This is a genomic window from Streptomyces sp. SID11385, assembly GCF_010548245.1.
GTDB lineage: Bacteria > Actinomycetota > Actinomycetes > Streptomycetales > Streptomycetaceae > Streptomyces.
The window spans coordinates 1-55,574 of the sequence record NZ_JAAGLR010001181.1; the positions used below are offsets into that span (position 1 = coordinate 1).

Below are 55,574 nucleotides of genomic sequence, written 5' to 3' on the forward strand. Positions count from 1 at the left end.
GGCACCCCGGCGGGACCGCGCTGCCTCCCGGGCCCCGGCCGCGCGGGCTCCTCGCCGCGCTCGCGCTGCTCCCCGGCGCCGTGGTCCTCGTACCCGCGCACCTCCTCGCGCGGACGCTGCTCCTCGTAACCGCGCCCGTACCCACCGCGCGTGCCCGGCTTCTCGTACGTTCCCCGTTGCTGCTCGTACGGGGACGCGGAGCGCTCCTGCTCGTACCGCTCCGCGGGTTCGTACCGGTCCCCCGCGTCGAAGCGCTCCGGACGATCGCCGCGCTCGGCGCGCTCCGGCTGCTCGTACCGCTCGTCGCGGCCCTCGCGCCCGTCCTGCTTCTCGTACGGGGAGCGCTCGGCCGGCGCCTGCCGGTAGTCGCCGCGCCCGCCCTGGCCGTACGCGTCGGACTCCGGGTAGCCGAGGCGCTGCTGCTGCCAGCCGTAGTCCTCGTGCACGCGCGGCCAGGAGCCGGGTGCCTGGTACTCGTGGTAGACGGGGCGGACGGAGGGGCCGCGCTCGATCGGCGGCTCGTAGAGCGTCTGGGGCTGGATCTCCTCGTACCGCCCCTGCTCCTCGTACCGCGGCTGGGCCGGCTCCTCGAAACGGGGGCGCGGCACCTGGACGGGCTCCTCGTAGCGCGGCGGCGCGGGGGCGTCCCCCATCGACTCGTCGACCGTGATCGCGATGCGGATGGGGCGCCCGCACTCGCGGCTGAGGGTCTCGCTCACGACCGGAGCGAGACGGCCCTCCAGGACCGTCTTGGCGAACTCGTTCGGCACCGCGAGCAGCGCCGTGTCCGCGACGAGCGCGAGGGGCTGGCAGCGCCGTACCCAGTGCTCGTCCTTGCCCTCGACCCCCGGAGCCCTGCTGTCGGGGCCGTCGCCGAGCAGCTGGTCCACCACGCGCGGCCACACTGCGGCAAGATCGGCGGGTACATCAGCCACAGGGCACGCTCTCTCACACGGTTCCGGCGCACTCCGTGGAGTGGTTCCGGGGCGGGTTCACACAGGTCGGATCGGGGTGGATCAGTGGCTGGGGCTCCGCCGCGGCAGCCGGAAGAGCTTCCGGGACGGCGGCGTGGCACAAAGGCACGAGGGTTCCAGTCCAGCCACGGTAGTCATCGGGGCCTGTACGGTTCAAGTTGTTGTCCACAGCCTGTGCACAGTGTCGCGCACCCGGCCTGGTTTGACCGGAAGAGCCCCGCCCGCGTACCGTGCACAGGTCGAGTTGTCGATGGCTGCTGCCGCCTGCCTCCGATGGGCATGGATCGCAACCGAACTTCACGATTCCGATGAGTCGCGGTCCGGTTGATCACTACAAAGCGGTGCACTCGGTGCGTTGAACGAGCTACTCGTGGGCGCACGGTGACAGCCAGGGCGACGCCCGCCACCTATCGATCTTTACTGGAGCCCCCGAGTGAGCAAGCGCACCTTCCAGCCGAACAACCGTCGTCGCGCCAAGACCCACGGCTTCCGGCTGCGGATGCGTACCCGTGCCGGCCGCGCGATTCTCGCGTCCCGCCGCAACAAGGGTCGCGCCCGTCTGTCCGCCTGATCCTGTACAGGTCATGACGCCGTGCTGCCTTCTGACAACAGGCTGAGGCGGCGCGAGGACTTCTCGACCGCAGTACGCCGAGGACGCCGCGCGGGTCGCCCGCTGCTGGTAGTCCATCTCAAAAGCGGTTCCACGGACCCGCACGCCACCGGGGAGAGCACTCCCCCGGTGCGTGCGGGTTTCGTCGTGAGCAAGGCGGTCGGCAAGGCCGTCGTGCGCACCTCGGTGAAGCGGAAGCTTCGTCACCTCATACGGGACCGGCTTTCGCTCTTTCCCCCCGGTAGCCTGGTGGTCGTACGCGCGTTGCCCGGGGCGGGCGACGCGGATCATGCCCAACTGGCCCGAGACCTCGACGCCGCCCTGAAGCGGCTGCTGGGAGGGGGCACCCGATGAAGTACCCACTGCTCGCGCTGATCAAGCTCTACCAGTGGACCATCAGCCCCTTGCTGGGGCCGGTGTGCAAGTACTATCCGTCGTGCTCCCACTACGGCTTCACGGCCATCGACCGCCACGGAGCGATCAAGGGGACGGCATTGACCGCCTGGCGCATCCTGCGCTGCAATCCCTGGTCGCACGGTGGGGTCGATCACGTACCACCGCGCAAGCGCCCCCGATGGCACGAGGCGCTGCGTGCTGCCTGGCGGTCGCGGTCCCAGGGACCCGCCGCCACGCCTGTGTCTCCCGAGGGCGGTACGCCCCCCGAGGGTGGTGCCCCGGCCGGGGTCAGTGCCCCGGACTCATCCAGCCCGGTCGCCGAGACCCCGTCCCCCGCTCAAGGAGCCTGATTAGTGGACACGATTGCCAGTTGGTTCAGTTTCATCACGACACCCGTCTCCTGGGTGATCGTGCAGTTCCACACGCTGTACGGATGGATCTTCGGCCCTGACACCGGCTGGGCCTGGGGCCTGTCCATCGTGTCCCTCGTGATCATCATCCGGATCTGCCTGATCCCGCTCTTCGTGAAGCAGATCAAGGCGACCCGCGCGATGCAGACGCTGCAACCCGAGATGAAGCGCATCCAGGAGCGCTACAAGAGCGACAAGCAGCGTCAGAGCGAAGAGATGATGAAGCTGTACAAGGAGAGCGGCACCAACCCGCTCGCCTCGTGCCTTCCCATCCTCGTGCAGTCCCCCTTCTTCTTCGCGCTGTACCACGTGCTCGACGGCATCGCGTCGAACAAGAAGATCGGCGTCATCAACGACCAGCTCCTCGACTCCGCCCAGCAGGCGCACATCTTCGGTGCCCCGCTCGCCGCGAAGTTCACGAGCGGCGCCGCCTCGCTCGGTGCCGACCTCACCACGGTGCGCATCGTCACCGCGTGCATGATCGTCATGATGTCGGCCTCGCAGTTCTTCACGCAGCGCCAGCTGATGACGAAGAACGTCGACACCTCGGTGAAGACCCCGTTCATGCAGCAGCAGAAGATGCTCATGTACGTCTTCCCGCTCATGTTCGCCGTCTTCGGCATCAACTTCCCCGTCGGTGTTCTCCTCTACTGGCTGACCACCAACGTGTGGACCATGGGCCAGCAGATGTTCGTCATCCGCCAGAACCCGACCCCCGGCTCCAAGGCCCAGGCCGCCTACCTGGAGCGCCAGCTCAAGCACCTCACCCACACCGGCAAGGTCCGCACCAAGCGGGACCGCACCGCGATCAAGGCGATCGTCTCGAAGGGCCGGGAGCGCAACGAGGCCGAGCGGAAGTTCATCAACGGACTGAGCAAGGCGGGCTACGCGGCCCAGCCCGACGGCAACATCGAAAAGGGCGAGAGCGCGGTCGCGACCCTTGAGGGTGACGAGACCACCGCCGGCGCCGCACAGCGACGCCAGCAGCCGAAGCGGCAGTCGAAGTCCCAGCGACAGGCCGGCACCACCGCTGCCGGCGGCTCGGCGTCCGACACGGACAAGGACTCCTCCGGTACGGGCAAGGGCGCCGCAGCGGGCGGCTCCGGCGCGGCCGGGGCCAAGAAGCAGGGTGGCAACCGGCCCGCACAGAAGAAGAGCCCGGGCAAGAACACGGGTGGCGGCTCCACCGCCGCAAAGCCCGCGGGGGGCGGCACATCCGGTACGTCCGGGTCCGGCTCCCAGGCCAAGCAGGGTCAGCGCAAGGGCGGCCAGCAGCGCCCCAAGCACCCGTCCTCCAAGAAGTAAGAAGGAGTCCAGCCCGTGACGGAAGGCACTACCTCCGCCGCTCCCGAGGAGGCCACCGACGGTGGCGACTCGCTCAGCCGCCTGGAGCAGGAAGGCGAGATCGCCGCGGACTACCTCGAAGGTCTGCTCGACATCGCCGACCTCGACGGCGACATCGACATGGACGTCGAGGCCGATCGTGCCGCGGTCTCCATCGTCAGTGACAACGGCCGTGACCTGCAGAAGCTCGTCGGTCGTGACGGCGAGGTCCTGGAGGCTCTCCAGGAGCTGACCCGGCTCGCCGTGCACCGGGAGACCGGTGACCGCAGTCGGCTGATGCTGGACATCGCGGGCTACCGGGCGAAGAAGCGCCAGGAGCTGAGCGAGCTGGGCGCCGAGGCCGCCGCCGACGCGAAGAGCAGCGGTGAGCCGGTCCGGCTGCGGCCCATGTCGCCGTTCGAGCGCAAGGTCGTGCACGACGCGGTCAAGGCGGCCGGGCTGCGCAGCGAGTCCGAGGGCGAGGAACCGGAGCGGTTCGTCGTCGTCCTGCCCGCCTGAGTCCGCGGGTACGGACGCGACGGGTACGTCGTATCGGTCGCTTCCCTACGGCGGGAGCACCCCGGCCCGGGGAGCCCCCGGCCCCGCAGTTCCCGTGTCCGGCCCCGTCTGACCACAGGCGGGGCCGGATTGCGTCGGGCGACCCCGGCGCCCTGTCCCTCTTTTCCTTTCCACTTTTCACGAAGCTGTTCCAGGAACGAGCCCCGGCCACCGAGGCCGGGCGCGAGAGCGCGGTACGGAAGGACGGTCCCCGTGACGGAGGCAGCACAGCTCCCCCCGGCCCCGGAGGTAGCCAGGCAGGTCTTCGGCGAGAGCTTCGCCGACGCGGTCCGGTACGCGGAACTCCTCGCCGACGCGGGGGTACGCCGGGGGCTCATCGGCCCGCGCGAGGTGCCGCGGCTCTGGGAGCGCCACCTCCTGAACTGCGCGGTGCTCTCCGAGGTCGTCCCCGAAGGGGTCACCGTCTGCGATGTGGGCTCGGGTGCCGGGCTCCCGGGCATCCCACTCGCCCTGGTCCGCAGAGATCTCAAGATCACCCTTCTGGAGCCGCTCCTCCGCCGCACCAACTTCCTCAACGAGGTCGTGGAACTCCTGGGCCTCGACCACGTAACGGTCGTCCGGGGACGGGCCGAGGAGGTGCTCGGCACGCTCCAGCCCGTCCACGTCGTGACCGCCCGCGCCGTCGCCCCGCTCGATCGCCTTGCCGGCTGGGGCGTCCCGCTCCTGAGGCCGTACGGCGAGATGCTGGCGCTCAAGGGCGATACCGCTGAGGAAGAAGTGAGCAACGCCGGCGCCGCGCTCAGCAAGCTCGGCGCCGTACGCACCTCCGTCCTGCACGTCGGCGAGGGCCTGGTGGACCCGCTCTCGACCGTCGTCCGCGTCGAGGTGGGCGAGAGCCCCGGCGGGGTGCGCTTCGCGGCGAAGCGGGCGAAGGCGGCGCGGACGGGGAGGACGACTCGGAGGCGGCGCTGAGGGCTTTCGTGGAGAGGGCTTACCGCGCGGAGGCGCTCGTTGGCCGCGGAGGGGCGGGGCGATGTTTCACGTGAAACATCGCCCCGCCCCTCCGCGCTGAGTAGCGCGGAGCCTTGCTGCGTGGCCCGAAGGACCGGCGGAAGCCGTCACGCTCGCCCGTTGCGGCTCTCCGCTTGGGCCGACCGGTGATGAGTACGCCCGGCGGGGTGTAGGCGGCCTGGGGCGGGCGGGGGTGACGGAGTGTCTGCCTGGCCCCGAGCGAGGGGCTCGGCATCGTGTTTCACGTGAAACATCGCTCGTTGCTTCAGGGCATCATCAGCCGGGGCCGCTCGGCGGCCGAACCGCGCGAACGCAGGCCCCTGGGGAAAACTTCGGGGAAGTCTGCACAACGCTCACTCGGAAGAGTGGCGGGATTTTCGGAAAGGGCGAGTCTATCCACAGAAGACAGGACCTCACTGGTTGCAGGGGCTCCCGGCATGGGAGGCTCTGTTCAACGCGAGCCTGAAGTCGAGGAGGGTGAATCCTTGCGGTCCGATGCCCCTATCGCAGGACCGATGACCGAACCGGTCCCCGGTCCCCGTACCGAAGCAGAGGGCGATGTTTCACGTGAAACATTGCCGTCCGCTCAGAACATCCCGGCCGTCCCCGGTGGTCAGCGCGCTGCCGCGGAAGCCCTCGGACGCAGCGCCGAGGGAATGCCGCGTCCGGAACAGACCCGGATCATGATCGTGGCGAACCAGAAGGGCGGGGTGGGAAAGACCACCACCACCGTCAATCTCGCCGCATCCCTCGCCCTGCTCGGCTCGCGTGTTCTTGTGATCGACCTCGATCCACAGGGGAACGCCTCGACCGCCCTGGGGATCGACCACCACGCCGAAGTCCCGTCCATCTACGACGTGCTGGTGGAGAGCAAGCCGCTCTCCGATGTGGTGCAGCCAGTACGGGACGTCGAAGGTCTCTTCTGCGCCCCCGCCACCATCGATCTCGCCGGTGCCGAGATCGAACTCGTCTCGCTGGTGGCTCGGGAGAGCCGCCTCCAGCGGGCGATCCAGTCGTACGAGCAGCCCTTGGACTACGTGCTCATCGACTGCCCACCCAGCCTCGGCCTGCTCACCGTGAACGCACTGGTGGCCGGAGCCGAGGTACTCATCCCGATTCAGTGCGAGTACTACGCCCTGGAGGGCCTTGGGCAGTTGCTGCGCAACGTCGAGCTGGTGCGGGGGCATCTCAATCCCACGCTCCACGTCTCGACGATCCTGCTGACGATGTACGACGGCAGGACGCGCCTCGCCTCACAGGTGGCCGATGAAGTACGCAGCCACTTCGGAGCGGAGGTGCTGCGGACGAGCATTCCTCGCTCGGTCCGTATCTCCGAAGCTCCCAGCTACGGCCAGACCGTACTGACTTATGACCCGGGTTCCAGTGGCGCCCTCTCCTACTTCGAAGCGGCTCGCGAGATCGCGCTTCGGGGAGCGGGTGTCTTCGAGGTCCCGGAGTCCGCCCCTGGCACGGGCGCAGAGACCGAACAACACAGCATGGTGGAGGGGACACAGTGACAACACAACGCAGGGGGCTCGGGCGTGGGCTTCAAGCCCTCATCCCGACGGCGGCGTCGGCTGAGAAGGCGGCCGCCGCTACGGCGACACGGCCGGACGGGCCTCGCGTACCGGCGGCGGGCGGACCCGTACTGGGCGAGAGGGGCGTGGCAGCGGCCAAGCTGACGACGCCCGTCGAGAGCGATGTTTCACGTGAAACATCGGAGAGCGAGCAGCGAGGGGGACTGCCTCCGGCACCCGAAGGCGCCTTCTTCGCGGAGCTGCCGCTCGATCAGATCATCCCGAACCGCGATCAGCCGCGAGCGATCTTCGATGAGGACGCCTTGCGCGAACTCATCGACTCGATCAAGGAAGTGGGGCTGCTTCAGCCCGTCGTCGTGCGCCAGCTCGACGAGAAGCAGTTCGAGCTCATCATGGGTGAGCGCCGCATGCGGGCCAGTAAGGAGGCCGGCCTCACGACGATCCCCGCGATCGTCCGGGCTACGGAGGACGACCGGCTGCTGCTGGACGCGTTGCTGGAGAACCTGCACCGCTCCCAGCTCACGCCGCTCGAAGAGGCGCATGCCTACGAGCAGTTGCTCAAGGACTTCAACTGCACCCATGAGGAACTGGCGAAGCGGGTGGGCCGTTCGCGGCCGCAGGTGACCAATACGCTGCGTCTGCTGAAGCTTTCGCCGTCCGTGCAGAAGAAGGTGGACGCGGGGGTGCTCTCCGCCGGCCACGCGCGCGAACTGCTGTCGGTGGAGGATTCCGCCGAGCAGGACAAGCTGGCCGAGCGGATCATCAGGGAAGGGCTCTCCGTCCGCGCCGTGGAGGAGATCACCCATCTCATGCGCTCGCACCCCGGCCCGGCGAAGAGTGCGCCGAAGCCGCGTGCGGGCTCGGTGACCTCGCCGGCGCTCAGCGAGCTGGCCGGTCGGCTCTCGGACCGCTTCGAGACGCGTGTGAAGGTGGACCTGGGGCAGAAGAAGGGGAAGATCGTCGTTGAGTTCGCCTCAGTGGACGACCTCCAGCGCATCCTCTCCCAGCTCGCCCCGGGCGAGGGTTCGCTCTTCTCCACGCAGCCTCAGGCGGCGGACGAGAAGAGCGAGAAGGACGAGGACGACAGCTGATCCATTCTCGTCGGGGCCGATGTTTCACGTGAAACATCGGCCCCGACTTTTGTGGGGACGGATACCGGTTCGCTCTTTGCCCGCACGCGGTGTCGACCCGGTGGCGTCCTGGATACGATGCGACCGGGTCCGGCGTTTCGGGTGTCGGTGAGCACCGCCGCGACGGCGGGCGGTTGACCGGAGCGGCGGCCCAAGGAAGTGAGGAACTGCCTTCATGGGGCGTCGTCTGGTACCTCTCACTCTGGACAACCTCGCCGATCTGCCGACGCCGTGCCGCGAGTGCGTCTTCTGGGAACTCGACTCGGTCCGCGGCGGGGAGGCCGTGGCCCAGGGCACCGCGGCGCAGGAGAAGGAGGCCTGGCTCTCCAGTGTTCTGCTGGAGTGGGGGTCCTGCGGCCGCCTCGTCTACGTGGACGACGTCCCGGCGGGCTTCGTGCTCTACGCGCCTCCCGCTTACGTGCCCCGCTCCACGGCCTTCCCGACAAGCCCCGTGGGCCCGGACGCCGTACAGCTCATGACCGCGCGCATCCATCCCGGCTATCAAGGCCAGGGCCTGGGGCGAGTCCTCGTGCAGACGGTGGCGAAGGATCTGCTGCGGCGCCACTTCAAGGCGATGGAGGCCTTCGGGGACACCCACGGGGCTTCCGCCTCGTGCCTTCTTCCCGCAGAACACTTGCTCGCGGTGGGCTTCAAGACGGTACGGGCGCATCCGACGAGACCGCGGCTCCGCCTGGAGTTGCGGTCCACCGTCTCCTGGAAGGAAGACGTGGAGCACGCGCTCGACAGGCTCCTCGGTGCGGTCCAGAAAGAGCCGACTCTGCGACCGCTCTGAACTCTCGATGTTTCACGTGAAACATCGAGGCCCATGTTTCACGTGAAACATGGGCCTCGATGGGGGCGTTCCCGCGTGCGAGCACGCAGGGGGGAACTCAGGCAGTCGGCGTCACGAAGGCGTCGAGGTCGCGCAGGATCGCGGCCTTCGGCTTCGCGCCGACGATCGTCTTCACAACCTCGCCGCCCTGGTAGACGTTGAGGGTCGGGATGGACATGACGCCGTACTTGGTCGCCGTCTCCTGGTTGGCGTCGATGTCGAGCTTCACGATCTCGATCTGCTCGCCGTACTCCTTGGCGATGGCCTCCAGGGACGGGGCGATCTGGCGGCAGGGGCCACACCACTCGGCCCAGAAGTCGACGAGGACGGGCTTGTCGCTCTTGAGGACGACCTCTTCGAAGTCGGCGTCGGTGACGCTCTTCAGGTTGCCAGCCACAGTGGGCTCCTTCATTCCAACGGGGGTGGGGTGGTGGGGGTACCGGGTCAGACGGCGGCCGTCTGCTCCGGAGCCGGAGTCTTCTCGGGCTCGGCGGTCTGCTCCGAGTCCGAGAGGGCGGCCAGGTAACGCTCGGCGTCGAGCGCGGCGGAGCAGCCCGTGCCGGCAGCGGTGATGGCCTGCCGGTAGGTGTGGTCCACCACGTCGCCCGCGCCGAAGACACCGGCCTGGTTGGTGTGGGTCGAGGGCGCCTGGACCTTGAGGTAGCCCTCGTCGTCGAGGTCGAGCTGGCCGCGGAAGAGATCGGTCCGCGGGTCGTGCCCGATCGCGATGAAGAGTCCGGTGACGCCGAGTTCGCTCTGCTCGCCGGTCTTGAGGTTGCGCAGGGTCAGGTGCGAGAGCTTCTGGTCGCCGTGGATCTCGGCCACCTCGCTGTCCCAGACGAAGGAGATCTTCGGGTCGGCGAAGGCACGCTCCTGCATCGCCTTCGAGGCGCGCAGGGTGTCCCGGCGGTGGACGATGGTGACGGACTTGGCGAAGCGCGAGAGGAAGGTGGCCTCCTCCATCGCGGTGTCGCCACCGCCGATGACGGCGATGTCCTGGTCCTTGAAGAAGAAGCCGTCGCACGTCGCGCACCAGGAGACGCCGCGCCCGGACAGCTCGTCCTCGTGCGGCAGGCCGAGCTTGCGGTGCTGCGAGCCGGTCGTCACGATGACGGCCTTGGCACGGTGCACGGTGCCCGTCGTGTCCGTCACGGTCTTGATCTCGCCCGTGAGGTCCACGGAGACGATGTCGTCCGGGATCAGCTCGGCACCGAAGCGCTCGGCCTGGGCGCGCATGTTGTCCATGAGCTCCGGGCCCAGGATGCCCTCCTGGAAACCGGGGAAGTTCTCCACCTCGGTCGTGTTCATCAGCGCACCGCCAGCCGTGACCGCGCCCTCGAAGACCAGCGGCTTGAGCGACGCGCGCGCGGTGTACAGGGCGGCCGTGTAACCGGCGGGGCCCGAGCCAATGATGATCACGTTTCGCACGTCACTCACGGCTTGCTTCCTCGTCTCTGCCGACTGCGTCCACTACTGAGGGAAGGGCTCTCGGCGCCTTCATCCCACCCAACCGATCCTACGGGCCGGACATTCCCGCCCGGCCCGTGGCTCACGGTCGTCGGTGGTACAGGGCAGCGGCGGCACGTCGCCGGCGCAGGGCGACGGCGCTACAGAGGACAGCGCTGACAGATACAGCGGAGCGGCGCCTCGGGCTTCACCGCGCGTAGGAGGAGGAGTGAAGCACTTCGCCCTTTGCGGCGGTGCGCAGGGTGGCGCAGGCGGCGTCCACGATGTAGGCGGTGACTCGTGCCGTGTCGTGGGCGTGGGGGAGCACGACGAGGTACGCCTCCCGGCCCCGGTACAACCCCTTCTCCACTCCGAGGGCCGTTTCCGGGCGTCCTATCCCCCTCGTCACACACTGCGGCACCGCAGGCGCATCCGCGCGGAGAGGTGTCTCGACGCCTGTCTCCTGCTGCGGCTGTGGAGGGCTGGCAGCGGCGCTGCTCGCGCTTCGTGGGCTGTTCGTCGCAGCACCCCCGTTGCCCTGGAGCAGTGCGTTCACCTCCTTCTTCAGCGGGCTGCCGGAGAAGACCAGGGACTGCTGGCTCTGCTCGGCGGAAGGAGACCGTTCCTCCTCGCCCGGGCCGAGCGAGGAAAGGAGGAGGGACCCGGCTCCCAGCGCGAGCACGGTAGCCGTGCCACCCCAGAACAGACGGCGCCTCGACCTGCCCCTCGTCCTCGTCCGTCCGGGGCCGGACGGGGAGGGACGGACGGGCGTGGGCCGGGTGCGTCGCGATGTTTCACGTGAAACATCGTGCGACGGAGCTGATGGCGCGGGGATGCGGCCAGTGGATGTTTCACGTGAAACATGGGCGTCGAGCGAGGACGCCGTGCCGGATGTTTCACGTGGAACATCGTGCTCGGCCTCGGCGCATGTTTCACGTGAAACATCAGCCTCCTCCGCCACCTCATGAAGCGCCACCTCGTATGGCACCACCTCATGAAGCGCCACCTCGCGAAGTGCTGCGTCGATCCGCGCGCTCACCTCCGCCGGCAGGGGCGGCGGTGCGGGGAGGGCACCGAGCAGCGTGCGGATCTCCGCCAGCGAGGAGTAGATCTCGGCGCAGTCGGCACAGCTTTTGAGGTGTCCGCGCAGCGCGGTGCTGTGCTGGGGTGGCAGAAGGTCCTCGGTGAGGTCGGCGAGCTCCTCCGGAGCGGGGTGCTCGGTCGGTTCCGTTCGCGTGGTCATGCTCGCCCACCTCCGTCCTGTGCCGTCGTGGTGTCCTGGGGATCTGCTTGCGGTGGGACGGGAGTGCCCGCTTCCCGGTTCCCTTCCCGGGGCGCCTCTCGGCCGGGCCGGGGAACGGTCGCCGGCGGCGGTGCCCCGTTCGGCTCCTCGCGCGGTGCCGGGGGCGGCCCCGCTGCCCCGGCCCCGGTACGGAGATGTCTGAGCAGGGGCAGGAGACGGGCTCGGCCACGGGCGCATCTGCTTTTGACGGTCCCCGGGGCCACGTCGAGGATGCGGGCGGCCTCGGCGACGGGGTAGCCCTGCATGTCGACGAGGACGAGGGCGGCGCGCTGTTCGGCGGGGAGGGTGCGCAGGGCGGCGAAGAGTTCGCGGTGCAGATCGGCGCGTTCGGCCGGGGCCTCGGCGGATTCCTCGGGGCGGAGCAGGTGCTCCAGGCGGACCGTGTCCTCGACGGGCGAGGTGTGCCGGGCCTCGGCCTTCCGGGCGCGGTCGAGGCAGGCGTTGACGGTGATGCGGTGGAGCCAGGTGGTCACCGCGGACCGGCCGCCGAAGGTGTGGGCGGCGCGGTAGGCCGAGACGAAGGCGTCCTGGACGGCGTCGGCAGCGTCCTCGCGGTTGCCGAGGGTGCGCAGGGCGACGGCCCACAGCCGTTCGCGGTGGCGTCGCACGAGCTCGCCGAAGGCTTCGTGCTCGCCCGCGACGTGCCGAGCGAGCAGGTCGTGGTCGCTGAGTTCCTCGTACGGGCCTTCGTCCACGCTGCCCTCCCCCGGCGGACGTCGCCTCGAACCTAGCCCATGAACGTCACATCGGTAATGGCTTGCTTGTAGCCGGCACCGCTGTAGCCGTCCTTGGCCGCGTACGGCATGGCGGTGATCCACATGACGACGTAACGGGCCTTCACGGGCTCCTTGGTCTTGATGGTGACCTTGGAACCGCTGGTCGTGTTGTTCGCGATCTTCTTCATCCCGGAGAGCGGGGCGGAGGAGGTGAGCGAGTCGGCCGCGTAGAGCGTCACCGTCGTGTGATCACCCGGGTACAGCATGTCTATCGTCGCGGTGGAGAGGTTCTTCTCGGCGCCCAGGTCGTAGGTGATGCCCACGCCCTTCTTGAAGGCCGGGTTCATGTCCGGGCCGTCGGTGTAGAACTTGGTGCGCCAGTAGCTGTCGCTCTTGCCGTCGTAGGTGAGCGGCACCTGGTCGGTGTGCTGCGGGGTGCCGTCCGGGTAGTACTCGACCGCGTCCTTGATGGGGAGCTGCTTGGGGGCGGGAGCGGCCTTCTTGCCGGAGCCCTTCTCGATCGGCGCGTTGTTCTGCGGCTTCTCGGGACTCTTGTCGAGGAAGGTGTCCGCGAGCTGCCAGCTACCGAGGCCGAGGGCGACGATGAGCAGCGCGGAGACGCCCCACTTGAGCGCGCGCCCGGTGCGTCCCTGGAGCGGGGGCGGCGGGGCGGGCGGCGCCTGGGGCGGCGTGGGGCCCGCGGGCGGACGGCCGTAGGGGTTCTGCGGGAAGGCGGGGGCCTGGTACTCGGGCGGAGCGGTGTAGGCCGGCTCGGGCGGACGGATGCGGGGCAGCTCGTCGACCGCGGCGGCGAGCTCGGCGGGCGTGGTGCAGGGCGGTTCCTGCCGCGAGGCCGTGGCGCCCTCGTTGGCGAGCGCGCGCACGGCCAGTTCCGACAGGCCCCGGTGGACGCCGGCACGTACCTGGTCGGGCGGGAGCAGGCCGACGCCCTTGGGGAGCCCCGAGAGGCCGTAGGCGTCGTCCTCGTACGGCCAGCGCTGCGAGAGGGAGGCGTACAGGAGCGCGCCGATGGCCTCGGTGTCGGTGCGGGCGGGGTCCTCGCTCGTGACGCCGCGCAGCGCGGCGTTCACGGCGAGCCCGCGGATGCGGTACTGCCCGCTCGACGTGCGCAGCACGGAGCCCGGGTTGAGCCGGAGGTGGGAGAGCCCGGCCCGGTGGGCGGCCGCCATCGCCTGCGAGACGTGGCGGACCATCTCGTACGCCTCGTGCGCCTGAAGCGGTCCGGCGGCGAGCAGCGCGGTCAGCTCGGTGGCGTCGGGGAGCCACTCGTGGACGACGTAGACGAGGTCGTCGTCCTCGACGGCGTCCAGGACCTGCACGAAGCGCGGGTCGGTGAGGAGCGCCGTGGAGCGGGCCGCCGCGAGGACCTCGCGGGCGCGGGGGTGGTCGCTGGGCAGGAGGTGGACGCCGACGGCACGGCGGAGTTTCTCGTCCACGGCACGCCAGCTGCTGAAGCCGTCGAGCCGGGTGAGGCACTCCTCCAGGCGGTACCGTCTGGCCAGCTTGTGCCCGCTGTGCAGCTCGGGAGGCGCGGCGGCGGGCTCCGCGTCGGCCTTCGGGACGGGACTCGCCTGAGCCTTCCGGGCGGGTTCCGCCCCGGTCTCCTGGGCGGGCTCCGCCTCGCCCTTCTCTTCCTCGCTGCGCTCTGTGTCCTCGTGCCCGGTGTCCCGCTCGGGGGCACCGGCCTTCGCGTCGGCCGTGGCCTGCTCCGCCTGAGCGGTCTGCGGTTCCTCACCGCTTTCCCGGGCCACGTCGACGGCAGACGTGCTGCGTTCCGCCACCGTCGTCCCTGCCTCCCCATCCGTTGCGCGCCTGTTGTGGCGCCGAACCAATTGTGCCCACGGACCGACGTAATGCACGACACGCGGCGAGCGCCGAGGGTTGTGCCCGTTTAGCGGCCGAGCCGTCCGCGCACCATACCGATCATGGAGTTGAGCTCTGCGATCCGCATCCTCCGGGCTGCCACGTAGAAGACCCCGAGCAGGGCGATTCCGCCCACGACCAGGGCGACCAGTGCGCCGCCCGCCCCGTTGCCCAGCGCCTTGAGAAGGGCGTAGGCGAGGCCGCCTCCGACGAGGGCGGCCGGGATCGACGCGCCGATGAGCCGCGCGTAGGTCCGTACGACGTGCGCTCCGTCGAGATCGCCGCCCAGCCGCTTGCGCAGCCGTCGCCAGGCGATGCCCACGCCGACGACGTAGGCGAGCCCGTAGGAGCCGGCCATCCCCGCGACCGCCCAGCGGGCGGGAAGCACGAGGAAGCACAGCCCGGAGGCCGCCGCGTTGGTCACGGCGACGATCACGGTGTTGTAGAAGGGGGTGCGGGTGTCCTCGTACGCGTAGAAACCGCGCAGGACGACGTACTGCACCGAGTACGGGATGAGGCCGAGGCCGAAGGCCATCAGCACGAAGCCGATGCCGCGCGCGCCCTCACTGCCCGAGCCCGCGTAGAGCAGCAGGGTGGTCGGCACACCGAGGGCGAGGAACGCGAAGGCGCACGGCACGATCGCGACGGCGGAGGTGCGCAGCCCGTACGAGATGTCCTCGCGGACCGCGGCGGCGTCGCCGTCCGCCGCGGCGCGCGAGATGCGCGGCAGGACGGCGGTCATGACCGACACCGTGATGATCGCCTGCGGCATCTGCCAGAGCAGCAGCGCGTAGTTGTAGGCGGTGATGCCGGTGCCGGTGACGCCGTGCTTCTCGGCGGCGTGCCCGGCGGCGGTCGCGAGCTGGGTGACGACGACCATGCCGAGCTGGTTGGCGAGGACGAAGAGGAAGGTCCACTTGGCGAGGCCGATCGCCTTGCCGAGGCCGTGGCCGCGCCAGTCGAAGCGCAGCCGCAGCTTGAAGCCGGCGTCGCGGAGGTACGGGATCATCGCGAGCGCCTGCACGACGAGGCCGAGCAGGGTGCCGATGCCGAGGAGCCGGACCCCGTCCGGGGTGACGTTCCCCGCGCTCACGCCGGAGGAGGTGTAGCCGCCGAAGACCCAGATGAACGCGCCGAACGTGGCGATGATGACGATGTTGTTGAGGACCGGGGTCCACATCATGGCGCCGAAGCGGCCCCGCGCGTTGAGGATCTGCCCGAGGACGACGTGGATGCCCATGAAGAACATCGTCGGCAGGCAGTAGCGGGCGAACTCGATCGCCACCGCGCGCTGCGACGGGTCGTTGGCGATCTCCGTCGACATGAGCCGGATGAAGAGGGGCGCGGCCAGGACGCAGACGAGGGTGACCGCGGCCATGAGCGAGACGACGAGGGTCAGGAGCCGGTTGGCGTACGCCTCGCCGCCGTCGTCGTCGTTCTTCATCGCGCGGACCAGCTGCGGGATGAAGACGGCGTTGAGCGCGCCGCCGCCGACGAGGACGTAGATCATCGTCGGCAGGGTGTTGGCGACCTGGTAGGTGTCGTTGAGCGTGCCGACGCCGATCGCGCCGGCGACGACGAGGGTGCGCAGGAAGCCGGTGATGCGGGAGACGATCGTGCCCGCGGCCATGAGCGCGCTGGACTTCAGCAGGCTCGTCGCGCGGTTGGTCTTGGCGGGCGCGGCGGCGGGTGCCTCGGGCTCGGGTTCCGGTACCGGCGGCTGTCCTGGCGGCGCCCCGTTGCCCTGCTGGTCGCGGTAGAGGTGGGCGAAGGCGTTCTGCTCCTCGCCGGGGCGCCCTCCGATGATGCGGTCGACGCCGACGAACTTGGTCGTGCGCGGGTCGTCCCCGTACGGCAGGTGCTGCGGGGGGCCTTCGGGCTCGGGAGCGGGGGTCCGCGCCCACAGGCGGGGGTCGGGGCCTTGGGGAGCGGGGGGCGGGGAGCTGTGGAGCGGGCCGTTGTCCTGGTACGTGCCGGGCGGTGGCGGGGGGTGCGCCGCGCGGTCGTAGTACGCCTCGGTGACGGGGTCCTGGGCGTAGGGGTTGTGGCCGCCGTAGGGGTCCTGCTGGTAGGCGTCCTGGAGGTAGGCGTCGTGGGGGTGCGGAGGCTGGGCGGCCTGCGGGGGCGGCGGGTACTGCTGGGGGGCCGGCCCGGGGTACGGCTGTGCCGGGCCGGGCTGCGCGGCGGGACCGTCCTGCCCCGGGGGCTGCTGCCCGTCCGGGGCCGGGCCGCTCGCGCCCTGCCCGCGGTCACCGTCGTACGGCGCGTTCATGGTCTACCCCACCTCATCGTCCCCTGGCCCGGGAGCCACGACATTGCTCAACGGTCCACTCTCTCACCCGTACCGGAACGCTCGATGTTTTCGCTTCCGGTGTCGGGGCCCGCCGGGGAGTCCTGCGGCGGGTTCTCCGCGGGGGGCGCCGGGGCGTCCGTGGCGGGGCCTTGCGGCGCGTCCTCGTTGGTGGGGGCGGGGCCGCCGTCGCCGGGGCCCTGCGGACCGGGTGCGGTGTCGCCGCCGCCGGTGCCGTCCTCGCGCGCGCGGCGCTTGCGCTGGGTGTACATCCGGAGCCCGGCGAGGACCAGGAGCAGGACGCCGCCGGCGATGATCAGCATGACGGTCGAGGTGACCTCGGTGGCGTCCACGCTGAACTCGACGGGCTGGCCGTAGGGCCGGTTGTCGTCGGTGACGAGCTGTGCCTTCACCTGTACGGGGCCGTTGGCGTTGATCGTCGTGTCGAACTTCACCGTCTGGCTGTGCCCGGCGCCGATCTTGATCGTGCGTTCCTCCCAGGGCCGCTCGCCGATCTTGAGGCGGGTGGGCTTGGTGGAGGTGAGCCGCACCTTGAGGTGGTGCGCGTCCTGGAGCAGGTTGTTCTGGACGGTGACCGGGATGGTGGCGCTGTGGCCCGAGAGCTTCGCGTCCGTCTTCGGGATGAGGCGCACCTGGCGGACGAGCGAGTCGAGGTAGCCGCGTACGTCCGTGCGGTACGTGGCCGCCTGACCGGCCCGGCCGCGCCACGAGGTGGCGACGGCGCGGTCCATGGCGAGACCGAACGGGGTGATGACGCGGTCCGGCCTCTGGAGGATCTCCTGGAAGCTGTCGAGCCCCTTCTGCGTGGTGTGCAGCGAGGTGAAGGCGGCGGTGGGCAGTTCCTGCTTGCGCAGCGCCTTCGGGTACGCGGAGCGCGCCGGCACTCGTGTGTTCGCCTGCGGGTCGGCCTTGGTCTTCGCCGCCTTGTCGAGGTCCTGGGAGAGCGACCAGCGGCCGCCCTGGAGGGCGCGCACCGCGGTGGCCATCGCCTCGGCCTGGGCCGTCGTGGGGGTGCGCTGGGGGGCGATCACGACCGTGCGCTGCTTCTGCTCGTCCTGGCGGGTGAGGGCCAGGCTCTGCGCGAGGAAGCGCTGTACCGCGAGCGTGGCGCTCTGCGGCGAGTCCATGGAGCCCTCGAAGGCGGTGGACAGGCGTGTGTCGGTGACGACCGCGGTGATGCCGCCGCCGATGGGCCGGGCCGCCGAGGGGGTGTACAGGAGGCTGTCGGGCTCGCTCAGGCTGTCGTTGCGCGTGATGACCTTCGTCGCGCCCGCCGAGGTGGCCACGTCGACGATCGAGCGGTCGATCGCTCCGTCCACGGGCCAGGCGTACTCCGTGCTCACCTTGAGGTCGAGATCGGTGTCCGGGATCGACAGGGTGATCCGGCCGACGTCCGTGGCGGTCTTGAGCCGGGCGAGGGTCGTGGGGATCTTGGCGCCGTTGTGCGCGATCGAGGCGAGGTCGGGGTCGCCGTACGGCAGGGCGATGACGGAGTGCCCCTTCAGGGCCTTGCCGAGTCCGTTGAGCCAGTTCGTCGCGGCGTCCTTGTTCTCCTTGGACCCCGCGACGGTCTTCCCGTCCTTGGCGGCGAGCCGGTAGCCGTTGGCCATGTCGGCGACGGTGTTGACGAGGTCGGGGTCGATCACCCACGTGACGTCGAGGCTCTTGCCGAGCGAGACCATCCGGTCGAGACGGCCGCCGGGAAGGATCTCCTTCGCCAGGTCGTCGTTCTCGAAGACGTTGTTCTGGTCGTCGTCGCCACCGCCCACGGTGCGGGCGCCGACGTGTGCGGTCGAGATGAGCGGCCACAGGACGGTCGTGCGGGACTGACGGGCGGTGGGTTCCGGCTGCCAGGGCAGATACGTGCGCTTGATCCCGAGGACCTGCTCCTGCCACGGGACGCTGCTGGTGCGGCCGTCGAAGGAGACGCCGATCTGGTAGACGCCGTCGGCGCCGAGCTGGAGGTCCTTGACGGGAACGGAGAGGGAGAAGGACTCCTTCTCCTTCGGCTTCAGCTTGTCGACCTTGTGGTCGTACTTGTCGGCGATCTCGTTGCCGTCGAGCCCCGGGGTGTAGCCGGAGCGCTCGTCGGCGGCGTCGATCGCGCTGCGGCTGCCGAGGAGCTGCCCGACGCGCAGGGCGACGTGCGCCTCGGTGATGGTCTGCTTGCTGCGATTGGTGAGCGTCCCGGTCACCGTGACGGTGTCCCCGGCCTCGGGGGCCTCGGGCGTCAGCCCGGTGAGCTGGATGTCGACCGTACGGGAGCCCGTGGGCTCGGCGGCGGCGGGCTGTCGCGGGGTGTCCGCCTGGGCGGGGGTGAGCTGGGCGAGGAGCCCGAGAAGGGGCACCGCCGCCGTGACCGCCATCACTCGTCGCAGCCGTCGCCGGGCAGGGGAGGGGCAGGGGGTTCGATGGGTAACTGCCGCCTCGGCCACGCGCTCGCCCGTCCTCGTCGTCGTCAGTGGTCGGTGGTTGTCGCTTGATGCGTCCACGCATGGTAACGAGGCCGGCTGGGCCGAAGTGCCGCGGAGTGGGCTGGGCGATCTTGTGAAGGCCGCAGGCAGGCGCTCCGGCGCGATTCGGAGGGGGAGGCGGGGCCACGTACCCTCTCCTGTTGTGCCGAACGCCAACCATGACCCCAGCAGTGCACTGAGCCAGGTGCAGCAGCGCGCGGTGAGCGAGCTGCTGCGTGTCTCGCCCGTCGCGGACGAACTCGCCCGTCGTTTCGAGGAGGCCGGTTTCACACTGGCGCTGGTCGGGGGTTCGGTACGGGATGCCTTGCTGGGCAGGCTCGGCAACGACCTCGACTTCACCACCGATGCCCGGCCCGACGACGTGCTCGCCCTGGTACGGCCCTGGGCGGACGCGGTGTGGGAGGTGGGCATTGCCTTCGGCACGGTCGGCTGCCAGAAGGCGGCGCGCGTCGGCGAGGAGGAGCAGAGCTTCCAGATCGAGGTCACCACGTACCGCTCCGAGGCCTACGACCGAAGCTCCCGCAAACCGCAGGTCTCTTACGGCGACTCGATCGAGGAGGACCTCGTCCGGCGGGACTTCACCGTGAACGCGATGGCGGTGTTCCTGCCCGAGAAGCGGTTCGTGGACCCGCACGGCGGTCTGGGCGATCTCGCCGCCAGGGTGCTGCGTACGCCGGGCACCCCCGAGGCGTCGTTCTCGGACGATCCGCTGCGGATGCTGCGCGCGGCGCGCTTCGCCGCGCAGCTCGACTTCGAGGTGGCTCCCGAGGTGGTCGCGGCGATGACCGCGATGGCCGAGCGCATCGACATCGTCTCGGCGGAACGGGTCCAGGGCGAGCTGAACAAGCTGCTGCTCTCGGCCAACCCCGTGAAGGGGCTGCGGCTCCTCGTCGACACCGGTCTCGCCGAGCGTGTGCTCCCCGAGCTGCCCGCTCTGCGCCTGGAGAGCGACGAGCACCACCGTCACAAGGACGTCTACGAGCACTCGCTCACCGTTCTGGAGCAGGCGATCGACCTGGAGGAGGACGGCCCCGACCTCACTCTGCGCATCGCCGCCCTCCTCCACGACATCGGCAAGCCGAAGACGCGCCGCTTCGAGAGCGACGGCCGGGTCTCCTTCCACCACCACGAGATCGTGGGCGCCAAACTCGTCAAGAAGCGGCTCGCGGCGCTCAAGTACTCGAACGAGCTGATCCGGGACGTCTCCCGCCTCATCGAGCTGCACCTGCGCTTCCACGGCTACGGGACCGGCGAGTGGACCGATTCCGCGGTCCGGCGGTACGTCCGCGACGCGGGCCCGCTGCTCACGCGGTTGCACAAGCTCACCCGCTCCGACTGCACGACGCGCAACAAGCGCAAGGCCAACGCCCTGGCCCGGGCCTACGACGGCCTGGAACGGCGGATCGAGGAGTTGCAGGAGCAGGAGGAGCTGGACGCGATCCGGCCCGACCTCGACGGCAACGAGATCATGGCGCTCCTCGACGTCCCGCCCGGCCCGGTGATCGGCAAGGCGTACGCCTTCCTCCTCGATCTGCGGATGGAGAAGGGCCCCCTCGGCAAGGAAGCGGCTGGCGAGGCACTCAAGGAGTGGTGGAGCACTCAGCAGCGGTGAGTGCGCGAGTGGTCGCGGAATGTTCCACGTGAAACATCGGGCTGCCCGGGCTGCGGCGACTCCGCGCGATGTTTCACGTGAAACATCCTCGGATGCCCCATAGATGTTTCACGTGAAACATCGGCCTCAGCTCGCCCGCGCCGGTACGCGCAGCGCCCGTCCGGCGAGCGCGGCCACGCCCGCGTAGATCACCGCCACTCCGAGGACGAGCGTGACGGACCGTCCGTCCCCCGGCAGAACCAGGGCGGAGGCTCCCGCGGCACCGACGAAGGCGACGTTGAAGAGCACGTCGTAGACGGAGAAGACCCGTCCCCGGTAGGCGTCCTCGACCTCGGACTGCACCACGGTGTCGGTCGCGATCTTCGACCCCTGGGTGATGACGCCGAGGAAGAAGGCGAGCGCCATCATCAGCGGCTCGACGAAGAACGGGCCCGCGAGCCCGACGAGCACCGCCGCGAGGGCCGCGCAGCCCGCGATCCAGCCGAGCGGGCCGAAACGGCGGATCGCCCACGGACTCAGCAGCGCCGCCACGAAGAAACCCGCCGCCGAGAGACCGAGGGCGACCCCGAGCAGGGCGAGCCCGTCCTCCTCCGTCGTCGACCACGCGTACCGGCAGAGCATCAGCACGGTGACGGTGAGCGCCCCGTAGCAGAAACGCAGGAGGGTCATCGCGGCGAGCGAGCGCGCCGCGGGGCGGCGGGCGGGAGCGGCGAGGTGGCGCAGGCCCTGGAGGAGCCCCTGCGCGGACGAGGTGAGCGCGGCGCGTACGTGGGCGCGGGGGCGTTCGTCCAGGCCCGGGCCGAGCGCGTCGACCGGGATGCGGAGCGCGGCGAGCGCGGCGGCGAGGTAGAGCGCGGCGCCGAGCAGCAGGACAGCGGCGTCCCAGTCCCAGCCGAGGAGCCGGACGAGGAAGGCGAGACCACCGCCCGCCGTGGCGGCGAGAGTCCCGGCCGTCGGGGAGAGCGCGTTGGCCACGACGAGGCGGGGGCCGTCGACCACGCGCGGCAGCGCGGCCGAGAGCCCGGCGAGGACGAAGCGGTTGACCGCGGTGACGCACAGGGCCGCCACGTAGAAGAGCCAGTCCGGGATGCGGGCGAGGATCAGGACGGCCGTGAGCGAGGCCAGCAGCACACGCAGCAGGCTCCCGTACAAGAAGACCTGGCGGCGTCGCCAGCGGTCGAGGAAGACGCCCGCGAAGGGGCCCACGAGGGAGTACGGGAGCAGCAGGACGGCCATCGCGGAGGCGATCTGACCCGGGGTCGCCTGCTTCTCGGGGGAGAAGACGACGTAGGTGGCGAGGCCGACCTGGAAGACACCGTCCGCGGCCTGGGAGAGCAGCCGCACCGAGAGCAGGCGGCGGAAACCTCCCAGCGTCAGCAGGAGACGGAGATCGGGGACGACAGCCATGCGGCACAGCTTCACATGCGGAGCGGCGGGCGCCGCGTGCGGGAGGAGCGGTGGGGAGAAAACCGGGGGATGATCAAGCGCCAGCGGACCCCTTCACGTTCGCGCCCCCTTCGGTCGCGGTACGGCGAAGGGGCCCGTACCGGTGCGGGTACGGGCCCCTTCGGACACGCGGTTTCCGGTGCTCACCCCGCGAGGGACGAGGAGCCGGACGGAGCGTCAGCCGCTCAGCGCTCGACCTCGCCGCGGATGAACAGCTCCACGTTCTCGCGGGCTTGGTCGTCGAAGTACTGCACGGGCGGGCTCTTCATGAAGTAGCTGCTCGCGGAGAGGATGGGGCCGCCGATGCCGCGGTCCTTGGCGATCTTCGCGGCGCGGAGCGCGTCGATGATGACGCCGGCGGAGTTCGGGGAGTCCCAGACCTCCAGCTTGTACTCCAGGTTCAGCGGGACGTCGCCGAAGGCGCGGCCCTCAAGGCGCACGTAGGCCCACTTGCGGTCGTCGAGCCACTGCACGTAGTCGGACGGGCCGATGTGCACGTTCTTGGCGCCGAGGTCCCGGTCGGGGATCTGCGAGGTGACGGCCTGCGTCTTGGAGATCTTCTTGGACTCCAGGCGCTCGCGCTCCAGCATGTTCTTGAAGTCCATGTTGCCGCCGACGTTGAGCTGCATCGTGCGGTCGAGGACGACACCGCGGTCCTCGAAGAGCTTCGCCATCACGCGGTGCGTGATGGTGGCGCCGACCTGCGACTTGATGTCGTCGCCGACGATCGGGACACCGGCCTCGGTGAACTTGTCGGCCCACTCCTTGGTGCCCGCGATGAAGACGGGGAGGGCGTTGACGAAGGCGACCTTGGCGTCGATGGCGCACTGGGCGTAGAACTTCGCCGCGCTCTCGGAGCCGACCGGCAGGTAGCAGACGAGGACGTCGACCTGGCGGTCCTTGAGCACCTGGACGACGTCGACCGGCTGCTCGCCGGACTCCTCGATCGTCTCGCGGTAGTACTTGCCGAGACCGTCGAGGGTGTGGCCGCGCTGCACGGAGACACCGGTGCTGGGCACGTCGCAGATCTTGATGGTGTTGTTCTCGCTGGCGCCGATGGCGTCCGCGAGGTCGAGACCGACCTTCTTGGCGTCCACGTCGAAGGCGGCGACGAACTCGATGTCCTTGACGTGGTAGTCGCCGAACTGCACGTGCATGAGACCCGGGACCTTGCCCTTGGGGTCGGCGTCCTTGTAGTACTCGACGCCCTGCACCAGCGAGGCGGCGCAGTTGCCCACGCCGACAATGGCTACGCGAACCGAACTCATTCCGGTTGCTCCCTGTGTGATCTCTGAGTCCTATGAGAGCCGCGGTGCTGCGGTCTCAGGTGGGTGTGCCAGGCGAATCCGGCCGGGAGTCGCTCCCGGGCCGGGGCAGATCGCCCGGCGCTCCCTTCTGCCGCTCCGCGTCCCCCGGCCGGGAGGTCCGCAGGTCGCGGCCCACGCGCTCGCTCTCGATCAGCTCGTTGAGCCAGCGCACCTCGCGCTCCACGGATTCCATCCCATGGCGCTGGAGTTCGAGGGTGTAATCGTCAAGACGCTCCCGGGTCCGGGAGAGTGAGGCCCGCATCTTCTCCAGGCGCTCCTCCAGCCGGCTGCGACGCCCCTCCAGGACGCGCATGCGCACATCCCGGGAGGTCTGGCCGAAGAACGCGAAGCGTGCGGCGAAGTGTTCGTCCTCGTAGGCGTCCGGGCCGGTCTGGGAGAGCAGCTCCTCGAAGTGCTCCTTGCCGTCCGCGGTCAGCCGGTAGACGATCTTCGCGCGCCGCCCGGAGAGGGCAGTGGCGGGTTCGCCCGGGGCGGCAGCCGACTCCTCGGCGAGCCAGCCCCGTGCCACCAGCGTCTTGAGGCAGGGATAAAGCGTTCCGTAGCTGAAGGCCCGGAACACCCCCAGCGAGGTGTTGAGGCGCTTTCGCAGCTCGTAGCCGTGCATGGGGGATTCGCGCAGCAGGCCGAGGACGGCGAATTCAAGGATGCCCGCACGTCGGCTCATCCTCTCCTCCTCCTTCCTCCGGACCGCCGTAGCGCGTCTTTATCTCGTGCTGATGTATCGACTCGATACATCAGCACGATAGAGCGGTGTCCCCGTGACGACAAGTGGGGGCCTCGTGACCGGCGTCACATCGCTGTGAGGATGAGAGCAAGTTGCCTGTTTTGGGGTGAACTTCGGAGTCTGTGAGCCGAGCCGGTGCGTAGTCTGGGCGCCATGCTGTCCACCGGGAACCATGAGGCGCCCGGGAACGTCGTCGTCCCAGACGTAGTGCGCGCGAACCCGCTCGGGGCTCCGCGCCACGACGGGGGAACCGCTTCAGTCGCCGTTTCCAGGCGCGTAAGCCTGCGCCTGCCCGAGGAGTAGTCGTTCGATGAGCGAGCACCGTCGCAAACCGCCGCAGCCGGAAGGCGGCGGACGGGCCGCGGCCCGACGCGCCCGTTCCGGGAATACGGGACGCCGGGCGACGCCCGGTGGTTCCGCCCCTTCTTCCTCCGCGCACGGCTCAGCCGGTGTGGAGCCGCCGTCCCACGGAGGTGGACGGGCCGAGGCCCGGCGCGCGGCCCAGCGCGGCAACGGCGGGCGCAGGCGGGCGGCCCCGGCCGGCGGCCAGGGCGGGGGCAGGCGCGGCGGCCCCCCGGCGAAGAAGCGGTTCATCGACTACCCCCGGGCGGGCAAGGACGGGGTCGGGCGCTGGCTCCCCTCGTGGAAGCTCGTCACCGGCCTCTTCGTCGCCTTCATAGGCGGAATCATGGGCATCGCGGGCATCGCGTACGCGATGGTCGAGGTGCCCGACGAGGCGTTGAGCGCGAAGGCGCAGAACAACGTCTACTACTGGGCCGACGGCAGCCAGATGGTCGCCACGGGTGGGGAGAGCCAGCGCAACCGGCAGATCGTCCCCCTCGACCAGATCGACAAGTCGATGCAGTACGCGGTCATCTCGGCGGAGAACAAGTCCTTCGAGACGGACAGCGGCGTCGACCCCATGGGTATCGGCCGCGCGCTCTTCAACATGGCCAAGGGCGGTCAGACGCAGGGTGGTTCGACCATCACCCAGCAGTACGTGAAGAACGCCGTGCTGGACGATCAGGAACAGACCCTGAGCCGCAAGTTCAAGGAACTGTTCATCTCGATCAAGGTGGGCACGACCAAGAGCAAAGACGAGATCATGGCGGGATACCTGAACACCGCCTACTACGGCCGCGGTGCCTACGGCATCCAGGCCGCCTCGCGCGCGTACTTCGACAAGGACGCGGTCAATCTCAACGCGAGCGAATCGGCGCTTCTGGCGGCTGTCCTCAAGGGCGCCACGTACTACGACCCGGCCGGGGTCGCCTCCGACCATCCGGCGGAGACGACGAAGGAAGCCAACACGGCCCGCGCCAGGAAGCGCTGGAGCTGGATTCTGGACGAGGAGGTCAAGGACGGCCACCTCAGCCAGACGGAGCGCGCCGAGTACAAGGATCTGCCGAAGACGAAGCCCCCGCGGGCGAACAGCGCGCTCGGCGGTCAGGTCGGCTACCTCGTGGAACTCGCCAACTCCTGGGTGACGAGTCACAGCGAGGACACGGGCATCACCCAGAACAAGCTGAACCAGGGCGGCTACCGGATCTACACGACCTTCAAGAAGGACCGGGTCAAGGAACTGGAGAAGTCCGTCACCAAGGTCCACGACGAGCACATCGACCCCGACAAGCGCGAAGAGGACAAACACGTCCAGTTCGGCGGGGCTTCGGTCAACGCCAAGACCGGCGCGATCGAGGCCATCTACGGCGGTACGGACGCCCTCAAGCACTGGACAAACAACGCCGACGTCACCGGCGCGCAGGTCGGTTCGACCTTCAAGCCGTTCGTGCTCGCCGCCGCGATGGAACACGGGGTGCGCGACCCGAAGCTGGGGCCCGATCAGGACGACTCGACGCGTACGCCCGTCTCCCAGATGAGTATCTACAGCGCCAAGAACAAGCTGAAGATCAAGAAGTACGACGGCACCATCTGGACCGACAAGAACGGTGACCAGTGGCTCCAGACGAATGACGGCGGTGAATCGCCCAACGCGAAGGACAACTACCGCATCACCCTTCGCGAGGCGATGCAGCACTCCATCAACTCGGCCTTCGTCCAACTCGGCATGGACGTCGGTCTGGACAAGGTCAAGGACGCCGCCATCAAGGCCGGCATCCAGGACGGTCCGAACATCTTCGCGAGCAACAACTACCCCTCGTTCTCCCTCGGCACCTCCTCCCCCAGCGCGATCCGCATGGCCGGGGCCTACGCGACCTTCGCGAACGAGGGGCAGCAGAACGATCCGTACTCGGTGACCAAGGTGGAGAGCGAGAAGGGCACGCTCTTCCAGTACAAGAAGAAGAGCAAGTCGGCCTTCCCCAAGCCGGTGGCCGACAACGTGACAGACGTGCTCAAGAACGTCGTGGACAAGGGCACCGGTACCTCGGCCGCGATCCCCGGCCGGGCCGTGGCGGGCAAGACCGGTACGACCGACGGCAACAAGTCCGCCTGGTTCGTCGGCTACACCCCGCAGGTCTCCACCGCGATCGCGATGTTCCGCTTCGACGACGACGCGAAGAACAAGCAGCGGAAGTTCGAGGAGATGTACGGCACGGGTGGCGAGACCTCGATCCACGGTGCCTCGTTCCCGGCCGAAATCTGGAAAGACTTCATGACGCAGGCGCTCAAGAACACGCCGGACGAGGAGTTCCCGAAGCCCGAGAAGATCGGCGAGGTCGTCGAGACCGTCGACGCGCCGCCGTCCCCGAGCATGAAGCCCTCGCCGACCGTCACCAAATCGCCCTCGGAGTCGCCCTCGGAGTCGCCCTCGACCGAGGCGCCACCGAGTCCCTCGATGACGGAGACGAAGAACACCTGCGCTCCCTTCGACTTCAACTGCCAGCACGGCGGTGACGACGAAGGACCTGGCGGCGGTGAGGACCCCGGTGGTGACAACCAGGGGCCGGGTCAGACCTCCGGGCCGCCCTCACCCTCGCTGCCCGGTGAAGAAGATCCCGGGGACGGAGACGGGGAAGACAACGGCTGGTTCAAGCCGTGACCACGCCGCTCCGATGTTCCACGTGAAACTTCGGAGCGGCGGATGTTCCACGTGAAACATCGAGGAACTGGATGTTCCACGTGAAACATCGGTGACTCGGATGTTCCACGTGAAACATGGGTGGTACGCCCGAGTCGGGCATACGAGGGCCGCGGTACCGACGTCCGGTACCGCGGCCCTCGCCGTCTTCCGGCCTCGCGTGGTGTTCCCCGCACCCGCCGCTCAGGGACGTACGGCAGGATGGCCGTCATGACGAGTACCCGCGTGCAGCAGTCCGGGCCGGTGCTACCCACCGAGGAGGACGCCGTCGCCGCCGAGGGCAGCGAACTGCTCGGCGGCCCGGTGGGGCGTCATGCCCTGCTCGGCTCCACGTGGTGGACGCCGGTACGGGTCGTCGCGCTCGTCGCGCTGGGGCTCTTCGCGCTCGGCATGGTGCAGAAGATCCCCTGCTACAACGGCGGCTGGTTCTTCGGTGCGAACGCCCAGTACACGCACGCCTGCTACTCCGACATCCCCCACCTCTTCCAGGGGCGCGGCTTCGCCGACGGGCTCGTCCCCTACTTCGACCGGCTCAACGGCGACATGGAGTACCTGGAGTACCCCGTGCTCACCGGAGTGTTCATGGAGGTGGCCTCCTGGCTCACCCCGGGCGGGGACGACCTCGTCCACCGTGAGCAGGTCTACTGGCTGGTGAACTCCGGGATGCTCATGATCTGCGCGGTGGTCCTCGCCGTGTGCGTCGCCCGCACCCACCGCCGGCGCCCCTGGGACGGCCTGCTCGTCGCCGTCGCCCCCGCCGCCGCGCTCACCGCCACGATCAACTGGGACCTGCTCGCCGTCGCGCTCACGGCCGTCGCGATGCTCCTGTGGTCCCGCAAGCGCTCCTTCGGCTTCGGCGTCCTGCTGGGGCTCGCCACCGCCGCGAAGCTCTACCCGGTCCTCCTGCTCGGCCCCGTGCTGCTGCTGTGCTGGCGCACGGGCCGCTGGCGGGAGTTCGGCAGGGCGCTGGGCGGTACGGCGGCGGCGTGGCTCCTGGTGAACCTTCCCGTCATCCTCCTCGCCCCCGACGGCTGGGCGAAGTTCTACACCTTCAGCCAGGAGCGCGGCGTCGACTTCGGTTCGTTCTGGCTCATCCTGTCCCAGCGGCTCAGCTCCCCGCCGAGCACCGACACGATCAACACGCTCGCGACACTGCTCATGGTGCTCGCCTGCGCCCTCCTCGCCGTGCTGACGCTCACCGCTCCGCGCCGGCCGCGCTTCGCCCAGCTCGCCTTCCTCGTCGTCGCGGCCTTCATCCTCACCAACAAGGTCTACTCGCCGCAGTACGTCCTCTGGCTCGTGCCGCTCGCCGCGCTCGCCCGGCCGCGCTGGCGGGACTTCCTCATCTGGCAGGCAGGGGAGGTCCTGTACTTCCTCGGCATCTGGCTCTACCTCGCCTACACGAGCGGCGGGAAGGGCGCGATGGGGCTCTCCCAGGAGGGCTACCACCTCGCCATCTGCTGCCACCTGCTCGCCACGGCCTACCTCTGCGCGGTCGTGGTGCGGGACATCCTGCTGCCCGAGCGCGATCCCGTACGCGCCTCCGGCGACGACGACCCGTCGGGCGGAGTCCTCGACGGGGCACTGGACCGGCACGTGTACGGACGTGCCGCGCGGCCGCCCCAGCACGGCGGCGGGACCTACACGGACTGGGGCAAGAGGCCCGAGGAGCGGACGGAGCGGTTCGCGGACGAGGAGTCGTAGCGCCGGGCCCGCGCGGAACCGCCGCGGGCCGGAGCCGCACGGCGGCAGACGCCGTACCCGCGGTCCGTACCCGCGGTCCGTACCCGCGGTCCGTACCCGCGGTCCGGACCGCGCTCACTGCTCGACGAGCCGGTCGTACTGCGTCGTGGTGTGCCGCAGGTGCGCCACCAGTTCCTCGCCCACCTGCGGTTCGGGGGCGTCGGCGGGCACGAAGAGGATCGAGACCTGCATGTGCGGCGGTTCCGCGAACCAGCGCTGCTTGCCGCCGTGGACGAACGGCGAGAGGTTCCGGTTGACCGTGGCCAGCCCGGCCCGCGCCACGCCCTTCGCGCGCGGCATCACGCCGTGCAGCGCCTTCGGCGCCTCAAGGCCCACGCCGTGCGAGGTGCCGCCCGCGGCGACGACGAGCCAGCCGTCCGAGGTCGCCTTCTGCTGCCGGTAGCCGAAACGCTCGCCCTTCGCGACCCGCGTCACGTCGAGGATCGTCCCGCGGTACTGGGTGGCCTCGTGGTCACCGAGCCAGAGCAGGGTCCCGATCCGCGCGCGGAACTTCGTCTGCGGGAACTGCTGGCTCAGCCGGGCCAGTTCCTCCGCCTTGACGTGGCTCACGTACATCGTGTGGAGCGGCAGCCGTGCCCCGCGCAGCGCGTCCATCCACGCGATGACCTCCTCCACCGCGTCCGTACCGTCCGTGCGGTCGAGCGGCAGGTGGATCGCGAAGCCCTCCAGGCGCACGTCGTCGATCGCGGTGCCGAGGGCCTGGAGGTCGCTCCGGGTCACGCCGTGCCGCTTCATCGAGGACATGACCTCGACCATCACGCGCGCGCCCACCAGGGCCCGGACGCCGTCCACCGAGGAGACGGAGCGGATGACGCGGTCCGGGAGCGGCACCGGCTCCTCCCCGCGCCGGAACGGGGTGAGGACCAGCAGGTCGCCGCTGAACCAGTCCTTGATCCGCGCGGCCTCGTACGTGGTGCCGACGGCGAGCATGTCGGAGCCGAACCGGGTCGCCTCCTCGGCGAGCCGCTCGTGGCCGAAACCGTAGCCATTGCCCTTGCAGACCGGGACGATCCCGGGGAACTGTTCGAGGACGTGCTTGTGGTGTGCCCGCCAGCGCGTGGAGTCGACGTAGAGCGTGAGCGCCATGGCCGGTCCCGGACCTTTCTTCTAGCTGTGTGGTGCAGGTGGGGGGAGTCGTGCCGCGGGGGAAACCGGCGGGGGACCGGCGCGGCGACGCGGCGAAGGGGGATCAGCGCCGCGACATGTAGAGGTCGAGCGCCTTGTGCAGCAGCTTGTTGAGCGGGAAGTCCCACTCCCCGAGGTACTCCGCGGCCTCTCCCCCGGTACCCACCTTGAACTGGATGAGGCCGAAGAGGTGGTCGTTCTCGTCGAGCGAGTCGCTGATGCCGCGCAGGTCGTAGACGCTCGCGCCGAGCGCGTAGGCATCGCGCAGCATCGCCCACTGCATCGCGTTCGACGGGCGCACCTCACGCCCGATGTTGTCCGAGGCGCCGTACGAGTACCAGACGTGCCCGCCGACGACGAGCATCGTGGCCGCCGAGAGGTTCACCCCGTTGTGGCGCGCGAAGTACAGGCGCATCCGGTTGGGGTCCTCGCTGTTCAGCGCCTGCCACATGCGCTCGAAGTACGGCTGCGGGCGGGGCCGGAACTTGTCGCGGAGCGCGGTGATCTCGTAGAGGCGCTGCCACTCGCCGAGGTCGTGGTAGCCGCCCCGGACGACCTCCACGCCGGCCTTCTCGGCCTTCTTGATGTTGCGCCGCCACAACTGGTTGAAGCCCTTGTGGACCTCCTCCAGCGAGCGCCCCGCGAGCGGCACCTGGAAGACGTAGCGGGGCTGGACGTCGCCGAAGCCGGCGCCGCCGTCCTCGCCCTGCTGCCAGCCCATCCGGCGCAGCTTGTCGGCGACCTCGAAGGCGCGCGGCTCGATGACGTCCGCCTCGATGTCGCGCAGCCGCTTCACGTCCGGGTCCTGGATGCCCTGCTTGATCGTCGGCGCCTTCCACCGCCGGATGACGACCGGCGGGCCCATCTTCACCGAGAAGGCGCCCTGCTTCTTGAGGTGCGTCAGCATCGGCTGGAGCCACTCGTCGAGGTTCGGCGCGTACCAGTTGATGACCGGGCCCTCGGGCAGGTAGGCGAGGTAACGCTTGATCTTGGGGAGCTGCCGGTAGAGGACGAGCCCGGCGCCGACGAGCTGCCCGGTCTTCTCGTCGATCCAGCCGAGGCTCTCGGAGCGCCACTCCGACTTCACGTCTGCCCAGGCGGGGACCTGCATGTGGCTGGCCGCGGGCAGGCTCTGGATGAAGGCCAGATGGTGCTCGCGGCTGATGGTCCTCAGGGTCAGGCTCATTCGGGGCGCTCCTCGGGCTGGTGTGTCCCCATCGGTACAGGGCTCCGGCTCTCGCGCCGAAGCCTACTGCGCCTGTCCGGGGCGCTCACTGGGCCGTACCGCTCGCCGGGGCGGGTGCGGAAGCGGTGATATGGCCAGGCGGGGACTCCGACAGGGCGGCGCGCGCTGCTCCAGCCGGGCGACGCGGAGAAGGGACGGGTCCGTCCGTAGCGGGCAGAGCAGGGCTTTTCATGCGGAGACGGGGCGCTCTACGTCGTACGGGAAGCGGGGACGGCGGTGCTGCGGACGGAGGCGTGGTGGGCGGGACGGCGGTACGCGAGCGGGGTGGACGTCGTTCGTGGCGGCAGCCCCGCGGCCCGTGGCGCCGGGGCTCCGCCGCTGGTGAGCGGGCGGATTCCGGCGCCACGGGCCGTTCGGCTCGGGCGGTGGGTCGCGGTGCGGTGGCCGCTGGTGGTGCTCAGCCGCCGATCACGCCGCCGAAGAGGCCGCCGTGGGCCATGCCGACGAGGAGGCCGACTCCCGCGGCGCCCATGCCGATGATCAGGCCGAAGCGTTCCCGGGTGGTGACGGAGATGTACTGCCCCCAGCCACCGACCGCGAGGCCGACGAGCCCCGCCCAGGAGCTGAGCAGGTGGAAGCTGTGGAAGAAGGACGAGATGAAGGCCAGGAACCCCAGCACGAGTGTGAGTGCGGTGAGGGTGTTCTGGAGGGGGTGTGGCCGTCCGTCTCCGGAGACGAGCGAGTTCGCAGAGGGCTGATGTGCGGACGGGGGACGTATTGCCTGTGCCATCGGGCACCTCCTGACGGGACCGGTGCCCTGTAGCGCCGGTCACATCCGTTCTGTACAGATTGCGTCCCCTCGCGGCCGGATTTCAACCGGAAGCCGGTGTGCGGGTACTGTGTACCGTCTGCGCCGGTGTCTGTCCGGTCACCCGAACGGGTCCTCCTCCTCGGCGGAGGGCGCGTTGTCAGTGGGGCCCAGTACCGTCGCTACGCATGAACAACCCTCCTGCCACGGATTGTCCGTGGCCGCTGAGTCCGAAGGAGGTGGGTTACCTATGCGTCACTACGAGGTGATGGTGATCCTCGACCCCGATCTGGAAGAGCGCTCTGTCGCTCCCCTGATCGAGAGCTTCCTCTCCGTGGTCCGTGAGGCCGACGGAAAGGTCGAGAAGGTCGACACCTGGGGCCGTCGTCGTCTGTCCTACGAGATCAACAAGAAGCCCGAGGGGATCTACTCGGTCATCGACCTCCAGGCCGAGCCCGCGGTCATCAAGGAGCTCGACCGTCAGATGAATCTGAACGAGTCGGTCCTCCGGACCAAGGTCCTCCGTCCCGAGACCCACTGAGCGCTCTGGCTCAGGGACTCGCGGACGTCGAGTAGCCACGTACCCGCCAGAGCACATTCCGCCGAGAGGTACATCCCATGGCAGGCGAGACCGTCATCACGGTCGTCGGCAATCTTGTCGACGACCCGGAGCTGCGCTTCACCCAGTCCGGTGCGGCCGTCGCGAAGTTCCGCGTCGCGTCCACCCCGCGCACCTTCGACCGGCAGACCAACGAGTGGAAGGACGGCGAAAGCCTCTTCCTCACGTGCTCGGTCTGGCGGCAGGCCGCGGAGAACGTCGCGGAGTCGCTTCAGCGCGGCACCCGCGTCATCGTTCAGGGCCGGTTGAAGCAGCGGTCCTACGAGGACCGTGAAGGCATCAAGCGCACGGTCTACGAGCTGGACGTCGACGAGGTCGGCGCCAGCCTGCGCAATGCCACCGCCAAGGTCACCAAGACCAGCGGCGGGGGCGGGCGCGGCGGCCAGGGAGGCTACGGCGGAGGCCCGCAGGACGGCGGCTGGGGATCGAACCCCGGCGGCGGTCAGCAGCAGCCCCAGCAGGGCGGCGGCGGTGCACCCGCCGGCGACCCCTGGGCCACCGGTGCTCCCTCCGGCGGAGGGCAGCAGGGCGGCGGCGGCTGGGGCGGGAACTCCGGCGGCGGCTACTCGGACGAGCCCCCCTTCTAGGGCCTTCGGGTCCTGGGGTGGGCCTTCCCACTTCTTGATCACACAGGAGAAACACCATGGCGAAGCCGCCTGTGCGCAAGCCTAAGAAGAAGGTCTGCGCATTCTGCAAGGACAAGGTCACGTACGTGGACTACAAGGACACGAACATGCTGCGGAAGTACATTTCCGACCGCGGCAAGATCCGTGCCCGCCGCGTGACCGGCAACTGCACCCAGCACCAGCGCGATGTCGCCACGGCCGTGAAGAACAGCCGTGAGATGGCGCTGCTGCCCTACACGTCCACCGCGCGCTGAGAGAGGGTGACCATCGCATGAAGATCATCCTCACGAACGAGGTCTCCGGTCTCGGTGGCCCCGGCGAGGTCGTCGACGTCAAGGACGGGTACGCCCGTAACTACCTGGTCCCGCGTGGTTTCGCGATCCGCTGGACCAAGGGTGGCGAGAAGGACGTCGCGCAGATTCGTCGCGCGCGCAAGATCCACGAGATCGCCACGATCGAGCAGGCCAACCAGATCAAGGCCGAGCTGGAGGGTGTCAAGGTCCGCCTTGCGACCCGCTCCGGCGAAGCCGGCCGTCTGTTCGGCTCCGTGACCCCCGCCGACATCGCCTCGGCGATCAAGGCCGCGGGTGGCCCGAACGTGGACAAGCGCCGCATCGAGCTGACGACGCCGATCAAGTCGCTCGGCGCCCACGAGGCGTCCGTGCGTCTGCACCCCGAGGTGGCCGCCAAGGTCAACATCGAGGTCGTCTCCGCCTGAGCGTCTCGCTGACGCTGAAGCAGCGAAGGGGCCGCACCACTTGTGGGTGCGGCCCCTTCGGCGTGTCCGCGGGGTACTCAGCGGTCGGGGTGCTTACTGGTACGGGCTGGGGGCGGGTGCTTGTCGTAGGGCTGGGGCGGCGTGGACGTGCACGGCGGATGTTTCACGTGAAACATCCGGCTCCAGCGGTTTCGCGGTGTTCCACGTGAAACATCCCCGCGGGCTCAGCGGCTCGCCCCTGTGACGACCCAGCGTCCCGAGCGGGAGCGCAGCCAGAGGGTGAGCATCCGGACCACCATCATGAGGGCCATCGCTCCCCACAGCGCCGTGAGCCCGCCGCCCCACACCGGGACGAGAAGGGCCACCGGCGTGAAGACGGCGAGGGTGAGGATCATCGCGACGGCGAGATACCGCCCGTCGCCCGCGCCCATCAGTACCCCGTCGAGTACGTAGACGATCCCGCAGACCGGCTGGACGAAGGCGACGACGAGCAGGGCCGGGAAGGCGGCGTCATGGACGACGGAGTCCCCCGAGAAGAGCGGGATGTACAGCGGGCGGCCCGCGATGACGAGCGCGCCGAGGACGACGCCGGAGGCGATGCCCCAGTGGACCATCCTGCGGCACACATTCCTGGCGCCCTCGGCGTCATCGGCGCCGAGGTAGCGCCCGATGATCGCCTGTCCCGCGATGGCGATGGCGTCGAGGGCGAAGGAGAGCAGACTCCACAGGGACAGCACGATCTGGTGCGCGGCGATGTCCGCGTCCCCGAGCCGCGCCGCGACGGCCGTGGCGATCATGAGGATCGCGCGCAGCGAGAGGGTGCGGACGAGGAGCGGCGCCCCGGCGCGGGCACTGTTGTGTATCCCCGCGAGGTCGGGGCGCAGCGAGGCGCCATGGCGGCGGGCACCCCGTACGACGACGTAGAGGTAGACGAGCGCCATGCCGCACTGGGCGATGACCGTGCCCCAGGCGGAGCCGGCGATGCCGAGGCCCGCTCCGTAGACGAGGACGGCGTTGAGCACGCCGTTCGCGAGGAAGCCGCCTACGGCGACGTAGAGCGGTGTCCGGGTGTCCTGGAGGCCGCGGAGTACGCCGGTCGCCGCGAGAACGATCAGCATGGCCGGGATGCCCAGGGCGGAGATGCGCAGGTAGGTCGTGGCATACGGGGCCGCGGTGCCGGAGGCGCCGAAGATGTCGACGAGCCAGGGGGCGGCGGGTACGGCGAAGGCGACGACGAGGAGCCCGAGGACCAGGGCCAGCCAGATACCGTCGATGCCCTGCCGCAGCGCGGCGGCGAGATGCCCCGCGCCGACGCGCCGGGAGACGGCTGCCGTCGTCGCGTAAGCGAGGAAGACGAAGACGCTGACCGCCGTGGTGAGCAGGGCGGAGGCGACACCGAGGCCGGCGAGTTGCGGGGTGCCGAGATGGCCGACGATGGCGCTGTCCACCATGACGAAGAGCGGTTCCGCGACCAGGGAGCCGAACGCCGGGAGGGCGAGAGCGATGATCTCGCGGTCGTGCCGGCGCAGGGCGGTGCGGGACTGCTCGGGAGGGCGGGTCATGGATTAAATCTAATCTTCCACAGGTAAGAGACGCAAAGCCCTGCGACCCTTACGGATCGCCGGGGCGAGCTTGCTCGGAGGTGTCCGGTTTCGTGATCTTGGGCCACACGGGAAATTTTTTCTTCCCCACAGGCGGTGGATGAGGAAACCCCAGGTCACATCAGGTGCTCGGGTGAGGGCTCGGGCTTGTGCACAGAGCTTTCCACCGGCTCATGCACAGGTTCGGGCAAGTTCTCCACAGCTCTGGGCTGGTTATCCACAGTGCCTGTGGATAACCAGATTGGCTGACGGTGCCGACGGGCCTAACGTTATGCGGCGCCCACCGTGCGGCGGCGCGTGGAACGGCACGGCAAGGTCCGTTCCACGGATGTGAGGAGGAGGCCCGGTGAGCATTTCCGAGCCCTTGGACGATCCCTGGGCCGAGAGCGGGCCCGGTGACCGACTGCCCTCATCCCGCAGGCGCCGCGAGGACGACGACCGGGGCGGCCGGGCCGACGGGCACGGCGGGCGCGGGGACCAGGCCCGCGGCGGTCAGGGACGGGGCGAGCAGGGGCGCGGCGAGCGCCACGACCGGGGTCAGGAGGGCGGCGACTGGGACGGCCCGGCCGCCTTCGAGCGCGTACCCCCGCAGGACCTCGACGCCGAGCAGTCGGTGCTCGGCGGCATGCTGCTCTCCAAGGACGCCATCGCCGACGTCGTCGAGATCCTCAAGGGCTCCGACTTCTACCGGCCCGCGCACGAGGTCGTCTACCAGGCGATTCTCGACCTGTACGCGAAGGGCGAGCCCGCCGACCCGATCACGGTGGCCGCGGAGCTGACCCGGCGCGGGGAGATCACGAAGGTCGGCGGAGCCCCGTACCTGCACACCCTCGTGCAGACGGTGCCGACGGCGGCCAACGCGGAGTACTACGCCGAGATCGTCCACGAGCGCGCCGTGCTGCGCCGTCTGGTCGAGGCGGGCACGCGCATCACGCAGATGGGATACGCGGCGGACGGCGACGTCGACGAGATCGTCAACAACGCGCAGGCTGAGGTCTTCAAGGTCACCGAGCAGCGCACGAGCGAGGACTACCTTCCGCTCGGCGACATCATGGAAGGCGCGCTCGACGAGATCGAGGCGATCGGCTCCCGCAGCGGCGAGATGACCGGCGTCCCGACGGGCTTCGCGGACTTCGACGCGCTGACCAACGGCCTGCACCCCGGACAGATGGTCGTCATCGCGGCCCGTCCCGCGATGGGCAAGTCCACGCTCGCCCTCGACTTCGCCCGCGCGGCATCGATCAAGAACAACCTCCCGAGCGTCATCTTCTCGCTCGAAATGGGCCGCAACGAGATCGCGATGCGTCTCCTGTCGGCTGAGGCGCGCGTTGCCCTGCACCACATGCGCTCCGGCACGATGACCGACGAGGACTGGACCCGTCTCGCGCGCCGGATGCCGGAGGTCTCGGCGGCGCCGCTCTACATCGACGACTCGCCGAACCTGTCGATGATGGAGATCCGCGCGAAGTGCCGACGGCTCAAGCAGCGCAACGACCTCAAGCTCGTCGTGATCGACTACCTCCAGCTCATGCAGTCGGGCGGCAAGGGCCGCGCCGAGAGCCGCCAGCAGGAGGTCTCGGACATGTCCCGAAACCTGAAGCTGCTCGCGAAGGAACTGGAGATCCCGGTGATCGCGCTCTCGCAGCTCAACCGTGGACCCGAACAACGCACCGACAAGAAGCCGATGGTCTCCGACCTGCGTGAATCGGGATCGATCGAACAGGACGCGGACATGGTCATCCTGCTGCACCGCGAGGACGCCTACGAGAAGGAGTCCCCCCGCGCCGGCGAGGCCGACCTGATCGTCGCGAAGCACCGCAACGGCCCGACCGCAACGATCACGGTCGGCTTCCAGGGCCACTACTCGCGGTTCGTGGACATGGCTCAGGTGTGACGAACGCCCCGTCGATGAGGACCGGCACGGTGGTGGTCGCGTCGAGGTCGGTGGCGAGGGTGATGTCGTAGCCGCTCGCCCGGAGTTCGCGGCCCGAGGCGCAATTCGCGACGGTGGCGGTCAGGTCCGAGGTGTGGGCGAAGGCCGTGGCGGCGAGTGCGGCCTCCGGCGACAAGCCGCCACCGCCTGCGCGGCGCAGGGCGGAGATCACGGCTCCGGCGCCGAGGAGGTCTTCGAGCGCGGGCCTGAGGCTGCCGTCCGGCCAGCGCTCGCCGGACGCCACCACCAGGACGGGTCGCTCGGGCGTACCCCAGCCGCACTCCACCAGTCGGCGGCCGACCGCGCCCGCGTTGCGCAACGAACCCGCGATGACCGGTCCGTCCCCGGCCGCCGCGGCGATGGTGGAGCCGTTGGGGGACGGGAGCACCAGACGCGGGGTGAAGGGCGCGCGACGCAGTGCGGCCGGTGACAGCGACCACGGGGACGCCTCGGTGGCCCTGCTCCGGCCCACGGCCGGCCGGGCGTCGACCTTTCCGGCGAAGGCTTCGGCCGTCTCGTCCCGCCAGCGGTACGGGAAGACACGGGTGCCCGCCTCCACCGCGACCGACACCGACGTGGTGAACGACAGGACGTCGACCACCACGAGACACGCTGCCTCCCCCGCGAGAAGCCCCGCGCCGACCGGCCCCCACTCGAACCGCACCCCATGACCTGCCTGCGTGAACCACTCGCTCATGGGCGGAGATCGTGCCAGACCGGCCCGGCCGCCCGGCTCCCGGGCGCGGTCGCTGCGCAGCGCTACGAACCGCTGCGGAGGAGCGCGGGCCGCACACGAGCGGTACGGGCCACCCGCCGTGCCGCCCCGAGGACAACGCTCCTGACGTGACATCGGGGAAACTGCCCGCATGAGCGAACTCATTCTGATGGCCGATCCACGCGTGGCCGCGATACCCCTGCGCGAGTGCGGGGAACCGCTCGTCGATGTGCGCGTGGGCGGCGAACTGCTCGTCGACACGCGGAAGGAGGGGGCATCGACGGGAGCGTTCGCGCACCTGCGCGCGGGCGTGCTGGAACGGCTGCTCGCGGCGCAGCGCCGCCTGCCCGAGGGCCTGCGGCTGCTCTACGTCGAGGGCTACCGGCCGCCCGCTCTCCAGCGGAGCTACTTCGAGGAGTACGCGGACGAACTGCGCGCCGCGCACCCCGAGTGGTCCGCCGAGCGGATCAGGGCCGCCGCGAGCCGGTACGTCTCGCCGCCGGAGATCGCCCCGCACAGCGCCGGAGCCGCCGTGGACGTCACGCTCGCGGACGCCGGGGGCCGCGAACTCGACCTCGGTACCCGCATGAACGCGAGCCCGGAGGAGAGCGACGGGGCCTGCTACACGGGCGCGGAGAACATCGGCACGGAGGCGAGAGCGCACCGGGCGCTCCTGGGCGAGGCCCTGCGCGGTGCCGGATTCGTCAACTACCCGACCGAGTGGTGGCACTGGTCCTACGGCGATCGCTACTGGGCTCTCGCGACGGGCGCGGAGGCGGGGCTGTACGCGGCGGTGGAGCGCACGGGTTCGGCCTGAGCGTCCCGTGGGAAAGCGGCGCGGGCGGACCCCTGCGCGTCCCCGGCGCGCTCCTCAGCCGAGGACGAGGGGCAGGCGTACCGGGGCGGCGGCGCGTTCGTCGGGAGTCGGGGTGCGGCGCCCCGTACCGACGAGCAGTGCCTCGCGGTCCGAGAAGGAGGGCGGGAAGGGTGCGCCGGCGATGCGGCCGAGGAGCGCGCGGGAGCGCGCGAGGCACGCGGCCGGGGGCGGGGCGGCGTGCGGGAGGTGGGCGGTGAGGTCGAGGTGGTGGAGGGTCCACTCCAGGACGTACGCCGACAGGTAGTCGGCCGCCGTGAGGACCTGTCCCTGCGTGCCGACACGGGCCTCCGGTACGGCGAGACGGGCCGCGCGACCCGCTGCCGAACCGACGTCGTCCAGGTGGAACTTGAGCAGTGCGGGGTCCTCGTAGGCCGCCGCGAGGCGGACGGTCAGCGCGTCGAGCGGGTCCGTGCCGTCCGGCGGCGTCTCGCCCACCTGCCAGTACGTCACGGCGTCGCGTGTCGGAGCGCCCCGCTCGGGCGTGGCCAGGGTGATGAGGACGTCCTGGGCGTCGATGACGAGGTGACAGACGAGGTCTCGTACGCGCCAGCCCGTGCAGCCGCTGGGCCGGGCGAAGTCCTCGTCGCGGAGCCCGGCGACCGTGTCGAGAAGGGACGTGAGGGCCTGGGAGAAGAGATCCACCCCGGCAGGCTACGCGGCGCGCGAGGCTCCCTCAGGAAGCGAGATCGCGGATGTGCGGGACGGTGCGGGTGAGCGCGAGGACGCCCGCGGCGATCAGCGCGACGCCGAGCAGTTCGGGCAGGACGAGCCAGCCCAGGTGAAGGCGCTCCTGGAAGACGAGGACGCCGAGCAGAAGGCTGACCGTGGCGTCGCCGATCGTGAGGGCGGGCTGCGAGGCGGCGAGTGTGCCCGCTTGCAGGGCGTTCTCCAGCAGGAGGAGGGCCGCCATGCCGGTGAGCGCGAAGCCGTAGGTCTGCCAGGAGGTGAAGAAGGCGCCTGGGCCGTCGTCGGCGAAGGTGCGGGTCGCCGACTTGAGGAGCGCGGCGGTCAGCGCGTTGCCCACGGCCGCCGCGAAGCCGAGCACGGTGGCGCGCAGCAGCGAGGAACGGGCGCGGCGTGCGATGAGGACCATGAACCCCATCGCCGCGAGACACAGGGCCACGGCCGGAATCCAGCGCGCGGCGGAGGCCTGGCTGGTACCGCCGTGCGGAGCCGCGCAGCCGAGCAGCAGCACGAGGCCCGCGACGACGCTCGCGATCGCGTACCAGCCGGTCACCGGCATCTTGCGGTGCAGCAACGGCAGCCCGATGAGCAGCGCGAACGGCAGTTCCAGGATGAAGACGGGCTGGACGAGCGCGAGCGGTCCGTTCGTGAGCGCGAGCGCCTGGAAGAACGCGGCGCCGATGACACCACCGATGCCGAGGAGCCAGGCCGGCCGGTGGGCGAGGGCGAGGACGAGGCGCAAGCCGCCGCCCTGCGGCTGGTTGGCGGCGGCCTTGCGCTGGAAGGCGGTTCCCATCGCATTGCTCGCGGCGCCGAGGACGGCGAAGACGACAGCCAGGATGATCACAGTGGGTGCCTCCCCTCCCCTGCCGTGCGTCTCCCGGACGCTTCGGGTACGTCCGCCCTACGAAGGACGGGCGCATGGGGGAGCGGCCCTGGGCCGAAACGGGCTGGTGACGCGTATCGGCCGCCGATTAGCGTGCGAGGCATGACTTCCATCGACGAGGCCGGCAGGGCCGGCGGAGTATCCGGCGAAGAGCCCGGCGCGGCGTCCAGCGCGCTCCTGGACGGGACGCGGCGGGCACTGCTGCGCAAGATCGCGGTGGCGCAGGCCGAGCAGCGGGTGCCGTCCGTCGTGGCCGCGGTGACGCGAGGCGGACGGCAGGTATGGAGCGGGGCGCGCAGTTGTGTCGACGGCCATGCCCCCGACGACCAGGTGCAGTACCGCATCGGCTCGATCACCAAGACCTTCACCGCGGTGCTCGTGCTGCGCCTGCGTGAGGAGGGTCTGCTCGAACTGGGCCACCCGGTGGAGCGGTACGTGCCGGAGGCCGGCCTCGGCCCGGAGGTCACGATCCGCCAACTCCTCGCCCACACCGGCGGGCTGGCCGCCGAAACCCCGCCGCCCTGGTGGGAGCGGACGCCGGGGAGTCTGCGTCCGCGGCTCACCGACGTGCTGGGCGCGGAGCCCTTCCGCCACGAACCCGGGGTGCTGTACCACTACTCCAACCCGGGATTCACCGTCCTCGGCGCGCTCGTCGCCGCTGTGCGGGGGACGACGTGGGAGGAGGCGCTGCGTACGGAGATCCTGGAGCCGCTCGGCCTGCGGCGGACCGGTGTACGCCCTGAGGCGCCGAGCGCCGGCGGCTGGGCCGTGCATCCGTGGGCCGATCTGCTCCAGGAGGAGAAGGTGGAGGACCTGGGGCTCATGGCTCCGGCGGGTCAGCTCTGGTCCACGGCCGCCGATCTCGCCCGCTTCGCCGACTTCCTGCTGCGCGGGGACGACGAGGTGCTGAGTATCGACGCGGTACGTGAGCTGCGCGTTCCCACGGCCCCCGGCGACGGGGACAGCGGATACGGACTCGGCACCCAGCTTCTGCACCGCGGGGGCCGGGAGCTGGCCGGGCACACGGGCTCCGTGCCGGGATTCACGGCCGGGCTGTGGATCTGCGAGGAGGAGGATCTCGGCGCCGTGGTCCTGGGCAACGCCACCTCGCAGCTCAGCTCGGGGACGCTCGCCGCCGAACTGCTCGAACTCGTGGCGGAGGCCGAGCCGCGCATCCCCGAGCCGTGGAAGCCGCTGCCACGCGTGGACGGAGAGCTGCTGGCGCTGACGGGCCTGTGGTACTGGGGGAGTGACCCGGTCGCGGTACGTCTCCGGGCGGGTAGCGGACTGGAACTCGGGCCGGTCAAGGGCGGGCGGCAGTCGCGTTTCGTGCCTGCGGACGACGGGAGCTGGGTGGGGCTCGACGGCTACTACGCGGGCGAGGTGCTGAGCGTCGTACGGGGACCGGAGGGCGAGGTGAGCCACCTCGACCTGGGTTCCTTCGTCTTCACGCGGGAGCCGTACGCCGAGGGCGGCCCCACGCCGGGCGGAGTGGTGGCGGAGGGCTGGCGGGGGCTGCCGGGCTGAGAGCGAGGGATGTTTCACGTGAAACATGGGCTGACCGCCCCCTTCAGGGGCGATGTTTCACGTGAAACATTGCCTCGCGCATCTCGCTCGTCCTGTCCGGCGGGACCGCGGTGTTTCACGTGAAACATCCTGTGTGCCTGGCCCGCGATGTTTCACGTGAAACATGTGGGTCGGTGCAGGCTCAGAGCGTGAGCTTGAAGCCCACGTGGGAGTCGACGAAGCCGAGCCGCTTGTAGAAGCGGTGGGCGTCGGTGCGGGTGGCGTCCGAGGTGAGCTGGACCAGGTTCGCGCCCTGGCGGCGGGACTCCTCGATGGCCCAGGTGATGAGCTCGGTGCCGAGTCCTCCTCCGCGGGCGTCGGCGGACACGCGTACCGCCTCGATGATCGTGCGGGTGGTGCCCTGGCGGGACAGGCCGTGCAGCACGCTGAGCTGGAGCGTGCCCACGATCTCCCCGTCGCTCTCGGCCACGACGAGGTGCTGGTTCTTGTCCTCGTGGATACGGGCGAACGCCTCGTGGTACGGGGTGAGGTCGTCCGGGGACTCGCGCTGTGCGCCGAGGGGGTCGTCCGCGAGCATCGCGACGATCGCGCTGATGTCGTCGCGTGTGGCACGGCGTATGTGAAGGGTGCTCATGGCCGTGATCCTAGGCTCGACCTCCCTGGGACCTCCCGTTCCTGGCCTTGACCGGAGGGACGGCTCAGACCGATCGGCCGAGAAGGCGGGGCGAGGCGTCCAGCTGTTCCATGGCGGTGACGAGCGGGGCGAGTTGCGGGTCGAGGGCGGCCTCGTCGAGTGCGGCGCGCAAGGCGGCGTCATTGGTCGGACGGGCCTCCTCCAGGAGCACCCGGCCCGATTCGCTCACATCGGTGTAGATGCCGCGCCGGTCGGTGGGGCAGAGGTAGCGGGCCAGCAGGCCCCGGTCCTCCAGGCGCGTCACGAGGCGGGTCGTCGCGGACTGGCTCAGCACGACGGCCTCTGCGACCTGCCGCATCTGGAGGTGTCCGCCATCGCCGTCGTGCTGCCGGCTGAGGACGTCGAGGAGGGAGTACTCCCGCACGCTGAGGTGGTGTGCCGCCTGGAGCGCGCGTTCGATGCGCGACTCGATCCGGCTGTGCAGCAGCGAGAGGGCGGACCAGCTGTGTGCGAGCGCTGTGAGAGCGGGGTCGGTCGCCGTCATCGTTCTCTCCTCCGTCCGTCTCGGGTGTCCCAGCGTAGGGCAGAACTGAAATAGCCACTGGTTGCGACTATACGGCGCCTGCAAATATTCCAGCCGAGCCGAGCCGAGCCGAGCCGAGCCGAGCCGAGCCGAGCCGAGCCGAGCCGAGACCCGAGCCGAGACCCGAGCCCAAGCCTGCTCAGGGCCCGCCTGAACCTGGGCCCTCCAGCCAGGGCCCCTCCCGGACCGCCGCCCGCCCCCGCTCAGCCCGTCGCCGTGCTCAGCGGTGCGTACCGCTGGAGCCGGTTCCCGGGCAGCGCGGGTGTGCCGCGCAGCATCACACGGCTGTGGAGTACGGGGCGCAGCCCGTGATCGATGAGCCAGCCGCGCAGTTCCTCCTGATGGCTCTCCAGCACGAGGCGTACCGGCGTAAGCACCTCGTGGACGAGGTCGGCCACCAGGGCTTGGGCGAGGAGCGGCTCGCGGGCGACGAGAGGGCCGAGGAGAGCGGCGTGGGGCTCAGTGCGGAGGGCGGCGAAGCCCAGGATCTGGCCCTCGGCGTCCTCGGCGAGACTCATCCGGTCCGCGAAGGCGGGGAGCCGGGCGAGCAGCGGCGTACGGTCCAGACCGAAGATCTCCCGGTCCACGTCGAGCAGGGCACGTAGATCCCCGGCGGTCGCCCGCCTGACCCGTACCCCCGGGACCGCGTCGGCACCGGCGAAGCGGCCTTCCAGTGTCTCCGCGTGCGCCGCCGCGCGGAAGCCGAGGTCCTCGTAGAGCGGGATGCGCTCCTCGCTCGCGTAGAGAGCGAGGGCTTCGACAGGCTCCTGGGCGATCACTTCGCTGAGCAGGCGACGGCCGAGCCCCTGGCCCGCGTGGTCGCGGCTCACGAGCAGCATGCTGAGCACGGTGAGGCCGGGGCGCTCCGCAGGCCCGTAACGGTGGCTGACGCAGACGGCGCGGAGCCCGCTGCGGGTGTCGTCGATGCCGTAACCGGTGCCCGCGGTCAGGAGCAAGGTCCACAGCCGTCGGTCGGGATACCAGCCTCTGTTCTCTGCCAGCTCCAGGCAGTGCGGGAGATCGTGCAGGGTCAGCCTGCGGAGAGCCAGAGCGGCGGACGGCGGAGGAGTGGGCAGCACGCGCTCAGGCTTACCGACGTCAGGGGCGTGCGTCCACCCTCTTTTCGGACTACGGGCCTGTTCCACGATGAGGGATGTTTCACGTGGAACATCGTGTGACGTGGGAACGACGTGCGGATGCTCGTCGGATGACTCACGAGGGGCGGTGCTCTGCGAGGCCGGCCCCGAGTCGGCCCAGAGCCGCGCCGAGTCAGCCGAGAACCGCTTTGAGTCAGCCGAGATCCGCGTCGAGGAGGGCGAGGACCCCCTCGATATTGCCGTCGAGGTAGTGCCGCAGGGAGAGCGGGACGAGGTGGACGGAGGCGATGCCGACGCGGGTGAAGGGGATACGGACGATCTCGTAGGTTCCACAGGGCTGTTCCATCTCGGGTCCGTGCCGCTGCTCCAGATCCATGGAGACGAGGCGGCAGACGAAGAAGTACTGGACCTTGACCCCGGTGGCGCCGCCGTCCGCGCCGATGTGTTCCACCGTGTCCACGAAACACGGCACGACATCGGTGATCTTCGCGCCCAGCTCCTCGTGGACCTCCCGGTGCAGGGCTTCGATGACGGTGGCGTCCTCCGGCTCCACGCCGCCGCCCGGGGTGACCCAGTAGGGGTCGACACCGGGTTTGACGCGCTTGATGAGGACAAGATCCTCGCCGTCGAGCAGGACGGCACGAGCGGTGCGCTTGACCACGGGGCGAACGGTCATGGAGGGAATGTGGCCCGAGTTGTTTCACGTGAAACATGCGCGCCCCGAGCGCTTGGGAGGCCGTCGTGCGGAGCGGAGCGCGCTCCGGGGTGTGTTCAGCCCCAGTCCGCCGCCGCGCGGAGCAGGCGGTCGTGGGCGCGGGAGAGGTGGGGCAGCGCGAGGGTGCCGGTACGGGCGACGAGGAAGTACGTACGGAGCGGAGCCACCGCCGGATCGAGCAGGAGCCGGAGCCGTCCCTCGGCGAGGGCGGGCGCGCAGAGGTAGCGCGGCAGGACCGCGAGGCCCGCACCGGCGAGGACACAGCCGAGTACCGCCCGCAGGTCGGGAACGATCACCGCGCCGGGCCCCGGGGGCAGCGCGTCGAAGGCGGCGGTCCAGTAGCGCGCGACGAGCGGCAGCGATTCGTGGCAGTCGACGAAGGGGAGCGGCTGAGCACGGGCTGAAGCAGGCTTGTGGGCCTCGCCGTTGAGCCGCTCGACGGGAAGCCGGTCCGCCCAGGCCGGTGCGGCGACGAGGACGAGTTCCTCGTCGCAGAGCGCGGTGGCGGTGAGCAGGCCACCCCGTGGCCGGACGGTGCTGATCGCGAGGTCGTGATGCCCGGCGGCGAGCCCTTCGAGGCTCTCCTGCGCGGTGCCGAACGCGGCCCGGATACCGAAGTCGGGGTTCTCGCCCTTGTCGAGACCGCTCAGCGCGGGCAGGGCGCGTTCGGCGAGGAATTCCGGAGGCCCCGCGAGGTGGAGGGTACGGGCGTGCCCGTCGCTCGTGGCGACGCCGCCCTCCGCGATCTCGACGAGGGCGTCGAGGTACGGGGCGGCCTTGTGCGCCAGTTCCTCACCGAGGGACGTGGGCGTCACCCCGCGCGCCTGACGCAGGAAGAGCGGGCGCCCCACCTGGCGCTCCAGGGCCCTTATCTGTGAGGTCACCGCGGGCTGCGAGAGGCCGAGCAGCGAGGCGGCACGAGTGAAGGAGCCGGCACGGTGCACGGCGACGAAGGTGCGCAACAGGCCGAGATCCATCGCGACTGCCCCCTCCGGTGGTCGCGGGCCCGGCGTACCCGGGCGGTCAACGATAAATCTGGCGATACCCCGCCGCCTCTACAGTGATTGGACATGTACAGGCAGTCAACTAGCCTTGGCCGAGCGGTCCTTCGCGGAATCCGTGAGTGGTCCGAGCCACGAGGGGGGAGGCTCGGACCACCCGCGCGCCTTTCCGCCCGCTCAGCCCTCGCTCGCGTCGAGCGCCCGCAGTACGTCGGCCACGAGGTCCTCGGTGTCCTCGGCGCCCGCCGAGAAGCGGATGAAGCCCTCGGCGACCGCGTCCCCGCCCCAGCGCCGGCGCCGCTCGGCGGTGGACCGCACGCTTCCGAAGCTCGTGGCGTCCTCGACGAGCCGGGCGGCGGCCAGGAAGCGCTCGGCGTGCTCGCGCGAGGGCAGCGTGAAGCCCAGGACGGTCCCGTACCGCAGCATCTGCGCCGTGGCGAGCTTGTGCGCGGGGTCCTCGGGGAACCCGGGATAGCGCAGGCCGCTCACCTCCGGGCGGGCGCGCAGCGCCTCCGCGACGGCGAGCGCGTTGGCGTTCTGCCGGTCGAGCCGCAGGTGGAGCGTCGCGAGCGAGCGGTGGGCGAGCCAGGTCTCCATGGGCCCGGGGATGGCGCCGATGATCTTGCGCCAGCGCCGTACGTCCTCCAGGAGAGCCGGGTCGCGCGTCGTGACGTGGCCGAGGAGTACATCGCCGTGGCCGGTGAGGGCCTTGGTGTCGGAGGCGACCGAGAAGTCGGCGCCGAGGTCCAGCGGGCGCTGGCCGAGCGGCGTCGAGAGGGTGTTGTCGACTCCGACGAGCGCGCCCCTGTCGTGCGCGGCGGCCACGAGACGCCGGATGTCGCAGACGTCGAGGCCGGGGTTCGAGGGCGACTCGATCCACAGCAGTCGCGCGCCGTCGAGCGCGTCGAGCTGGGCGTCGTCGCCGGTGGGGGCGGTGCGCACGGTCACGCCGTACGCGGTGAGCTGTTCGCGGACCAGGGGCAGGACCTGGTACCCGTCGGAGGGGAGGACCACGGTGTCGCCGGCCCGTAGCTGGGAGAAGAGCACCGCGGAGATCGCGGCCATCCCCGAGGGGAAGAGCAGCGTCCCCGCCTCCGCCTCGGGCGCCTCCAGCGCGCTGATGGCGCTTTCGAGGTGGGTCCAGGTCGGGTTGCCGTCGCGCCCGTACGTATAGGGTCCGGCCACCTCGCCCGGCAGGTGGAAGTGGGCGGCGAAGACCGGGCCCGGCATGGTCGGTTCGTTCGGTGCCGCTTCCGGCAGCCCCGCGCGCACTGCCCTCGTTCCGTCGCCAGTCATGCTGCGCCTCTTCTCGTCCGCTGCCGCTCGCGGCCGTTCGTGGGGCCGTGACCGGGGTGGTTGTCACCTCTCCCGCACCGCGCTGTGCCGGGCCCCCAGGATGGGGTACGCGGCCGCCCGTCCGTAAGGCGGCCCTGGTGAAGGCGGCGCGCGGCGGCGGGGTCCCCTGCCACCGGCTCTCAGGCGCGCTCGGCGGGGCGGCCGTCGGGCAGGGCGAGCGAGACGGCCCAGGAGACGACGGCGACGACGAGCCCGCCGAGGACGGCCGTCCAGAAGCCGCTGACGTGGAAGGGCACATCGATGAGATCGCAGATCCATGACGTGAGCAGCAGCATGAGGGCGTTCACGACGAGGGTGAGGAGCCCGAGCGTCAGGATCAGCAGCGGGAGGGTCACCAACTGCACGAGGGGTTTCACCAGCACGTTCACGACGCCGAAGACCAGTGCGACGATAATCAGCGTGAGCGCCCTGTGGCCGGTGTTGTGGCCGGTGAGGGTGATGCCGTCGAGCAGCCATACGGCCACCGCGAGGGCCGCCGCGTTGGCGAGAGTCCTGAACACGAAGGTCTTCATGGGCCGATCGTGACAGACGGGGCCGGGACCGGCGGTACGGGAGCGGCGAAGGGGTGGAGGAAGTCGATGAAGGCATTCCGGCTGGACGAGCTGGACCTCGAACGGTCCGTGAACGACGGCGCGTACTTGCAGTTCCTGCGCGAGCGGAACATGTCCGTCGGGCTGTACGCGCTCGACGCGGGGGCCGCCGACACCCAGCAGCCGCACCGGCAGGACGAGGTCTACCTCGTGGTGAGCGGACGGGCCGCGCTCACCGTCGGGCAGGAGACCACGGAGGTCGCGCGCGGGAGCGTCGTCTACGTACCCGCCGGGACCCCGCACCGCTTCCACCACATCAGCGAGGACTTGCGGGTCCTCGTCGTCTTCTCACCGCCGGAGGGCTGAGGAGGCGCAGGGGGCGGGCACCTGGGAGGCCGCGCGCCCCCGAGGGTGACCCTGAGAGGGAAAGCCCTGTTCAGAGGGGTTTTTCTCAGGGTTTCCGGGGATATTGGGCTCTCTTCCTCAGGGGTACGAATCAGGGATAAGCCAGGGTTGCCGCGGGCCCCTCCGCCGGGTTTTCCGGCCTAGCATCGAAGCAGGCCGGGCGGGACCCGGAACCGGTTGAAGCGAGGGAGCAGGGATGGGTATGCGGGAGATAGTCACGGACTTGCCGTGGTGGGTGAAGTGGGTGGCCGTCCCGCTCATCGCGCTGGCGATCTTCGGTGGGGTGATCGTCTCGATTCTGAGCGTGGTGGTCGGCCTGCTCTTCAAGGCGCTCGTCTTTGTCGTCGTGGTCGCGGCGCTCGTCTTCGTCGTGCGCAAGTTCAAGGAGTCGGCGGGGCCAGGAAGCCAGCGCTGACCGAGGGTGCCTCTGCCGGTCGGCGCCGCGCCCGTCGCGTGGCCACCGGCGGGGGAAGTCCGCGTCCCGGAGTTGACGGGGAGCCCCCCGAATGGGCGCTATCGGCCACCAACTCCGTTCGGGAGGAACGTCGTTGCCCTCTGTTGATACGTAGCTCAGCGTGACGCTTGGGCCGTTGCTGTCGCCGCCCGGGGCCGGTGTGTTCGTATGGTCCGTGCGGGCCGAAAGGGTGAACGTGGGGGAATCCCCGCGTGCCTTGCATGTGCGGACCGCCTGGGGGCAGCCGGAATACGGGTGATCGGTGGCGGGGATTCCACGAACCGCCCGACCGAAAACGGCTCGGACGGATTTTCCCGCACGTTTCTTCCCGCAATCAGCAACGGCGGGATCACGCGCTGTGATGTGATGTGTTCACTGAGCTAGGTGTCAGGAGTGTCAGGGGATTTGCCCCTGGCAAGGTGACGGCAATCGACGGGGTTGGCGATGCGCGAGTCCGTACAGGCAGAGGTCATGATGAGCTTCCTCGTTTCCGAGGAGCTCTCGTTCCGTATCCCCGTCGAGCTTCGCTACGAGGCCGCCGATCCCTACGCGGTACGGCTTACCTTCCACCTGCCCGGTGATGCCCCGGTCTCGTGGACGTTCGGGCGCGAGCTGCTCGCGGACGGGATCGACGAGGCGTGCGGCGACGGCGATGTGCGGGTCTCGCCCGTCGAGCCGGAGCCCCTGCTCGACGGGGAGGGACCCGGGGAGCTGCACATCAGGCTCCAGGTCGGTACCGACCAGGCGCTCTTCCGGGTGGGCATGGCGCCGATCGTCGCCTTCCTCGACCGGACCGACCGCCTCGTCCCGCTGGGCGAGGAGCGTGCCTGCGCCGACTTCGAGAGCCACCTCGACGACGCCCTGCACCGCATCCTCGCGGAGGAGCCGAGCGCGGGCTGAGGCAGCCTGCCTCCGGGCGCCCGCGGCGGGTGTCCGCCTCCCGTGCTCGCCGCAGTCCGGCCGACCGCCTGTCGTGCTCGCGGCGCCCGTCGGCTGCCCCGTGCTCCGCGTGCCTCTCGCGGCCCGCCCCTCAGCGTTTCCTGCGGCGTCCGCCGCCTTTGAGCAGCCGCCCCATGGGCGCGGGGCCGGGCATCTCAGGGCGGGACGGCACGCCCTGAGTGCCGGGCGACGGCGGGTGCGGCACACGGTCCGCCGAGACCACGAGGGTCGCGAGCGCCGTCGTGACCGGCACCGAGGCGACCAGGCCGATCGAGCCGACGAGCGTCCGCACGATCTCCTCGCTGACGAGTTCGCTCGTCGCGACCGACCCCACGTCGCTGCGCGCGAGCGAGAAGAGCAGCAGGAGCGGCAGCGCGGCCCCCGCGTAGGCGAGGACCAGGGTGTTGACCACCGAGGCGATGTGGTCGCGGCCGATCCTGAGCCCGGCGCGGTACAGCGCGCGCCGCGTCATGCCCGGGTCGGCCTGGTGCAGCTCCCAGACGGCCGAGGTCTGCGTGACCGTCACGTCGTCGAGCACGCCGAGCGAGCCGATGAGCACTCCCGCGAGGAGCAGCCCGCTCATGTCGATGTGTGGGTAGAGGCCGTGGATGAGGCCCGTGTTGTCGTCGGTGTTGCCGGTGAGCGCCGCCCAGCCGATGAAGAGCGAACCCAGTACCCCGATGAGCAGAAGCGAGGTGAGGGTGCCGAGCACCGCGACGGAGGTGCGCGCGCTGAGGCCGTGGCACAGGTAGAGGGCGATCAGCATGATCGCACTGGCGCCGACCACCGCTACGACGAGCGGGTTCGACCCCTCCAGGATCGCGGGCAGGATGAAGAAGGTCAGCACCAGGAAGCTCACCGCGAGCGCCACGAGTGCCATGAGACCCCGCAGCCTCCCCACCGCCACGACGACGAGCGCGAAGACCGCGGCGAGCAGGACCATCGGCGGGGTGCGGCCCACATCCGTGACGGAGTACTGGAGTTGACGCGGTGCGTCGGGCGCGTAGGCGAGAACGACCTTCTCGCCGGCGTGGAGCCGGCGCGAGGCGTCGGGACGGATCAGCTCGGGGTAGCGGTGCCCCTTGTCCTTCCCCTCGGTGACCTCGACCGTCGCCTGCTCGCAGACGCCCGCCGCGTGCTCCCCCAAAGCCCCGCCGGCTCCCGCGCCGGTCCCCGCGTCGGCTCCCCCGCCGGTCCCCCCGTCGGCTCCCGCGCCGGTCCCCGCATCGGCTGCCCCGCCCGATGACGTCGACGCGCCCGCGCCGCCGGGTGCCGTCGTCCCCGTACCGCCGGAGGACGGGTCGTCAGGGTCGCTGCCGCCGCTCCCCTGACCCGAACCCCCGCCCCCGGCAGCGTCGTTGCAGCCGACGTGCTCGATCCCGGTGACCTTGCCGCTGACGGTCTGCCGGTCGAAGCCGACACCCGTCCGCTCGTGCGTCCCCGGAGCCCCGGGCCACAGGAGCACCAGTCCGGCGACGACGGCGGCGGCGAAGGGGACCAAAACGGCCGCGATGACCGTCCGCAGCCGCCGCGAGCCGGGGGTCGCCGGACCGTGGTGGTGGCTGTGCTCGTGGCCCGGCGAAAGGTGGCCCTCCGAGGACGGGGGAGACGGGGGAGACGGTGGGGGTGCCTGAGGCGTGGGAGGTGGCGTCGTCACCGGCCGATCATCGCAAGAACCGCGGAGGCCCTCTGGCCAGCACGCCAGGACGGGCGCTAGCGTGGGACGCGATTTGTCCCCGCGGGAGCTCGGAGCACCGGGCTGAGAGGGCGCTGATCTCCTCGTACGACCGCACGCGCGGCCGGAGGACGAAACGCTGCGCCGACCGCTGAACCTGTTACCGGGTAATGCCGGCGTAGGGAGTAGGTCTCATGACCACATCGGACGCGCACACCCCTGCCTCCGCACAGCAGCACGACACCACCGGACCCGCTCGCGCCCTCGGCGCGCACAAGGCGTACATCGAGGGCGAACGGGCGGGGCTGCGGGTGCCCGTGCGGAGGGTGCACCTGAGCGACGGCCGCGCGCTGACGCTGTACGACACCTCGGGCCCGTACACCGATCCGTCTGTCACCACGGACGTACGGCGCGGGCTCGGCACACCGCGCGCACCGTGGATCGCGGCGCGCGGCGACACCGAGACGTATCCGGGCCGCGCGGTGCGGCCCGAGGACGACGGCCCGCAGCACACCGTCCCGCGGGGTGGCGCGGGCCGGCTCGACGCGGTCTTCCCCGGGCGCCCGCGCCGTCCGCGTCGCGCCCGCTCGGCGGCGCCGGTGACGCAACTCGCGTACGCCCGGCGGGGCGAGATTACGCCGGAGATGGAGTACGCCGCGCTGCGCGAGGGCGTCGCCCCCGAGGTCGTACGTGAGGAACTGGCCGCCGGACGGGCCGTACTGCCCGCGAACATCAACCACCCCGAGAGCGAGCCGATGGTCATCGGCAAGCGGTTCCTCGTGAAGATCAACGCGAACATCGGCAACTCGGCGGTCACCTCCTCGATCGAGGAGGAGGTCGAGAAGATGACGTGGGCGACGCGCTGGGGCGCCGACACCGTCATGGACCTCTCGACAGGCCGCGACATCCACACCACCCGGGAGTGGATTCTGCGCAACTCCCCCGTCCCCATCGGCACCGTGCCGCTCTACCAGGCGCTGGAGAAGACCGGCGGGAAGGCGGAGGAGCTGAGCTGGGAGCTGTACCGCGACACGATCGTGGAGCAGGCCGAACAGGGGGTCGACTACATGACCGTGCACGCGGGGGTGCGGCTGGCGTACGTCCCGCTCACCGCGCGCCGGACCACCGGCATCGTCTCGCGCGGCGGCTCCATCATGGCGGCGTGGTGCCTCGCACACCACCAGGAGTCGTTCCTGTACGAGCACTTCGAGGAGCTGTGCGAGATCCTCGCGGCGTACGACGTGACGTTCTCGCTCGGGGACGGGCTGCGGCCCGGCTCCGTCGCGGACGCCAACGACGAGGCGCAGTTCGCCGAGCTGCGCACGCTCGGCGAACTCACCGCCGTGGCGCGAGAGTACGGCGTGCAGACGATGGTCGAAGGGCCTGGGCACGTCCCGATGCACAAGATCAAGGAGAACGTGGAGCTTCAGCAGGAGCTGTGCGACGGAGCGCCGTTCTACACGCTCGGGCCGCTCACCACGGACGTCGCGCCGGGCTACGACCACATCACCTCCGGCATCGGCGCCGCGATGATCGCGTGGTGGGGCACCGCGATGCTCTGCTACGTGACGCCTAAGGAACACCTCGGGCTCCCTGACAGGGACGACGTGAAGACGGGGGTCATCACGTACAAGATCGCCGCCCACGCCGCCGATCTCGCCAAGGGCCACCCGGGGGCGCAGGAGTGGGACGACGCGCTCTCGCAGGCGCGCTTCGACTTCCGGTGGGAGGACCAGTTCAACCTGTCGCTCGATCCGGAGACGGCGCGGTCCTTCCACGACGAGACGTTGCCCGCCGAACCGGCGAAGACCGCGCACTTCTGCTCCATGTGCGGGCCCAAGTTCTGCTCGATGCGGATCAGCCGGGACATCAGCGAGCGCTTCGGCGCGGAGGACGGTACGGAGCTGAGCCAGGAGGCGATCGCGGCCGGGATGATGGAGAAGTCACGGGAGTTCGCGGCTTCGGGGAACCGGGTGTATCTGCCGCTGGCGGAGTGAGGTTGGCGCCGGCCGGGGGAGTTCGTTGCAGGCTGGGGCCTTCGCAGTCTGGAGACCGTCGCGGCTGGGTGAGTGGCGGGCTCCGGCCGGGCGGTGACCGGCGCGCGGTGCCTGGCGGGTGGTGACGGGCGGGTGGTGACGGGTCATTCCGGAGCGTTCGGAGCGGTTCCGGACCCACTTCGCTGTCCGGTCGCGGGTTTTCTCCGGTGGGGAGCGGCAACCCGCAGGCCATGACTGGAGAGAACCCGCAGACCAAGCACTCCCGCGACGCCGTGGCCGCTTCGGCCTCCGCGCCCGGGACCGAGGATGCCCCGGTGGCGGCGACGGCGTCGGAGAAGGCCGATGCGGCGCTCTCCGCGGCCGGGGCGAAGACGGAACAGGCCGCCGAGGCGGCGCGAGAACGTGCGCGCGCCGCCGGAGTGGCGGGCAAGCGTGTGGAAGCGAAGGCGAGGACGGGCGTGGACGCCGGGCGGCGCAAGGTCTCCGAAGTCTCGGAGAAGGCCGTCGCGTCGGCGGGTACGGCGTGGGGCACGGTCCGCGAGCACAAGGTGGCCGTGACCAGCGCGGGCGCGGGGCTCCTGACCGTGGCCACGGCCTCGTTCCTCGCGGGACGGAAGTCCGGGGTACGGGCGGTGGGGCCGCTCACGCGGCTGACCGGCGGGAAGCTGTAGCGCGGGGGACTCCCCTCTGGGCCCGATGTTTCACGTGAAACACCGCAATGGATGTTTCACGTGAAACATCGGGCTTCTCTGCGTGCGGGGGCGGGGCGGGTGCGTGGGCAGGCTGGCGCCGGGTGCGTAGGGGTACGCGGGTGGTGCCGGGCCGGCGCCGGGGGCGGAGGGAGCCGAGACGCCTGTGCGCTGGTGGCGGCTTGCGGCGGGTTGCGACGGCTTGCGATGTTTCACGTGAAACATCGCTCACTCCGGGCGGTGCTCCGGGCCGCCGAAGTCGGGGCTGCTGAAATCGGGGCTGGAGTAGCGGGGGCGGGAGGCCGCCTCGCCGTCCGCCTCGGGGCCGCTGAAGCCGGGGCGGTGGTAGCCGAGGCGCGGCATACGGGACGGGCCGCTTCGGCTGTGCACGGGGTCGTCCTGCTCAGGAGCCTCCTCGCCCGGTGGGCTTTGCCCGTCGCGTTCCAGGAGATCCGCGTGCTCCTGGAGAAAAGGCAGGAAGCCCTTCTCCAGGAGGGCGTGCTGCCAGTCGGCGAGGGCCCGGTGTATTTCCGCGGTTTCCGGATCGGGTTCGGCGGTGCGCGGGCGGCGCGGGTCGGCGGGGAGCGCGGTGGCACCGTTGCGCAGGGCGGCGAGGAGCAGGGCGACCCCGGCGATGAGGATGGCGGCGGCCGCGAGGACGGCGAAGATCCAGCCCGCGGTGAGCAGGGCGTCGCCGATGACGTGCTCGCTGTCCACGAGCCGCAGCAAGTAGCCGATGAGCAGCAGGACGACGGCGGCGACCCCGGCGAGCACCGGGGTGAGCGCGGCGACCACGGCGACGGCCCCGGCGCCCGAAGCCTCGGTCACCTCGCCGAGCGCCGCGGCGAGTCCTCCGCCCTCCTGCGCCCGCACCGGCACCTCGGCTTGGCCGGTATCCCCGGCCGTGCGTATCCGCAGGTCCTCGCGCACTCTGACGTAGTGCCGGTACTCGGGTGCGGCGGTGGCCGCGATGAGACCTGCCGAGCCGAGCGCCAGGGCCTTCAGCCGTGTGGCGGGGAGCTGCCCGTCGGGGTCCGGTGCGGCGGGCCGCGGTACGGCCTGGCGCAGGGCCTCGTCGAGGACCCGCTCGAACTCCGGGTGGTCTTCGGGCAGCAAGTGCGGAGCGCTGTTCATGTGCATCCCCCGATGCTCCGTAGGGCCAAGGCGCCCGCTGGGTGCGGGCAGAGGGCGGAAGCGGAGGAGAGCCTGCTACGGATAAGGCGATGGTAGGCCGGGGACGGCGCAGGGTAACAGGGTGTTTCCGGAAATTGACCGGTCGTACGGGGGGACGCGGCGGCACGTGCGCCCCCCGCACGCCGGGTGGCGCGCCCGTCCGGGCAGGCGGGGAGGGGCGTACGGGCGGCGGGCGTGCTCGTGCGCGGTGCGGGGCGGGATCGCCCGCG

Annotated in this window: 50 protein-coding genes, 1 pseudogene and 1 riboswitch; of the genes and pseudogenes, 24 read left to right on the forward strand and 27 right to left on the reverse strand. The window is 70.4% G+C overall.

Translation table 11 applies throughout. The features are described 5' to 3' along the window. A pseudogene (locus tag G3I42_RS36070) lies at positions 1–935 on the reverse strand (chromosomal replication initiator protein DnaA); the annotation flags it as partial. A 472-nt stretch (positions 936–1,407) separates the two neighbouring features. Between G3I42_RS36070 and rpmH the strand changes: the two are divergent. From rpmH to G3I42_RS36120, 9 genes are all read left to right on the forward strand, one after another. After that, positions 1,408–1,545 carry a 50S ribosomal protein L34 gene (gene rpmH / locus G3I42_RS36080; protein ID WP_009067336.1) on the forward strand — a complete coding sequence of 46 codons (138 nt, stop codon included), beginning with the start codon at positions 1,408–1,410 and terminating at the stop codon, positions 1,543–1,545. Positions 1,546–1,566: 21 nt separating this feature from the next. Continuing rightward, positions 1,567–1,938 (forward strand): ribonuclease P protein component, encoded by a 372-nt coding sequence (gene rnpA, locus G3I42_RS36085; protein ID WP_164291865.1) that lies wholly within the window; start codon positions 1,567–1,569, stop codon positions 1,936–1,938. After that, the gene (gene yidD, locus G3I42_RS36090; RefSeq protein WP_164291866.1) at positions 1,935–2,330 is read left to right on the forward strand and encodes a membrane protein insertion efficiency factor YidD; all 396 of its coding nucleotides are present in this window, start codon (positions 1,935–1,937) and stop codon (positions 2,328–2,330) included. The genes rnpA and yidD overlap by 4 nt, the downstream gene beginning before the upstream one ends. A gap of 3 nt (positions 2,331–2,333) precedes the next feature. Beyond that, complete coding sequence (yidC, locus tag G3I42_RS36095) at positions 2,334–3,695, forward strand: membrane protein insertase YidC (RefSeq protein ID WP_164291867.1); 1,362 nt, start codon at positions 2,334–2,336, stop codon at positions 3,693–3,695. Positions 3,696–3,710: 15 nt separating this feature from the next. Then, positions 3,711–4,232, forward strand: a complete 522-nt coding sequence (locus G3I42_RS36100) for a R3H domain-containing nucleic acid-binding protein (RefSeq protein WP_164291868.1) — start codon at positions 3,711–3,713, stop codon at positions 4,230–4,232. A gap of 252 nt (positions 4,233–4,484) precedes the next feature. Then, positions 4,485–5,204: a 16S rRNA (guanine(527)-N(7))-methyltransferase RsmG gene (gene rsmG / locus G3I42_RS36105; RefSeq protein ID WP_164291869.1), complete on the forward strand. Its 720-nt coding sequence runs from the start codon at positions 4,485–4,487 to the stop codon at positions 5,202–5,204. 476 nt (positions 5,205–5,680) lie between these two features. Beyond that, complete coding sequence (locus G3I42_RS36110; protein ID WP_164291870.1) at positions 5,681–6,760, forward strand: ParA family protein; 1,080 nt, start codon at positions 5,681–5,683, stop codon at positions 6,758–6,760. After that, positions 6,757–7,872: a ParB/RepB/Spo0J family partition protein gene (locus tag G3I42_RS36115; RefSeq protein ID WP_343244754.1), complete on the forward strand. Its 1,116-nt coding sequence runs from the start codon at positions 6,757–6,759 to the stop codon at positions 7,870–7,872. Before G3I42_RS36110 ends, G3I42_RS36115 begins: the two co-directional genes overlap by 4 nt. A 214-nt stretch (positions 7,873–8,086) precedes the next feature. Next, entirely contained in the window at positions 8,087–8,704 is a 618-nt protein-coding gene (locus G3I42_RS36120; RefSeq protein ID WP_164291872.1) for a GNAT family N-acetyltransferase, read from the forward strand. A gap of 97 nt (positions 8,705–8,801) precedes the next feature. Here G3I42_RS36120 and trxA read toward each other — a convergent pair whose 3' ends face one another. The 7 genes from trxA to G3I42_RS36155 all read right to left on the reverse strand — a co-directional run bounded on the left by trxA (position 8,802) and on the right by G3I42_RS36155 (position 18,769). Beyond that, a complete protein-coding gene (trxA, locus tag G3I42_RS36125) occupies positions 8,802–9,140 on the reverse strand; it encodes a thioredoxin (RefSeq protein ID WP_007824528.1) in 339 nt (112 codons plus the stop codon). A 47-nt stretch (positions 9,141–9,187) separates the two neighbouring features. Next, positions 9,188–10,180, reverse strand: a complete 993-nt coding sequence (gene trxB / locus G3I42_RS36130) for a thioredoxin-disulfide reductase (RefSeq protein ID WP_009067328.1) — start codon at positions 10,178–10,180, stop codon at positions 9,188–9,190. Positions 10,181–10,397: 217 nt separating this feature from the next. Next, the gene (locus G3I42_RS37245) at positions 10,398–11,432 is read right to left on the reverse strand and encodes a hypothetical protein (RefSeq protein ID WP_203607784.1); all 1,035 of its coding nucleotides are present in this window, start codon (positions 11,430–11,432) and stop codon (positions 10,398–10,400) included. Then, the gene (gene sigM / locus G3I42_RS36140) at positions 11,429–12,187 is read right to left on the reverse strand and encodes an RNA polymerase sigma factor SigM (RefSeq protein ID WP_164291873.1); all 759 of its coding nucleotides are present in this window, start codon (positions 12,185–12,187) and stop codon (positions 11,429–11,431) included. The genes G3I42_RS37245 and sigM overlap by 4 nt, the downstream gene beginning before the upstream one ends. 32 nt (positions 12,188–12,219) lie before the next feature. Further along, positions 12,220–14,010, reverse strand: coding sequence for a protein kinase family protein (locus G3I42_RS36145; protein WP_164291874.1), 1,791 nt, complete (start codon positions 14,008–14,010; stop codon positions 12,220–12,222). A gap of 110 nt (positions 14,011–14,120) precedes the next feature. Further along, positions 14,121–16,364 (reverse strand): murein biosynthesis integral membrane protein MurJ, encoded by a 2,244-nt coding sequence (gene murJ, locus G3I42_RS36150; protein WP_164291875.1) that lies wholly within the window; start codon positions 16,362–16,364, stop codon positions 14,121–14,123. Between the two features lie 47 nt (positions 16,365–16,411). After that, entirely contained in the window at positions 16,412–18,769 is a 2,358-nt protein-coding gene (locus G3I42_RS36155) for a DUF6049 family protein (RefSeq protein WP_164291876.1), read from the reverse strand. A gap of 250 nt (positions 18,770–19,019) precedes the next feature. On the opposite strand from G3I42_RS36155, the gene G3I42_RS36160 reads away from it, so the two are divergent. Further along, entirely contained in the window at positions 19,020–20,489 is a 1,470-nt protein-coding gene (locus G3I42_RS36160; protein ID WP_343244755.1) for a CCA tRNA nucleotidyltransferase, read from the forward strand. A gap of 126 nt (positions 20,490–20,615) precedes the next feature. Here G3I42_RS36160 and G3I42_RS36165 read toward each other — a convergent pair whose 3' ends face one another. From G3I42_RS36165 to G3I42_RS36175, 3 genes are all read right to left on the reverse strand, one after another. Next, positions 20,616–21,896, reverse strand: a complete 1,281-nt coding sequence (locus G3I42_RS36165; protein WP_164291877.1) for an MFS transporter — start codon at positions 21,894–21,896, stop codon at positions 20,616–20,618. 224 nt (positions 21,897–22,120) lie between these two features. After that, positions 22,121–23,203, reverse strand: coding sequence for an inositol-3-phosphate synthase (locus G3I42_RS36170; protein ID WP_164291878.1), 1,083 nt, complete (start codon positions 23,201–23,203; stop codon positions 22,121–22,123). A gap of 55 nt (positions 23,204–23,258) precedes the next feature. Further along, the gene (locus G3I42_RS36175; RefSeq protein ID WP_164291879.1) at positions 23,259–23,927 is read right to left on the reverse strand and encodes a PadR family transcriptional regulator; all 669 of its coding nucleotides are present in this window, start codon (positions 23,925–23,927) and stop codon (positions 23,259–23,261) included. 370 nt (positions 23,928–24,297) lie between these two features. Here G3I42_RS36175 and G3I42_RS36180 point away from each other — a divergent pair, with 370 nt between their 5' ends. Both G3I42_RS36180 and G3I42_RS36185 read left to right on the forward strand, forming a co-directional pair. Beyond that, positions 24,298–26,988: a transglycosylase domain-containing protein gene (locus G3I42_RS36180; RefSeq protein ID WP_203607786.1), complete on the forward strand. Its 2,691-nt coding sequence runs from the start codon at positions 24,298–24,300 to the stop codon at positions 26,986–26,988. Between the two features lie 240 nt (positions 26,989–27,228). Next, the gene (locus tag G3I42_RS36185; protein ID WP_164291881.1) at positions 27,229–28,731 is read left to right on the forward strand and encodes a glycosyltransferase 87 family protein; all 1,503 of its coding nucleotides are present in this window, start codon (positions 27,229–27,231) and stop codon (positions 28,729–28,731) included. A gap of 114 nt (positions 28,732–28,845) precedes the next feature. Here G3I42_RS36185 and G3I42_RS36190 read toward each other — a convergent pair whose 3' ends face one another. The 3 genes from G3I42_RS36190 to G3I42_RS36200 form a co-directional block, all read right to left on the reverse strand. Then, the gene (locus G3I42_RS36190) at positions 28,846–29,877 is read right to left on the reverse strand and encodes an alanine racemase (protein ID WP_164291882.1); all 1,032 of its coding nucleotides are present in this window, start codon (positions 29,875–29,877) and stop codon (positions 28,846–28,848) included. Positions 29,878–29,980: 103 nt separating this feature from the next. Then, positions 29,981–31,102: a peptidoglycan bridge formation glycyltransferase FemA/FemB family protein gene (locus tag G3I42_RS36195; protein WP_164291883.1), complete on the reverse strand. Its 1,122-nt coding sequence runs from the start codon at positions 31,100–31,102 to the stop codon at positions 29,981–29,983. Positions 31,103–31,559: 457 nt separating this feature from the next. Then, positions 31,560–31,892, reverse strand: coding sequence for a hypothetical protein (locus tag G3I42_RS36200; protein ID WP_164291884.1), 333 nt, complete (start codon positions 31,890–31,892; stop codon positions 31,560–31,562). Between the two features lie 268 nt (positions 31,893–32,160). Between G3I42_RS36200 and rpsF the strand changes: the two genes are divergently transcribed. From rpsF to rplI, 4 genes are all read left to right on the forward strand, one after another. Then, entirely contained in the window at positions 32,161–32,451 is a 291-nt protein-coding gene (rpsF, locus tag G3I42_RS36205; RefSeq protein WP_007824576.1) for a 30S ribosomal protein S6, read from the forward strand. 77 nt (positions 32,452–32,528) lie between these two features. Further along, complete coding sequence (locus G3I42_RS36210) at positions 32,529–33,116, forward strand: single-stranded DNA-binding protein (protein WP_164291885.1); 588 nt, start codon at positions 32,529–32,531, stop codon at positions 33,114–33,116. Between the two features lie 56 nt (positions 33,117–33,172). Then, positions 33,173–33,409 carry a 30S ribosomal protein S18 gene (gene rpsR / locus G3I42_RS36215; protein ID WP_008746874.1) on the forward strand — a complete coding sequence of 79 codons (237 nt, stop codon included), beginning with the start codon at positions 33,173–33,175 and terminating at the stop codon, positions 33,407–33,409. Between the two features lie 17 nt (positions 33,410–33,426). After that, positions 33,427–33,873, forward strand: coding sequence for a 50S ribosomal protein L9 (rplI, locus tag G3I42_RS36220; protein WP_030996087.1), 447 nt, complete (start codon positions 33,427–33,429; stop codon positions 33,871–33,873). Positions 33,874–34,097: 224 nt separating this feature from the next. On the opposite strand, the gene G3I42_RS36225 is transcribed toward rplI, so the two are convergent. Continuing rightward, the gene (locus G3I42_RS36225; protein ID WP_164291886.1) at positions 34,098–35,435 is read right to left on the reverse strand and encodes an MATE family efflux transporter; all 1,338 of its coding nucleotides are present in this window, start codon (positions 35,433–35,435) and stop codon (positions 34,098–34,100) included. A 385-nt stretch (positions 35,436–35,820) separates the two neighbouring features. Between G3I42_RS36225 and dnaB the strand changes: the two genes are divergently transcribed. Next, positions 35,821–37,368 carry a replicative DNA helicase gene (gene dnaB / locus G3I42_RS36230; protein WP_343244756.1) on the forward strand — a complete coding sequence of 516 codons (1,548 nt, stop codon included), beginning with the start codon at positions 35,821–35,823 and terminating at the stop codon, positions 37,366–37,368. Here the strand turns inward: dnaB and G3I42_RS36235 are convergent. Next, the gene (locus tag G3I42_RS36235; RefSeq protein WP_164291887.1) at positions 37,313–38,104 is read right to left on the reverse strand and encodes a 2-phosphosulfolactate phosphatase; all 792 of its coding nucleotides are present in this window, start codon (positions 38,102–38,104) and stop codon (positions 37,313–37,315) included. The two genes, dnaB and G3I42_RS36235, sit on opposite strands and share 56 nt — an antisense overlap. A gap of 169 nt (positions 38,105–38,273) precedes the next feature. Here G3I42_RS36235 and G3I42_RS36240 point away from each other — a divergent pair, with 169 nt between their 5' ends. Beyond that, positions 38,274–38,939 (forward strand): M15 family metallopeptidase, encoded by a 666-nt coding sequence (locus G3I42_RS36240; RefSeq protein WP_164291888.1) that lies wholly within the window; start codon positions 38,274–38,276, stop codon positions 38,937–38,939. Positions 38,940–38,993: 54 nt separating this feature from the next. Here G3I42_RS36240 and G3I42_RS36245 read toward each other — a convergent pair whose 3' ends face one another. Next, positions 38,994–39,641 carry a maleylpyruvate isomerase N-terminal domain-containing protein gene (locus tag G3I42_RS36245; protein WP_164291889.1) on the reverse strand — a complete coding sequence of 216 codons (648 nt, stop codon included), beginning with the start codon at positions 39,639–39,641 and terminating at the stop codon, positions 38,994–38,996. 31 nt (positions 39,642–39,672) lie between these two features. Next, complete coding sequence (locus tag G3I42_RS36250) at positions 39,673–40,530, reverse strand: DMT family transporter (protein ID WP_164291890.1); 858 nt, start codon at positions 40,528–40,530, stop codon at positions 39,673–39,675. A 141-nt stretch (positions 40,531–40,671) separates the two neighbouring features. Here G3I42_RS36250 and G3I42_RS36255 point away from each other — a divergent pair, with 141 nt between their 5' ends. Further along, positions 40,672–42,096: a serine hydrolase domain-containing protein gene (locus G3I42_RS36255; RefSeq protein ID WP_239096904.1), complete on the forward strand. Its 1,425-nt coding sequence runs from the start codon at positions 40,672–40,674 to the stop codon at positions 42,094–42,096. Positions 42,097–42,277: 181 nt separating this feature from the next. Here the strand turns inward: G3I42_RS36255 and G3I42_RS36260 are convergent, their stop codons facing one another. The 7 genes from G3I42_RS36260 to G3I42_RS36290 form a co-directional block, all read right to left on the reverse strand. Next, a complete protein-coding gene (locus G3I42_RS36260) occupies positions 42,278–42,730 on the reverse strand; it encodes a GNAT family N-acetyltransferase (RefSeq protein WP_164291891.1) in 453 nt (150 codons plus the stop codon). Between the two features lie 64 nt (positions 42,731–42,794). Then, on the reverse strand, positions 42,795–43,274 hold the full coding sequence (locus tag G3I42_RS36265) for a MarR family transcriptional regulator (RefSeq protein ID WP_164291892.1): 480 nt from the start codon (positions 43,272–43,274) through the stop codon (positions 42,795–42,797). Positions 43,275–43,516: 242 nt separating this feature from the next. Next, positions 43,517–44,392, reverse strand: a complete 876-nt coding sequence (locus tag G3I42_RS36270; RefSeq protein WP_164291893.1) for a GNAT family N-acetyltransferase — start codon at positions 44,390–44,392, stop codon at positions 43,517–43,519. Positions 44,393–44,603: 211 nt separating this feature from the next. Then, entirely contained in the window at positions 44,604–45,086 is a 483-nt protein-coding gene (locus G3I42_RS36275) for an NUDIX hydrolase (protein WP_164291894.1), read from the reverse strand. Positions 45,087–45,181: 95 nt separating this feature from the next. Then, positions 45,182–46,102, reverse strand: a complete 921-nt coding sequence (locus G3I42_RS36280) for a LysR family transcriptional regulator (protein ID WP_164291895.1) — start codon at positions 46,100–46,102, stop codon at positions 45,182–45,184. A 201-nt stretch (positions 46,103–46,303) separates the two neighbouring features. Beyond that, on the reverse strand, positions 46,304–47,422 hold the full coding sequence (locus G3I42_RS36285) for a cystathionine gamma-lyase (RefSeq protein ID WP_164291896.1): 1,119 nt from the start codon (positions 47,420–47,422) through the stop codon (positions 46,304–46,306). 179 nt (positions 47,423–47,601) lie between these two features. Then, complete coding sequence (locus tag G3I42_RS36290; protein ID WP_164291897.1) at positions 47,602–47,994, reverse strand: phage holin family protein; 393 nt, start codon at positions 47,992–47,994, stop codon at positions 47,602–47,604. 66 nt (positions 47,995–48,060) lie between these two features. Between G3I42_RS36290 and G3I42_RS36295 the strand changes: the two genes are divergently transcribed. The 3 genes from G3I42_RS36295 (at position 48,061) to G3I42_RS36305 (ending at position 49,771) form a co-directional block, all read left to right on the forward strand. Continuing rightward, positions 48,061–48,378, forward strand: a complete 318-nt coding sequence (locus tag G3I42_RS36295) for a cupin domain-containing protein (RefSeq protein WP_164291898.1) — start codon at positions 48,061–48,063, stop codon at positions 48,376–48,378. A gap of 235 nt (positions 48,379–48,613) precedes the next feature. Then, entirely contained in the window at positions 48,614–48,832 is a 219-nt protein-coding gene (locus tag G3I42_RS36300) for a DUF5326 family protein (protein WP_164291899.1), read from the forward strand. A 483-nt stretch (positions 48,833–49,315) separates the two neighbouring features. After that, positions 49,316–49,771, forward strand: coding sequence for an SsgA family sporulation/cell division regulator (locus tag G3I42_RS36305; RefSeq protein ID WP_007824617.1), 456 nt, complete (start codon positions 49,316–49,318; stop codon positions 49,769–49,771). A gap of 130 nt (positions 49,772–49,901) precedes the next feature. Here G3I42_RS36305 and G3I42_RS36310 read toward each other — a convergent pair whose 3' ends face one another. Beyond that, positions 49,902–51,467: a YibE/F family protein gene (locus G3I42_RS36310; RefSeq protein WP_164291900.1), complete on the reverse strand. Its 1,566-nt coding sequence runs from the start codon at positions 51,465–51,467 to the stop codon at positions 49,902–49,904. A gap of 71 nt (positions 51,468–51,538) precedes the next feature. After that, positions 51,539–51,687, forward strand: a riboswitch (TPP riboswitch). On the opposite strand from G3I42_RS36310, the gene thiC reads away from it, so the two are divergent. Both thiC and G3I42_RS36320 read left to right on the forward strand, forming a co-directional pair. Continuing rightward, a complete protein-coding gene (gene thiC / locus G3I42_RS36315; protein WP_164291901.1) occupies positions 51,680–53,482 on the forward strand; it encodes a phosphomethylpyrimidine synthase ThiC in 1,803 nt (600 codons plus the stop codon). It overlaps the preceding riboswitch by 8 nt. A 230-nt stretch (positions 53,483–53,712) precedes the next feature. Beyond that, positions 53,713–54,153 (forward strand): hypothetical protein, encoded by a 441-nt coding sequence (locus G3I42_RS36320; protein ID WP_164291902.1) that lies wholly within the window; start codon positions 53,713–53,715, stop codon positions 54,151–54,153. Between the two features lie 246 nt (positions 54,154–54,399). On the opposite strand, the gene G3I42_RS36325 is transcribed toward G3I42_RS36320, so the two are convergent. Beyond that, a complete protein-coding gene (locus G3I42_RS36325) occupies positions 54,400–55,311 on the reverse strand; it encodes a hypothetical protein (protein WP_164291903.1) in 912 nt (303 codons plus the stop codon). Positions 55,312–55,574: the final 263 nt, after the last annotated feature.

What these genes read in the sequence shown, in the direction of transcription:
- yidD (WP_164291866.1), top strand. Translation starts at nt 1,935, where the DNA reads ATGAAGTACCCACTGCTCGCGCTGATCAAGCTCTACCAGTGGACCATC.
- G3I42_RS36110 (WP_164291870.1), top strand. Translation starts at nt 5,681, where the DNA reads ATGGGAGGCTCTGTTCAACGCGAGCCTGAAGTCGAGGAGGGTGAATCC.
- G3I42_RS36120 (WP_164291872.1), top strand. Translation starts at nt 8,087, where the DNA reads ATGGGGCGTCGTCTGGTACCTCTCACTCTGGACAACCTCGCCGATCTG.
- G3I42_RS37245 (WP_203607784.1), bottom strand. Translation starts at nt 11,432, where the DNA reads ATGACCACGCGAACGGAACCGACCGAGCACCCCGCTCCGGAGGAGCTC.
- murJ (WP_164291875.1), bottom strand. Translation starts at nt 16,364, where the DNA reads ATGAACGCGCCGTACGACGGTGACCGCGGGCAGGGCGCGAGCGGCCCG.
- G3I42_RS36155 (WP_164291876.1), bottom strand. Translation starts at nt 18,769, where the DNA reads ATGGCGGTCACGGCGGCGGTGCCCCTTCTCGGGCTCCTCGCCCAGCTC.
- G3I42_RS36165 (WP_164291877.1), bottom strand. Translation starts at nt 21,896, where the DNA reads ATGGCTGTCGTCCCCGATCTCCGTCTCCTGCTGACGCTGGGAGGTTTC.
- G3I42_RS36170 (WP_164291878.1), bottom strand. Translation starts at nt 23,203, where the DNA reads ATGAGTTCGGTTCGCGTAGCCATTGTCGGCGTGGGCAACTGCGCCGCC.
- G3I42_RS36175 (WP_164291879.1), bottom strand. Translation starts at nt 23,927, where the DNA reads ATGAGCCGACGTGCGGGCATCCTTGAATTCGCCGTCCTCGGCCTGCTG.
- G3I42_RS36180 (WP_203607786.1), top strand. Translation starts at nt 24,298, where the DNA reads ATGAGCGAGCACCGTCGCAAACCGCCGCAGCCGGAAGGCGGCGGACGG.
- G3I42_RS36185 (WP_164291881.1), top strand. Translation starts at nt 27,229, where the DNA reads ATGGCCGTCATGACGAGTACCCGCGTGCAGCAGTCCGGGCCGGTGCTA.
- G3I42_RS36190 (WP_164291882.1), bottom strand. Translation starts at nt 29,877, where the DNA reads ATGGCGCTCACGCTCTACGTCGACTCCACGCGCTGGCGGGCACACCAC.
- G3I42_RS36195 (WP_164291883.1), bottom strand. Translation starts at nt 31,102, where the DNA reads ATGAGCCTGACCCTGAGGACCATCAGCCGCGAGCACCATCTGGCCTTC.
- G3I42_RS36200 (WP_164291884.1), bottom strand. Translation starts at nt 31,892, where the DNA reads ATGGCACAGGCAATACGTCCCCCGTCCGCACATCAGCCCTCTGCGAAC.
- rpsF (WP_007824576.1), top strand. Translation starts at nt 32,161, where the DNA reads ATGCGTCACTACGAGGTGATGGTGATCCTCGACCCCGATCTGGAAGAG.
- G3I42_RS36210 (WP_164291885.1), top strand. Translation starts at nt 32,529, where the DNA reads ATGGCAGGCGAGACCGTCATCACGGTCGTCGGCAATCTTGTCGACGAC.
- rpsR (WP_008746874.1), top strand. Translation starts at nt 33,173, where the DNA reads ATGGCGAAGCCGCCTGTGCGCAAGCCTAAGAAGAAGGTCTGCGCATTC.
- rplI (WP_030996087.1), top strand. Translation starts at nt 33,427, where the DNA reads ATGAAGATCATCCTCACGAACGAGGTCTCCGGTCTCGGTGGCCCCGGC.
- G3I42_RS36225 (WP_164291886.1), bottom strand. Translation starts at nt 35,435, where the DNA reads ATGACCCGCCCTCCCGAGCAGTCCCGCACCGCCCTGCGCCGGCACGAC.
- G3I42_RS36235 (WP_164291887.1), bottom strand. Translation starts at nt 38,104, where the DNA reads ATGAGCGAGTGGTTCACGCAGGCAGGTCATGGGGTGCGGTTCGAGTGG.
- G3I42_RS36240 (WP_164291888.1), top strand. Translation starts at nt 38,274, where the DNA reads ATGAGCGAACTCATTCTGATGGCCGATCCACGCGTGGCCGCGATACCC.
- G3I42_RS36255 (WP_239096904.1), top strand. Translation starts at nt 40,672, where the DNA reads ATGACTTCCATCGACGAGGCCGGCAGGGCCGGCGGAGTATCCGGCGAA.
- G3I42_RS36260 (WP_164291891.1), bottom strand. Translation starts at nt 42,730, where the DNA reads ATGAGCACCCTTCACATACGCCGTGCCACACGCGACGACATCAGCGCG.
- G3I42_RS36265 (WP_164291892.1), bottom strand. Translation starts at nt 43,274, where the DNA reads ATGACGGCGACCGACCCCGCTCTCACAGCGCTCGCACACAGCTGGTCC.
- G3I42_RS36275 (WP_164291894.1), bottom strand. Translation starts at nt 45,086, where the DNA reads ATGACCGTTCGCCCCGTGGTCAAGCGCACCGCTCGTGCCGTCCTGCTC.
- G3I42_RS36280 (WP_164291895.1), bottom strand. Translation starts at nt 46,102, where the DNA reads ATGGATCTCGGCCTGTTGCGCACCTTCGTCGCCGTGCACCGTGCCGGC.
- G3I42_RS36285 (WP_164291896.1), bottom strand. Translation starts at nt 47,422, where the DNA reads ATGACTGGCGACGGAACGAGGGCAGTGCGCGCGGGGCTGCCGGAAGCG.
- G3I42_RS36290 (WP_164291897.1), bottom strand. Translation starts at nt 47,994, where the DNA reads ATGAAGACCTTCGTGTTCAGGACTCTCGCCAACGCGGCGGCCCTCGCG.
- G3I42_RS36295 (WP_164291898.1), top strand. Translation starts at nt 48,061, where the DNA reads ATGAAGGCATTCCGGCTGGACGAGCTGGACCTCGAACGGTCCGTGAAC.
- G3I42_RS36300 (WP_164291899.1), top strand. Translation starts at nt 48,614, where the DNA reads ATGGGTATGCGGGAGATAGTCACGGACTTGCCGTGGTGGGTGAAGTGG.
- G3I42_RS36305 (WP_007824617.1), top strand. Translation starts at nt 49,316, where the DNA reads ATGCGCGAGTCCGTACAGGCAGAGGTCATGATGAGCTTCCTCGTTTCC.
- thiC (WP_164291901.1), top strand. Translation starts at nt 51,680, where the DNA reads ATGACCACATCGGACGCGCACACCCCTGCCTCCGCACAGCAGCACGAC.
- G3I42_RS36320 (WP_164291902.1), top strand. Translation starts at nt 53,713, where the DNA reads ATGACTGGAGAGAACCCGCAGACCAAGCACTCCCGCGACGCCGTGGCC.
- G3I42_RS36325 (WP_164291903.1), bottom strand. Translation starts at nt 55,311, where the DNA reads ATGCACATGAACAGCGCTCCGCACTTGCTGCCCGAAGACCACCCGGAG.